We start from the raw sequence: 50,773 nt of genomic DNA on the forward strand, positions 1-50,773 counted from the left end.
GATGCCCTTCCCTGTCAGCAGAGCGATCCCGGCTCCGGTCACGAACAGGGCCGCGCCCGACAGAGCCATGCTCCATACGATCGCGATCGTTCCACCACCGAAGAAGAACGGCGCCACCGGAACGATCGCCCCGAAGGCGAACAGGAAGAAGGACGTTCCGGCGGCCTCCCACGGATTCCCGCCCATCTCGTCGGGGTCGATGCCCAATTCCTCACGTGCGAGTGTGTTCAGCGCGGTCTCCTGATCCTGCATGATGTGCGCCGCGAGTTCCTTGGCCCTGTCCTCGGGAAGTCCCTTCGCCTGATAGATCAGAGCGAGTTCTTCGGCCTCCTCTTCCGGCATCGCCTCCAGTTCCTCGGCTTCGATCTCCAACTGCCTTGTGGTCAGCTCGCGTGCGGATTGAACACTCAGCCATTCGCCGAGCGCCATGGACGCCGAACCGGCGAGCAGACCGGCCAGCCCTCCGATCAACACCGAGTCTCGAGAGAACGTTGCACCGGCGACCCCCATGATCAGAGCCAGGTTCGACACGAGACCGTCGTTTGCACCCAGCACCGCCGCCCTGAGTGCGTTCCCACCTACGGTTCTGTGCCGCCCTTCGATCCGGGCCAGGACACTGCCCTCGACACCCTTCGTTGCTTCACCCGCCAGGACGGAGAGAACACGTGCGTGTGATCGCTCGTCCGCCCGCATCCCCTCTCCTTCGGTCTCGGGTTGTTCGTCGTACATCGTCTGGCCCGCCTTTTCGGATGCGGCCATCACACCGACGAGCACCTGCGGTCCGACCCTGCGAGCGAGCCACATGACCAGGCGAGCCTTCAGTGACGGTTTTGCTCGTGGCACGGCTTCGCCGACCGCCTGCAGGCGTTCCACCCAAAACGAAGCGTGCCGCTCCTCGGTATCGGCCAGCTTCCGATAGACCTCGGCCAGATGCGGATCCGTCTCGAGGTCGGCGAGGACGCGGTACTGGGCAGCCCCGTCGATCTCGTCCTGGTAGTTGTTCCGATAGCGGGCGGCATCATCCATGCCGATCAGCCTACCCGTGGGGATACCGTCCGGGCCCTGATCAGCCCGGCGTGTCCGGCCCGGAATCCAGCCAGTCCTGCAGCTTGACGATCTGGTCTGCGACCTGTCTATCCAACCTGTGCCGCCGGACACTCCCACTCGAATCGAGCAAGTCCAGATCTTCCGGCCGGAACGACTCGTGTGAGGAGATCAGCTCCTCGGCCGAGAGCGAAGACAGGTCCCTGCCCTGCGCCAGCAACCGGGCGACCAGTTCTCCGACCGATCGATGGGCTTCGCGAAACGGCACCCCCCGACCAACCAGCGCTTCGGCAAGATCCAGGGTCACAACCCACGACGATGGTTCCGGCGGATGGAACTCGGCACCTGCAAGCATTCCGGCCAGAACCTCCAGCGCACCGGCGAGCACGTCGTCGGCATGGAATACGGCCGCTTTGCCTTCCTGGAGATCCCGGTTGTAGGCCATCGGAAGACCCTTCTGGAGGACCAGAATCGCCGCCACGTCACCGATGACCCGTGCGCTCTTGCCGCGCACGAGTTCGGCGATGTCGGGATTCTTCTTCTGCGGCAGCGCCGACGATCCCGTCGAGTACCTGTCCGAAAACGTCAGCCAATCGAACTCACTCGTCGCCCACAGCACGAGTTCCTCGGCCAGCCTCGACAGCGTCACCATCGATTGCGCCACACAGAATGTGTACTCGGCCACGACGTCGCGAGAGCCGACGGCATCGATCGAATTGTCGAAGACCGCCGCCATGCCGAGCTCATCGGCGACTGCCTGCGGGTTCAACGGCAAACTGCTCCCCCCTGCTGCACCGGCTCCCAAGGGAGAAACGTCCAGCCTCGTCATCGCCCCACCGAAACGCTCCACATCTCTGCGAAGCATCCACGCATACGCGAGCAAGTGGTGGGCAAGCGGAATCGCCTGCGCCTGCTGCAGGTGTGTGTAGACGGGAACCACCGCGGCCCCGGCTTCTTCGGCCACCTGGACGAGCACACCCACCAGCGACCTGATCTGGCCGATCCGATCGAGAGCCGCCCGCTTCAGATACAGCCGCATGTCCAGCGCTATCTGATCGTTGCGGGACCGCCCCGTGTGAAGCTTGCCGGCAACCGGGCCAAGGAGTTCGTGCAGACGCCGTTCAACGGCCGTGTGCACATCCTCGTCGGTGACGGCAAACACAAACCGGTCGCTCTCGGATTCCTCCAGAATCACATTCAGGCCTTCGACCAGCCGACCGGCCTGCTCGGAAGAGAGGATCCCAACTCTGCCGAGCATCTTCACATGGGCAAGCGAACCCTCGATGTCGACGCCGAGAAGCCGCCGGTCTGCATGATCGACCGTGAACCGCCACATGGCTTCGTCGGGCGGCTCCTGAAACCGGCCTCCCCAAAGGGTCACTCGCCCTCCCCGAGACGGTGCTCGGCGAGGGTACGCAGCCGCAGGCCCTGCAGGCGGATGAACCCGGCTGCGTCTGCCTGGTCGTACACGTCGTCCTCTTCGAAGGTCACCGTCGCCTGATCGTAGAGGGCGTACTTGTCCGATCGTCTTCCCTCCACGGTCACCTGCCCCTTGTACAGCTTGAGGCGGGCCTCGCCGGATACACGAATCTGTATGTTGTCCATGAATGCCTGGAGCGCCTCACGTTCCGGAGCAAACCAGAATCCGTTGTACACCATCTCCGCGTAACGAGGAACCAGTTCATCGCGCAGATGCGCCACCTCACGGTCGAGTGTGATCGACTCGACCGCCTTATGGGCATGCTGCAGGATCGTCCCGCCGGGCGTCTCATACACGCCTCTGCTCTTCATCCCCACGAAGCGGTTCTCCACGATGTCGACCCGCCCGATCCCGTGCCTGCCCCCGAGCTCATTCATCCGAACGAGAAGATCGGTGGGCCCGAGGTCCTCTCCGTTCACCGCAACGGGGTCTCCCTCCCGATAGGTGATCGTCACCCACTCCGGATCATCGGGGGCGTCCTCGGGAGCAACGGTCATGCGAAACATCTCCTTGGACGGAGCCACCCACGGGTCTTCCAGAACTCCCCCTTCGTAGGAAATGTGCAGTATGTTGGCATCCATGCTGTACGGCTTCTCCGGTGTCACCGGGATCGGAATGCCTCTGCTCTCCGCATAGGCCACCAGGTCGGCGCGACCCTTGAGCTTCCACTCTCTCCACGGCGCGATCACACGAATGTCCGGCTTGAGAGCGTACGCGGAGAGTTCGAACCGAACCTGATCGTTTCCCTTCCCGGTGGCACCATGCGCTATCGCATCCGCCCCTGTGGCCTCGGCTACCTGAACCATCCCTTTGGCTATCACGGGACGGGCAAGCGAGGTCCCCAGCAGGTAGTACCACTCGTACACCGCGTTCGCACGAAGTGCAGGGAACACATACTCACTGACGAATTCATCTCGAAGGTCTTCCGTGATCGCCTCCACGGCACCCGTTTGCAGTGCCTTCACACGGGCTTCTTCGACCTCTTCGCCCTGGCCGACATCTGCCGTGTATGCGATCACCTCGGCTCCGTACTCCTCAATCAGCCATGTGAGAATGATCGACGTGTCCAGTCCACCGGAGTACGCCAATACGACCTTCATCATCCAACTCCGATCTGTTCGAGTGTCTCGGCGAGCCGGCTCCCCCCACGTTGCTCATCCGTCACTATCAGTACCGTGTCATCTCCGGCGACCGTGCCAAGGACTCCGTCGAGGCCCGAACGGTCGATCGACCCGGCCACTACTTGAGCTGCACCCGGAGGCGTCTTCACCACAACGAGATTGCCGCTTGCCCTGATTTCATTGGCGAATTCGGCCAGGACGCGGTCCAGGCCACCGTCGTCCCTCCGCACCGCCTGCAATGCATAGACGAACTCGTTCCCTTGCCCACGAACTTTCACCGCTCCGAGTTCCTTCAAATCCCGCGAAACGGTCGCCTGGGTCACCACGAATCCTTCGTCGATCAACAGGTCTGCCAGCTCGTGCTGGCTCTGCACGTCCCGAGTCGTGATGAGGCGACGAATCGCTCGCCTCCGCGCAGCAGTCTTCATGATCCAACGATCATACGCATATACGCATGATCATGCAATGCAGCCAGACGTCGGGGAGGAGCCCGCCGAGAACTGCTCACGTCATCGACCAGACTGCCGATACAGACTCTCATGACCGTCATGACCCCGGGCTATGGTTGGTCCCTCTCGGACGATGGGCGACTCGTCGCCCTGTACTTGCGGATTCGAGTCTGGCTTTCTGCAAGCGCGGCCTTCCTCACGACGCTCATGTTCCTCTTGGCGAAAACGCCGGAAGCGGCGGGACTGGCCATTGCCGCCACCTTCCTCGCCATCCATGCACAGATCGGTCGTCGGCAGAACGACCGGCATGTGGTGAGGTCCGTGGTCGCCGACGCGACGGTGGTAGGTCTGACGCTGACCATCATCGCAATCCCCGCAGTGACGATCGCGGGACTGGCGTTTCTCCTCACCGTGTCGACCCTTCTCCTCTCGCGCCGTCATGCCATTCTCGCCTGGGTCTACGGGCTCGGCTGGGCCGCCCTATCCGTCTGGCAGACGAACAACCCGCGCTCCCTCCCCGACCCGATCCAGAAGCCTGCGGAGGCCACCGCCCTCTTCTTCTTCCTCGGAGGCCTCGCTGCGGCCGTGGCCGTCGTCACCAAGGCGCTTCGGCGCTCCGCCCACGAGCAGATCGAGACCCGAAAGACGATCGAGGTCCGAGAGCGGCAGCTTCGATCCTCCAACGCCAGACTGTCGGCTCTGGTTTCCTCGAAGGACCACTTCATCGCTTCCGTGTCGCACGAGCTGAGAACACCGCTCACGGCCGTCGTCGGCCTGGCAAGAGAACTCACCCAGCGAGAATTCCAGAGGGAGGAGCGGCTCGAGTTTCAGAACATCATCGCCATGCAGGCCAATGAAGTATCCAACATCGTCGAAGATCTCCTGGTTGCCGCCCGCAGGGACGTCGGAATCACCGTGCACCCGGAGCCCTGCCATCTCCCCGACATCATCCGCGTGGTCACATCTGCAATCCAAGTCCCCGTCGACGTCACCCTCGAAGATCATCTGGAGGCCTTCGCCGATCCACTCCGTCTTCGTCAGGTGATCCGCAACCTTCTCACCAACGCGCAGCGCTACGGAGGAGAGCACATCGAACTCCAAGCTGTACACGACAATGGCACGATCAAGATCGAGGTTCGCGACGACGGGCCAGGTATCGAAGAAGGCGACACCGAACGAATCTTTCAGGCGTATGAAACCGCATCGACAGCCGCCCAGCCCGCATCGGTCGGCCTCGGCCTCTCCGTCGCCCGCACACTCGCTCGTCTCATGGGCGGGGACGTTCGTCATCGTCGCGACTGCGGTTGGACCGTCTTCTCATTGGATATCCCGGCCGTCTCCACGAATGCCTCGACATCTGCGTAGCGTCCCGACCGATGCCGGTGTGGTGACCGACGCCACCCTCTCCGGCCTCGAAAAACCCGAAGACACTCCCCCGACGCTCGGCAGAGCCCTCGCTGGAGGGGCAGACCGCCGGGCCCGCTCCTCGGAAGAGGAGATGCTTGACTTCCTCCCGTAGACTCGGAGAGCCGATGACACCCGAACGAACCGTCGCTCCATACGGAGCCTGGAAATCACCCATCTCCGCAGCATCGGTCGCTGCCGGATCCGTCCATCTCGACGCGCCACTCATCGACGGTGCCCGGGTTCTCTGGCTGGCATCACGGCCCTCGGACGGAGGCCGAACCGTTGTGGTCGCCCGGCAGGGCAACGGAACGGTTCGAGATCTCACACCGGAGGGCTTCAACGTTCGCACTCGCGTTCACGAGTACGGGGGCGGAGCGTATCTCATCTCGGGAGAAGCGCTGTTCTTCTCGAACTGGGACGACCAACGCTTGTACCGCCAAGACCCGGGAGATCCACCGGTACCCATCACACCGAACCCCCCCACACCCGCTGCATGGCGTTACGCAGATGGCAGGCCGACACCCGACGGTCGATGGATCGTGTGCATACGCGAGCGTCACGAGTCCGGAGAAGTCGTCAACGAGTTGGTCCGGATTCCCACCGATGGTTCCTCCGATCCCCAGATCCTCGTCGGTGGCCACGACTTCTTCTCGTCACCGCGCATCAACGGTGACGGAACCAGGATCGTATGGCTGAGTTGGGATCATCCGAACATGCCTTGGGACGGAACCGAGCTCTGGACCGCCGAACTACTTCCGGACGCCAGGCTTGGCACCCGAAGAAAGGTCTGCGGTGGGATCAGCGAGTCGATCGTCCAGCCCGAGTGGGGTCCCGACGGATCGCTCTACTGGCTCTCCGATCAAACCGGTTACTGGAACCTGTACCGCGACAACCAACCTCTCGCGCCCGTCGATGCAGACTGCGCCGGTCCGGCATGGACGCTCGGACAGACGTACTTCGGGTTTCTCGACGCCCAGCGCATCGCCATGACGATCACAGAGTCCGGCTTCGATCACGTCGTCCTTCTCAGACCCGATGGAAGCCATACTCGCCTGGATCTCCCCGCCGGTACCCATCGGGGCCGCCTCGTCACAGATGGGAAGGACACCATTGTGGTGATCTCCGGGTCGTCTTCATCTCTCGACACGGTTCGCAAGATCGACGCCACCACGGGTGAGACCGAACTCCTCACGTCTGCGGGTTCTCTCGATCCGGCGTACGTCTCGGTGGCACAACCGATCAAGTTCATCACCGATGACGGGCCTGCACATGCCTTCTTCTACCCGCCGGCCAATGCCGATTTCGAAGGACCGGACGGGGAGTTACCGCCTCTGGTGGTCTTCAGCCATGGAGGTCCAACCGGGGCAGCACGGCCGGATCTCAATCCGACGATCCAGTTCTTCACGAGCCGCGGCATGGCCATCGTCGACGTCAACTACGGCGGCAGCACCGGATACGGCCGAGCGTACCGACAGCGCCTGCGTGGAACATGGGGAATCGTCGACACGCGTGACTGCGCCGCAGCAGCGCGCCACCTCGTGTCGAAAGGTCTCGTAGACGGAGATCGCATGGCCATCAGGGGTGCAAGCGCCGGCGGTTTCACGACGCTGTCGGCGCTGACCTTTCATGACATGTTCCAAGTCGGTGCCAGCTACTACGGCGTCGCGGATCTCGAAGCTCTTGCTCGTGACACCCACAAGTTCGAAGCGAGGTACCTGGATACCCTCATCGGACCGTATCCACGGTACGCAGGGATCTACCGTCAGCGTTCGCCGATCCACTTCACGGACCGCCTCTCCTGTCCCATCATCCTCTTCCAGGGACTGGAGGACCAGGTTGTGCCTCCGGCACAGGCCGAAGCCATGGTCGCGGCGTTGAAGAAGCGCGGGATACCGTACGCGTACGTGACCTTCAGGGGGGAACAGCATGGATTCCGGCAGGCAAAGCACATCGCCCAGGCACTGAACGATGAGATCTCGTTCTACGGACAGGCCCTCGGATTCACCCCGACGGATATCCCTTTGCTGCTCAGACAGAACGTGACGACGAATCCACCGCAGAAGCGAAGCGGCCGATGGCGAGGTCAACGTGCCTGGCCTCGATCGTGAGAGGCGGCGTGAACCGGACGGCGTCCGCTCTCACCGCATTGACGACCAGCCCCTCCCCCAGGGCCGCCTCCGCCACACTCGCCGCGTTCGCCTGATCGAGCACTGCCGCGAGAAACAACCCCCGGCCACGCACCGCACGTACGCCTCGGATTGCCGAAAGCCCGGCTCGTAGTTGCGCCGAGCGGGTGACACAGTTCTCCCGCAGATCTCGAGAATCGATTTCGTCGAGCACCGCGAGTCCGGCCACACACACGACCGGGCCGCCCCCGAACGTCGTGGCATGATCCCCGTACTCGAACGCTTCGGCCACACCGCTGCGTGCAAGGCATGCACCGATCGGAAGCCCATTTGCGAGCCCCTTGGCGACGGTGGCGATGTCCGGCTCGAATCCCAGCGACTGCCACGAGAACCACGTGCCCGTTCTTCCGACACCGGCCTGCACGTCGTCGACGATCATGGCGGCACCCGAGACGTCGCACAGATGTCGAACCGACCGGAGATAGCGCTCATCGAGCGGGATCACTCCTCCCTCCCCTTGGATGGTCTCGATCATCACCGCGGCGGTGTTCGGCCCCATGGCGGCGGCGAGCGCATCGATATCCCCGGGAGGAACTTGTCGAAAGCCGGCCGGCAGAGGCTGGAACGTCGCCTGTTTGGACGGCTGACCCGTCGCTGCGAGCGTTGCCAGCGTACGGCCGTGAAAGGAACCGTCGAGCGTCACGATCTCGAACGCTTCCGGACCCTTACGCTTCTGCGCCCACCTGCGTGCAAGCTTGATGGCGCACTCGTTGGCAGTCGCTCCGTCGTTGGCGAAGAACACCCGGTCAAGCCCGGAGAGCTCGGTCAAACGTTCGGCGAGTAGCACCTGAGGCTCGGTGTAGAAGAGGTTCGACACGTGGACGAGCGTTCCCATCTGCCGGTCGACCGCTGCCCGTATTCGTGGGTTGGCATGGCCCACGACCGTCACGGCCAGACCGGCCAGACAGTCGAGGTAGCGACGGCCCTCATCGTCGATCAGCCATACGCCCTCACCGCGTGTGAAGACAACGGAATGGCGTCGGTAGGTCTGCAGCACGACTTCTGCCTCTCGACGGTGCAGCGCTTCAGACATCGTCGAACCGATGGATCATCGTCCCGATACCTTCCGGTGTGAAGATCTCGAGAAGGAGCGCATGCTGGATCCGTCCATCGAGGATGTGGGCTCGGTGGATTCCTGCCTCCATCGCCGTTACGCAGGAGGCCAACTTCGGAAGCATCCCACCGCGCACGGTCCCGGAGCCGATGAGATCCTTCAGCTGCGCGAGGGTCAACCGCCGAAGAACCCCCTCCTGCATCTCGTGATCCCTGTACACGCCTTCGACATCGGTGAGATACACGAGCTTCTCCGCCCTGAGCGCCGCCGCGATCGCCCCTGCCGCCGTATCCGCATTGACGTTGTACACCCTTCCGTCCTTCTCGCTCCTGCCGAGCGGCGCCACAACCGGGACGAAGCCTGCATCGAGCATGTCCTCGAGGACACCGGGATTCACGCGCTCGATCTCACCGACGAGGCCCAGACGCTCATCCTTTGCGTGCACGGACAGCATCCTTCCATCGATGCCCGTGACTCCCACGGCCTTCGCCTCGTGCCCGGTCAACAGCCGAACGATGTCCGGATTCACGACGCCGGCGAGGATGGACTGGACCACCTCCAGCGTCTCCTCGTCGGTGACGCGAAGCCCATCGATCCAAGCGGTCTCGACGCCGGCCCGGCGAAGCGCCTTGGTGATCTGTGGTCCACCTCCATGAACGATGACCGGCCGAATCCCCACCGTCGAAAGAAGGGTGACGTCACCGGCGAAACTCTGCCGAAGGATCTCGTCGTCCATCGCGGAACCGCCGTACTTGATGACGACCGTCTTGCCGCGATACTCCTGGATGTACGGCATCGCCTCCATCAAGATCCTGGCCTTCGCCATCGTGACGGCGATCACCGGCCTCTCCACATTCGGTGCGCTGTGACCCGTGGCCATCAGGACCGCTCCCCGTTGAATCGCACATACTCCGGCGTCAGATCCGTAGTCAACACTTCCGCCCTGCCAGGACCATCCCCGATCCGCACCGAAACGGTGAAGTCGCCGCCGGTCAGACTGCCGGCAACCACCGCATCGTCGAAGGGCACGCCCGTGCCCGCGCTCGCGACCAGATACTCGCCAAAGAGGATTTCGACGCGCTCCGGATCGAATGCTGCATCCGAAACTCCGAGAGCGGCGACGATACGGCCCCAGTTCGGGTCGCCGCCGTAGAACGAAGCCCTCACCAGAGCGCTGTCCGCGATCGTCATACCTGCGTTGCGAGCCTCGGCATCGTCGACCGCTCCCGATACCCTGATCGTGACGACCCTCGATGCGCCTTCCGCGTCCTGAGCGATCTTCAACGCCAAGTCCTTGCATGCGTCCGCCAGCACTTCGCCGAATGCCTTGCTGCTCGGCCGCCGTCCGCTCGCCCCTGAAGCGAGAACGACCACGGTGTCATTGGTCGACGTGCAACCGTCGATGTTGACCGAATTGAACGACACGTCGACGGCCTCACGAAGAGCCGTCCCGAGTGTTGCGGGATCGATCTCTGCATCGGTCGTCAACACGGCGAGCATCGTCGCCATGTCGGGACGGAGCATGCCGGCACCCTTCGCCATCCCCCCGACGAGGTATCCCACGCCTTGACGCACCGTCTGCTTGGAGGCCGTGTCCGTGGTCATGATCGCCTCCGCTGCGAGGCCGGCGTGCCGATTGCTGCTGCCGCTCGTCGCAAGGAGACGAACGATGCCGTCACGCACGCGTTCGACGGGAAGCTGCGGTCCGATCGGTCCCGTCGAGCACGGCATCACGTCCTCCGGGCTGCACCCGAGAGCTTGTGCCACGGTGCGAGTGGTGGCGAGCGCCGCCTCCATTCCCGCGGTGCCCGTCGCTGCATTGGCACATCCCGAGTTCAGTAGAACGGCGCGAAGCCGACCATCTGCGACACGACGCCTCGCGAGGATGACCGGAGGTGCCGCCGTTCGCGATCTCGTGAAGACCGCTGCGGCGGGTACCGGAGCTTCTGCCATCACGATGGCCAGGTCCGGACCGCCGTTTCCCTTGATGCCGGCAGCAATCCCGCCGGCGCTGAAGCCAAGCGGCACGGTAACGCCGCTCATGGCATCCACCCTGCTCGTGGTAGTCCCGTGGCTTCGGGAAGACCGAACATCACGTTCGCCGCCTGGACGGCCTGTCCCGCAGCACCTTTGAGGAGGTTGTCGATCACCGACAACACCACCGCCTGATCCGTACGTTCATCGACGTACGCCGTGACCATGGCTCTGTTCGATCCGACGACCCAACGCGTCTGGGGGGCTTCCTGCACAACATCGATGAACTCAGTGTCACGATAGGTCTCCTCCAATCCACCGAGAAGATCACCCCGGGTCTGCGCCCGGGCAAGGGGAACGGTGCATGTCGCGAGGATGCCCCGCAGCATAGGCACCAGATGGGGTGTAAATGTCACCTTCATTGGCGTTCCTGTCGCCAATTCCAGGCCCATCTCTATCTCCGGCCTGTGGCGATGCCCGGCTACACCATATGCACGGACTCCTTCGTCGACTTCCCCGAACAGAAGGTCGGCCCGAAGGGCTCTTCCGGCGCCCGTCACGCCGGACAGGGCATTCACCACGATTCCCTCCGACGCGACCAGGCCGGCGCGCACCAGCGGTATCAACCCGATGAGCGCCGCGGTCGGATAGCAGCCGGGAGCCGCCACGAGACGCGAGCCCGTGACGTCGAAGAGTTCGGGCAGACCGTAGGTCCATGCGGGGAGAGACTTGGGAGCCGGATGCCGGGATCCGTACGCCAGTTCGTAACGCTCGCCCGTGTCCATACGGAAGTCACTCCCGAGATCCACGACCCTCGGTCCCCGCTTCGCCAGCTCCAGTCCGGGTCCGGCCGAGGCGCCGTGCGGCAGGGCCAGGAATGCCAGGTCGACCTCAGGTACGACCGCAGGGTCGACAGGGCCCAGCATGCGGTCCGGGTCGGCAAGATGTGGGTGCACATCCCCGAGCCTGCTCCCGGCTCGGCTATGCGCTCCAAGGTAGACGACCTCGAACTCCGGGTGGGTGTCGAGAAGGCGCACCAGTTCACCCCCTCCGTATCCGGAGGCCCCAAGAATCGCCACGGAGATCGATGGACCCGACATAAGGACAAGACTATACGTATGTATGTATTCTTATGCAATCAGCTTCCGCCCGCAGCTCTCTCGGTCGACCATTCCTTCACGAGCCGGTACGCCTCTTCCTCGGAGTAGGGACCATGCTCGATCCGGTATTCGGTGAGCATGCGTATCACGTCGCCGACAGCCGGCCCTGGCGGAATTCCCAGGAATCGCATCACATCGTTTCCGTCGATCGGAGGCCGGAGTGCGTCGAGCTCTTCTTTCTTGCGAAGCTCCGCTATTCGCTCCTCGAGTTCGTCGATTCGCTTCTGGATGGCCCTTGCTCGGGCAGCGTTGCGAGTGGTGATGTCGCATCGCACCAACTGGTTGAGGTCTTCCAGCAGAGGTCCGGCATCACGAACGTATCTACGCACGGCCGAGTCCGTCCATCCCATCTTGAAGGTGTGCGGCCGCAGGTGAAGAAAGATCAGACGCGAGACATTCTCGACCTCGCTTTTCTTGAACCGCAGCTCCTGCAGGCGCTCTCTCGCCATTCGAGCGCCGACGACCTCGTGGTGATGAAACGTCACGCCACCGTCGCCGAACTCTCTCGTTTGCGGCTTGCCGACGTCGTGTAACAACGCGGCGAGCCGGAGTTCCAACTTCGGTTCGCATTTATCGACGACGGCGAGCGTGTGCGCGAGGACATCTTTGTGGCGATGGAGAGGATCTCGTGCCGCCGCGAGCGCGGCGACCTCTGGCAGGAACTCCCCAGCGAGGCCACTGGTCACCATCGCTGCGAGAGCCTCCCCGGGCTTCGGAGCCACCAGGAGTCGTGAAAGCTCGTCGCGGATCCGCTCGGCAGAAATGATCTCCAATCTCCCGTGCATCCGAGTGACCGCTCCGAGCGCGCTCTCGGACGGTTCGAACCCAAGCGTGGCCATGAACCTGAAGAGCCGCAGCATCCGCAACGGATCATCCGAGAAAGAGATCTCCGGTCCCAACGGTGTCCGCAACACCCCCCGGTGCAGGTCGGCCAAGCCTCCGTGCGGATCGATCATCTCCGGATCCGGCAGCAGCTTGAGTGCGACGGCATTCACCGTGAAGTCTCGTCGTGAGAGATCCGTCTCGAGGTCTTCGGAGAACTCCACCCTCGGTTTGCGGCTCTGGTCCCGGTATACCTCGCGACGAAACGTGGTGATCTCATGTGTCACGCCCCCCTTGACCACGCCGATGGTCCCAAACGCCTCCCCGACGGTGAACGTCGAGTCCGCCCACCCTTTCACGATTTCGAGGATCTGGTCCGGTCGAGCATCGGTGGCGAAATCGAGATCGGTGTGCTCACGTCCGAGTAACAGGTCTCGCACCGAACCCCCGACCAGATACAGGCGAAACCCCGCCTCCATGAAGCGCTGCGAGATCTGGTGCGGAGTCCGATCTGTGTCGAGGAACCAGCTGAGACGTTCCGGAATCATCGCGTGCAGGATAGGCGGGAGGCGCACGATCGCCGCCCCCCGCCTCGCTCCCTACTCCATCATTACGCCCGGATGAGGCCCAACTGTTCGATTTGCACACGAAAATCGTGCGGGTTGCTTGCCGAGCCGACCGCTTCCTGATAGCTGATCATGTCCTTCTTGAACAACTCGAGAATCGCCTGATCGAACGATTGCATGCCGTAGAAGTCTCCCTCTTTGATCACGTCGGCGAGCGTATGCGTGCTCTTCTCATCGACAATGCGATCAAAGACCCGAGCATTCATCGTCAACACCTCGACCGCGGGGACTCGCCCGTGCCCGTCGGCCCGGTCGAGAAGGCGCATGCTGACGACGCCGCGCAATGTTCCCGCGATGAGGAGTCGTATCTGCTTCTGCTGGTACGGTGGAAAGAAGTCGACAATGCGACTGATCGTCTCCGTCGCGTCGATCGTATGCAGTGACGACAGCACCAGATGTCCGGTCTCGGCGGCCTTCAGCGCCGCGCGGACCGTCTCGGCATCCCTCATCTCACCGATCATGATGATGTCGGGGTCTTGCCGCAAAACGCGTTTCAGCGCCTCTGCGAAATCGTCGGTGTCCACACCTATCTCACGTTGGGAAACCATGCCCAGTTTGTCCGAGTGCAACACTTCGATCGGATCTTCGATCGTCAGGATATTGACCCGCTTCGTCGAGTTGATGTGGTCGATCATTGCGGCCAACGTTGTCGTTTTGCCGGAGCCGGTCGGTCCCGTAACGAGCACAAGGCCTCGAGGCTCCGAGGCCAGCTTCTCCAGCACGGGCGGCAGCCCGAGCTCCTCGAAGCCGGGACTCTCCGACAGCACCCTGCGAATGACGACCGAGACCGATCCACGCTGTCGGTACACATTGACCCTGAACCTTCCGAGTCTCGACTTGCCATACGCGAAGTCGGCTTCCCCCGTGGCTCGAAACTCCTCTGCAGCCCGATCGCTGAACACCGCCTCTGCGAAGGCTTCCGTGTCCGGAGGAGTCAGTGTCGGCAGACTCGTAGGATGCAACTCTCCATCGATGCGCATCACCGGGGGAGATCCGACCTTCAAGTGAAGATCGGAAGCGTCCACTTCTCGCATTCTTGCCAACAACTCATCGATCGGTACGGCCATGCTCACTTCCTCGAACCACGCACCATCAGGTATCGGCAGTGCTCCGCGTTCCTTGACCTCCTTGACCCCAGTGCCCGTCACAGTTTCCAGTACGGTCGCTGCGCCTCCATGAGTAGATCCAGGATCCTCCACGCTCCGTCCGGCGATTGCAGGTGCTCACTTGAAAGAGGGGGCTCACCGGCAAGCCCGGCGATGGTCGCCGTCACCGACCGTTCCATCGCCGCGAGGTTGTACCCGCCCTCCAAGAAGAGGATCAGCCGCCGGTCGGGAGACGCTGCACGGACCGCCGACGCCATCATCTGGTAGTCGCTCTCGAGGAGTGATGCCTCCCCTATCGGATCTTCGCGATGGCCGTCATAGCCGGCACTGATCAGCACCCAGTCGGGCTCGAACTGTTCGAGGATCGGGATCACGGCCCGTGTAAATGCTTCGGAGTACACATCTCCCGCCGTGTGCACCGGCACCGATATGTTCACGGTCGTCCCCGCTCCAGGGCCTACCCCGACCTCTTCGACCCATCCGGTTCCCGGGTAGAAAGGGAACTGGTGCAATGACACATACAAGACACCCGGGTCCATCAAGAAGGCATCCTGTGTTGCATTGCCGTGATGAATATCCCAATCGACGATCGCGACGCGCTCTCCTTCGTCGGCAAGCATGCGGGCTGTGATCGCAATGTTGTTGAACAGGCAGAATCCCATCGCTCTGTCTGCAAGTGCATGATGTCCCGGCGGTCGAATGGCGAGGAAGGCCACCTCCGCATCCCCTGTACGCAGCCGTTCCACGGCGGCAGGACCTGCCCCGGCAGCTCGTAACGCAGCCTCCCAACTCCCCGGCCCCGCCGGTGTGTCCGGATCCAACTCCACCCGGCCATCCATCGAGGTCCTGCGCACCATCTCGATGTAGTCCGGTCGGTGTACGGCGCGGAGCGCAACGGGGTCGATCATCGGCGAATCCATTCCCACCACTTCCAGACGGCCCGACTGCACCCCGCGAATGACCGCAGCCAGTCGCTCCGACCGTTCCGGATGCCATGGTCCCGTATCGTGTCGAAGCATCGCTTCGTGGGTGACCAGCAACACTCGCATCCCCCTACTTTGGCAGACGCGATGACGATCACAGTACGATTCGCCCATGACTGGGAGCCACGATGCGACACACTGGTGAGTGGCCCGGAAGCATCATCTTGCGTCATGGCCTGTCGAAGGCCACTGCTCGGCCATGGAACAGGGATGTCCCGGACGCTCATCTCACCCTGATACGAGGCACGGCGGGCTTCCTCGCGGAATGCGCCAATCATCTCCAGGCAATGGGCATTCCTGCTGTCGCGTCATCACCGCTGCCGCCATCCGCGGCTCGCCTGTGGAAAGAAGCCGGGTATCAGCCATTCAAGCGTCTCGACGTATTCGGCAGAAGACTCGAGGGAGATTTCCCGGACCCCGCCATCGCAGTCACTGCGGAACGAACACCAGACTGGGATGCCGTCGAGCGAGTCGATCGAGATTCCTTCGAACCCTTCTGGCGTCTGGACACCGGCGGGCTTCAAGACGCGTTCACAGCCACTCCCCGCTCCGTGTTGCTGACGGCCGGCGCTCCGGACCTGCTCGGATTCTCCATCGTCGGAGTCGGTTCGATCGCCGGCTATCTCCAGCGAATCGCCGTAACCCCCGCTGCGCAGGGGCATGGCCTGGGCCGCTCACTCGTTCGAGCTTCCATGCGCTGGGCTCACCACCACGGCGCCAAGGAGATGCTGCTCAATGCTCTGCCCAACAACGAGACCGCTTCCGGTCTGTACATCAACGAGGGGTTCTCTCAACTCGACGACCACCTCCACATCCTTCGAAAGGCTTGACACAACCACATGATCCGAGTCGTGATCGACTCCACCTGCGACTTCCCCCAGGAGATCGTCGTCATCAGCCCCTCCTCACAACGCTCCGTCACCTATCCGGCGCCGCGCGTGGCTTCAGGACAGATGACGTCCATACCCGTCCGGGTCATCGATTCGAAGAGTTCGACGACCGGCTTGGGATTCCGGACACCCGAAGCCGCTCGGGCCGCCGCGAGTGGGGGCGATCTCGCCCAGGTGGACGATGCAGCCCCGGATGCGGTGCCAAAGACGAAGCTCTTCGCAACGGCCCTCCGGATCAAGACCGATGATCGAACCCGCCGAAGGAGTGGTGGTTCCTGCCCACCGGGTCCGAACGCGTGCAAAGGCCCTGGCCACCGTTGTGGATCGAACCGTCGACATCGGTGTAAGCCTTGAAGAGGCGGCCATCCTCCACGCGGATGTCCGAGAGGAAGCAAAGCGTCTCGCCGCCCGACCGGAGGCCTCCTCTCCCGTCTCCATCGCGGAGATCGGCCCGGTCATCGGAACACACTCCGGACCCGGAACCATCGGAGCCGCGTATCGGGTCCGCCGTGTTCCGCTCTACACGTAGGATCGCCATGAATGGCGAGGTTGGTATCCGAGAACCGCCCGGGCCTTGTCGATCGACAGCAGCGTCTCGAACCCTTCGACCGGCCGTGTGAACGGCACGTCGGGGAACATGGCCTCCATCAGCGACCGGCTCGATCGGTTCATGCACGTATCCGCCGCCGCCACGAGGAATGCCTGCGCTCCTGCAACCTCGGATTCCAGCGCCAGGCGTGTCGCCTGTGCAACGTCACGCGCATCCACGTACCCCCACAGGTTCCACGCTCGAAGACTCGGATCATCCCAGAAGCCGGGGAACCGTTCGTAGTCGGATTCCATCATCACGTTCGAGTAGCGAAGCGCAACATACGGTATGCCCGACCACCGGTTGAACTGGGTGGCCATCTCTTCGCCGACCAACTTGGCCAGCGCGTAGTGGAACTCGGGCAGCCGCGGGTGCCGTTCGTCGATTGGCACATATCGAGGCTTCTCTCGCTCAAACGGTATGCCGATGAGTGTTTCGCTCGACGCCCACACGACCCGCTGCACACCCAGCATCGCCGATGCGGAGAACACGTTGTAGGTACTCATCGTGTTGATACGGAAGGTCTCCCCATCCGGCAGGACGTTCGGAGCGGGAATCGCTGCCAGGTGCACAACGCCGTCGGCGCCCCCCAGGGCTTCAATGGTCTGGCCCAGGTCGGTCAGATCGGCCACCAAGGTAGGCGCATCGGGATCCAGAGACGCCATCCGGTCCACATTGAGGACTTCGTAATCGTGATCGACAAGTTCCTGAACGACGTGTACGCCTGCCTTCCCGCTCCCACCGGTAACTACGATCTTCATATGGGCATCCTTCCTCGATGCTCTTCCTCGTCCGACATTAGGAGGCTCGCTTCGCTCGCGGTACCGAGTACCGCCGTGCAGCACCGACCCAAGACGACGGGGCGAGCGCAACGGCCAGGACTTGGCTGCCTCACAACGGGCGCCCCACCCTCTCGGGAGAATCCGTGCAAGGGCGCCCTTGCCATATACTGTTTGCCTGTAGGGTTCCCGCTGCAGGAGGCGACATGCCACCGCCGCTTCCAGATCGCTATCGGCTCGAGCAGAGACTCGGTCGTGACGGCGATATCGAGGAATGGCTGGCGACCGACACGCTGCTCGATCGACCGGTTCTTATTCGGGCTCTGGGGCCAGAGACCACGTCCAGTCGCAGAGAGCAGTTCGTGATGTCGCTGCGTGGGGTCTCCGGTGTAGCGCACATGCATCTTGCGAACGTATACACGGCCGCGCAAGTCGAGGGAGGTGCCTACTCCGTGACCGAGTGGACCGGCGGAGTCACCATGCAGGATCGCCTCAACGGCGGCGAGACCATGACGCCCGAGGAGTTCATCACCAACGCCGCCGGTCTGGCCGGTGCTTTGGCGGCAATGCATCGAGCCTCCGTACTGCACGGGATGATCGACCCTTCTGCCGTCAGGTTCTCCAAGGCACATCCCGCCAAACTCGGCGCTTTCGGGCGACTACCGACCTCGACCGATGCCGCTGCCGACGTCGCGGCGCTGGCCGACACACTCCAGATCTGCTTGACCGGCGACACGGCCGCGTTCGCGCCGCCATCGCAACTCGTCGACGGAGTCTCGCCAACGGTCGACGAGGCGCTTGCAGAGGCACGATCCGGCGTCCTCGATGCTCGAGGGCTCGCTGCCGCTCTGCAGGCCGCGCCAAACGTGCCGAAGGCTCCCGAGCGCTCCAGTGGCTGGACCTGGCGCTGGCTGACACCCGCCTTCCTACTGCTCGCCCTGGCCGCCGGTCTCGTCACCCTCGGCCTTCTTCTCTCCTCCGGATCCGATTCGCCCGCGTTGTTCCCTGCACGGCCGCCGACGTCGACGACACCTGCCACGATTCTCCCCCCGATGACCACGACTTCCACGACGACCCCCCACTCGACTTCGGCTGTCTCCATCATCAAAACCCTCGTGATCGATCCCTACGGTGACAACGTGGAACACGATCGCAGCCTTCCCCTACTCACCGATGGGGACATCACGACGTCATGGAGAACCGAGCGTTACTACGATCCCCTTCCGCTCATCAAGAAGGGGGTGGGTGTCGCCTTTGTGGTGACCGGTACCCCGGCCACCTTCCGGGCCAAGGCAGTGAGCGATGGCACCACCTACAGTTTGCTGTGGGCCCAGGAAATCCCGACTGATTTCTCCGGATGGACCCGGATCGCCGGTGGCACCGTTGCCGGCGAGAGCATCTCCCTCCAACTCCCCCGCCGCACCGGAGGTCTCTGGTTGCTCTGGCTGACCGAGCTGCCCCAGCAGGACGATGGCTACTTCACATCGATCGGCGAAATCGAGTTCGGCTCATGAACAGTGATCAGGTGCTCCTGGATCGCTTCCTGGCCGGAGACCATCGTGCATTCGACGAATTGATGTTGCGTCATGAGGATCGTGTCTTCGGTCTCGGCCTCCGCATGCTCGGCAACCGAGACGATGCCCTCGAGGCAACCCAGGAGACCTTCCTCACCGTCTTCCGTAAAGCCCATCAGTTCTCGGGTCGTTCAACATTCGGAACGTGGCTGTACCGAGTGGCCATGAACACCTGCTACGACCGTCTTCGCAAGGCCAAGCGCAGACGAACGGTTCCCCTGCCGGAATCCTCGGATCCTCCCGACCTGGCCTCGCAAGACGCTCTCGTCTCTGCCGAGCTTCGTCCCGACCTCCTGGAGGCGCTCGCATCCCTGCCACCTCAGTTCCGGGCAGCGGTCGTGTTTGTCGACCTCGAAGACCTTTCCCTCGATGAAGTTGCGCAAATCCTCCAGGTGCCGACCGGCACCGTGAAATCGCGCGTCCACCGGGGCAGAAAACTCCTCGCGGAGACACTCCGGAACTTTCACGATGTCTCCGCGCATCAAAAGGACGATGACTATGCATGATCACGACATCGAACGCGTTGCAGCCGTCGCCGAAGGCCGGCTCGCCGGAAGTGATCTCGTCGCTGCCGAGGCCGCCATCGCCTCCTGCGAACACTGCTCCCGCGACCTCGAAGATCAACGCCAGGCGCTCACCTTCATGCGCCAGGCGGTGAAACCTGCAATGACAGAGATCGAGCGGGCCTCACTTCATCGAGCCATCCGCCGTGCCACCACACCCAAGCCATCACGTTGGCTGCGCCTCGCTCCCGCTTTTGCCGCAGCAGCAGCTCTTGTGATGGTGGTGGGTGTCGCCTCCCTGCTCGGTCGCGGAGGCAGTGTCACTAGCGAGAGTGCCGCCCCCACAATCGCCGTCTCGACCACGGCGGCCGCCACCAAGGGCGCCGAAGATTCCATCACCTCGCAGGAGAGCGCTCGAGACCTCGGCGTTGCCCCCGCCCCGGCGGCGTTCACCTCCGATCTGCGCGAACTCGCCAACCGTCTTCGCGCCGAAAGCTCCCGGTCCACTCCTGAATCTTCCCCCCTCCAGGAGCATGTCTGTGACGCGCAAGCATTACAGGAAGCGACCCGACCCGCCGTCGCCGTCGCCTACGTCACGGTCGATGATCGTGACGCACTGCTCTACGTCTATCCGAGAACCGCCCTGATTTTCGACGCCGACACCTGCGCCTTGATCCAACGCATCCCAACGCCATAACGAGATCCGATCGTCTCGGTCGAGAATCTCTCCGAACCCTGGGCTCACGGATGCCCACAGGGTCGCTACGTGCCTTGGGTTCGCTGGTGCGGCTATCCTCAGTGGCTCTATGAACGACATGGCCACACGCTTCGCGGACCTCCTCGAGACTGTTGCCACGAAGATCCGCTCCCTCACGGTCGATCGGCTCGCGCGGGGCATTCGCATCGCCACGGCGGGTCTCGTGGCATTCGTTTTGGCCCTACTGGCGGTCATCTATCTGATCGTGGCGATCTTTCGCGTCGTCGCCGTCCCCTTGACGATGGAAGGCGCCTACGCGGCATTCGGTGGACTATTCCTTGCCGCCGGAGTGTTCGTGTGGTTGAAGCGCAACCCCAAGGACGACAATGACTGAAGAGATCATCATCATCGGATCGGGCCCGGCCGGGCTCACCGCGGCCCTCTACGCCGCCAGGGGAGGTAATGCTCCCCTCGTCCTGGAGGGAAGCCAGGCAGGCGGACAACTCATGCTCACCACCGAGGTCGAGAACTTTCCCGGCTTCCCCGACGGGCTGCTTGGACCCGAGCTCATGGATCGTATGCGCAAACAGGCCGAGCGCTTTGGTGCGCGCATGGTCACTTCCGATGTCTCGAAGGTCGATTTCACGACTTCACCCTTCAAGGTTTGGGCCGGCGCCGATGAGTATTCGGCCAGGTCCGTGATCGTATCCACCGGCGCCTCGGCCAAGTGGTTGGGGATTCCTGGTGAGGATCGCCTCGTCGGTCGCGGTGTTTCCTCGTGCGCGACGTGTGACGGCTTCTTTTTCCGGGACCAGGAGATCATCGTGGTCGGTGGCGGGGATACGGCCATGGAGGAAGCCCTCTTCTTGACCACGTTTGCTTCGACGGTCCATATCGTGCATCGGCGCGACGCTTTTCGCGCTTCTGCGGTCATGACGGAACGGGCACTGGCACATCCCAAGATCAACGTCATCTGGGATACGGTGCTCGAAGAAGTGCTCGGTGAAGATGAAGTCGACGCCGTGCGCCTTCGTAACGTCAAGACCGGTGCGGTGACCGAGATGCGGATCAGTGGCGTGTTCGTTGCGATCGGCCACGAGCCCAACACGGGTCTCTTCAGGGGACAGCTCGAGATGGACGAGGTCGGCTATCTCTCCCTGACCGGTCCCGCTTCCACACAGACGTCCACCTCCGGCGTGTTCGCAGCCGGCGATGTCGCCGATTCTCTCTATCGTCAGGCGATCACAGCGGCCGGGACAGGAGCACGAGCCGCCATCGACGCCCGCCGGTGGCTTGAAACACAGGAATGAACTCGAACCGCCCGAGGTTCTACGACACGATCCGAGGAGGCGCCTCTTGGCCGAACACACCCTGACCGTCACTGCCGACAATTTCGCCGAAGTCATCGATGCGGACACTCCGATCCTGGTGGATTTCTGGGCCGAGTGGTGCGGGCCCTGCCGCATGGTTGCACCGGTTCTCGATGAGATAGCGAGCGAGTATCCCGGGAAGATCACCATCGGCAAGCTGAACGTCGACGAGAACCCTTCCCTCGCGGCGGCCTACGACGTCATGAGCATCCCTACGATGATTCTCTTTCATCAGGGGAAAGAGCAGCGACGTATCGTCGGTGCTCGACCAAAGCACGCAATGGTGGCCGAACTCGCGCAATTCCTCGGGTGAGGTCCTGCCGCTGCGTCAACCGATGCAGCGGCGACCGTGGTGGCCTGTAACTGCCCGAAGCCTTGGCGCGCGATGTGGATGGATACTCGACTCCCCTCCAGCTCGCCCGACACTCGAACTCCGCTGCCGAGTACCTTCTTTCGCGTGAATCTGCAACGATGAGGGCCATGAGGCTCTACCGTCTCGGCTCATCAGGAGCGCCTATTCGCGACATCCAGATCCGACTCGGCGCGCTCGGTTTTCCTTGCAGCGACGACCCTCCCGGCGAGTTCCGCGAGGCTACACGAGCAGCCGTGATCTCCTTCCAATCAGAGCGTGGCCTCCCTGCAGACGGGATCATCGGACAGGACACGTGGCGGGCCCTCTACGAGGCCGGATACAAGCTCGGGGACCGACTCCTCTACAACAAACGGCCCATGTTTCGAGGTGACGACGTCGCGGAGCTCCAGCGGCGACTCAATGCCCTCGGTTTCGATGCGGGCAAGGTCGACGGCATCTTCGGTCCCAACACGGTTCGTGCAGTGCTCGAATTCCAGCAGAACCGATGGCTCTCCGAAGATGGTGTCGCAGGACCCGAGATCGTCGCCGAACTCGATCTCGTGTCCAAAGCCACACGAAAGACCGGACGGGAGGCGATCCGCGAGCGAGAGTGGCTCCGCGGTCTCCCCCGCTCGATCGCAGGAGCCCGGGTCTTCATCGACGCTGCCTGCGGGCTGGATGAAGAGGCGCGGGCCACGTGGGATGCAGCCGTCGCGGTGGCAACAGTCATCCAGGAACTGGGAGCCATCCCTCTGCTCGCGCGCAGTGCCGATGCCAGACCACCTGAGAGAATCCGAGCCCTACGCGCGAATCGTCTGGGAGCGGACCTGATCGTCGGCTTCCGGTTCCCTGCAGGCACGGGCCCGCTCGTCACCTTCTTCGCATCGTCGAAGAGCCACAGTGAGGCAGGTGCCGCTCTCGCAGCACACCTCGGCGCAGAGCTTTCCTTGCCTGTCGACGGACGCGCCCAGTCGCTTCTCAAGGAGACCCGCGCTCCCGCCGTCGTCATCTGTCACCTCTCCCCCGACGCGGAACTTGGAACCTTGGTGGCACGAGCACTCTCCTCATTCTTCTCCCACGCAAGAGATCTCGCCGATGAGTGATCAGGAGGGGAGTTCGTTTCCGGCCATTACGTCACGTGACGCTATTGTGCCCGACACGGGCGGCAGCTCGATGTCGCCAGATCCCCTTCGCTCGCACGTCTTCAGAGGAGGTCTTTGAAGATTCGCTCCAAGTCGTCCAATGAGGAGAACTCTATGGAGATCTTCCCCTTCTTCTTCGCGCCGTATCGGATATGGACCGGAGCCCCGAGAGAATCTTGAAGCCGCTCTTCGAGAGCGATGATTGCCGCCGGCCGCGGAACCTTGGCCGTTCTCGCCTTTTCTCCCGTACGATTACGTGCTCGTACCGCATCCTCGACCTGTCGAACCGACCAACCTTCCTCGGCCGCCTTCCGAGCCACATGTTCGCAGAACGCCCTATCCTCCAACCCGAGGAGAGCTCGTGCGTGTCCACCGCTCAGCAGGCCCCGCTCCAGCATCCCTTGGATGGACGCAGGCAATTGCAGCAGCCGCAGAATGTTCGTCACGGCCGATCTGGATTTGCCGACTCTCCTTCCGACTTCCTCGTGCGTCAAGGAGAAGTCGTCCAGTAGTTGCTGATAGGCAGCCGCTTCCTCGAGCACCGAGAGATCCTCGCGTTGCAGATTCTCGATCAACGCCTCCGTCAGGAGTTTGTCGTCTTCGCCTTGTCTGATGATTACCGGCAACTCGGAGAGGCCCACCTTCCGGGCGGCGCGCAGCCTTCTCTCGCCTGCGACCAGGGTGTAGACACCATCGTCGTCTTCATTCACGATCACCGGTTGCAGTAGCCCTACCTCCTGGATAGAGGCGGCGAGAGAGGCCAGCGCCTCTTCGTCGAAGTGCTCTCTCGGCTGGCGCGGATTCGGCCGTATCTTCTCAATCGGAACGATCGAGAATGTCCGCTCGGTCTTTGGAATCAGGGCTTCGAGGCCTCGACCAAGACCACTTTTTCTACTCGGCATTCTCACCTCCCTGATGGCGATCGATGAACTCCCTCCCCAATTGTCGGTAAGCGATGGCGCCACGGCTCATGGGATCGAATGCTTCGATCGGTTGCCCGTACGAAGGCGCCTCGGACAGTCGCACCGACCTTGGGATCACGGTCCGATAGGCGATCTCTCCAAAGAACTCTCGGACCTGCGCAACGACGTCCGCAGAGAGATTCGTCCTCCCGTCATACATGGTCAGCACAACACCGCCGATTCCCAGTTCCGGGTTGAGGTTTCCACTGACCAGTTCGATGTTTTGCATCAACTGGCTCAGGCCTTCCAGAGCGTAGTACTCACATTGAATCGGTATGAGTACCTCGTCCGCTGCAGCAAGTGCATTCACGGTGAGAAGCCCCAGGGACGGTGGACAATCCATGAGTACGAAGTCGTACTCATCGTCCATATCTCTCAGCGCGTTCCGGAGCCGAAGTTCTCTCGAGAACATCGAGACCAGCTCGATCTCTGCACCGGCGAGATCGATTGTGGCGGGAACAACGAACAGGTCTCGGTAGCTCGTTCCTTCGACGGCATCCTCGATTGCAGCTCCGCCGATCAGAACGTCGTATGTGGATACTCTCACCGCCCCGCGGTCCAAACCGAACCCCGACGTGGCGTTTCCTTGCGGATCCAGGTCCACGACCAGAATGCGTTTCCCCCGAAACGAAAGTGTTGCAGCAAGGTTGATCGCGGTGGTGGACTTGCCCACGCCGCCCTTCTGGTTGGTGATGGCAACGATTGTTGTGTGTCTATTGGTCTCCACACTGCTGCATGATAAGCAGCCATCCTGAAGGGTCAAGGACCGGTACCTGCACGACACGCCCACCCAGATGTCTCCATCCCGGATCGGCCGTACGGCGATGCGCCAATCCGATGACCCCTTTCCCTCCTGGCACCAGCACATTCCCCATGACCCGCACTGCCTCACGAGGACCGAGCACCGCCCGCATCACGACGCCCTCGCACGCCCGCTGCTCCCGTATGTCACCAGCGATCGCCTCCACGTTGCCCAGTCCCAGGACCCGAATGGCTCTTCTCAACAACCGCACGCGCTTGACCGACCGGTCCAGCAAGGTCACCGTGGTTTGTGGGAACGCTATCGCGAGTGGAATACCCGGCAGTCCCGCTCCCGAGCCCGCATCCATCAGCCGTCCCGGTGGCGGATCGCCCGCCCATCCAACGGAGAAACTCAGGCTGTCAACGATATGCCGGGTCCAGATCCGCTTCTCTTCGCCGGGGGAGAGGAGGCCCGCAGGTATCGCCTCTTCGGAGAGCCATCGTTCAAACTCTCTCAGAACCTCCCACTGCTCCGCACAAAGATCGACCCTCAACCACTTGCTGATCTGTGGTTGAGGGTCGGGTTTCACGTGAAACTCGAGGGTTCAGTCCTTCGGCGACAAGACGACCGAACGATGTGGCTCTTCGCCTTCGGAGTACGTCTGCACTCCCTCGATATCAGCCACGGCGTCGTGGATCACTTTTCGCTCGCCCGCATTCATGGGCTCGAGCATGATCTCGGACTGTTCCTCGATCACCTGTTCTGCAAGTCGGCGCGCGTAAATACGCAACGCCTCCTTGCGTCGCTCTTGGTAACCACCGATATCCAGCCGGATCCGGGCAGATTCCCGCGTCTTTCGCTGGATCACGGTCTTGCACAGCTCGTGGATTGCCTGGAGAACCGTCCCGTGGGGGCCGATCAGCGCTTCTGCCTGGCTTCCAGCGACATCCGCATAGATGATGTCATCCTCGACCCTCGTCGTGACCTCGCCTTCCAACCCGAACGCTTCCAGCAATCCGCGCAAGAAGGACCCAACAACCTCAGCCTGCTCCTCACGCACTTTCTTGCCCTCCTCGCCGGATGGTTCTTGCCGCTTCTGCTCTTTCTGCGGCCTCTTCTGCTCTTTCTTCTGCGATCTCTTCTGCTGCTTCTGCGGCCTCTTCTGCTCTTTCGGACGCTCAGCTTCGTCGTTGCTCTCTGGCTTCCTGCCACGTTGGTTACCGGGCTTCGCGTTCTTCGAGCGCCGGCGCCGACGTTTCGGCTTCGCCTGCACTCTGACTATGGCGTCCTTACGGCCCAGACCAAGGAAGCCACGCTCGGCGTCCTGCAGAACTTCAATGTTCGCTTGATCAGGGGAGGCCAACCCCAGTTCTTCCACCGCTGCCTGGACGGCGAGTTCGACCGTCGGTCCTCTGACCTCGACCCATTCCACGATTACTTCCTCCTCCGACGCTTACGCTTCTTCCGAGACCCCTGGTGTTTCCCCTCGGGCTTCTCCTCAACCTCCTGCTCCTCCACCTTCGGAGCTGCGGGTCGACCGTCGAGTCTGAAGATCAGTGACTGTTGGCCAATACGAAACAGGTTGGAGGTCACGAAATAGAGATTGAGGCCCGCCGGAAAACTGAACGAGAAGACACCGAAAAGCAGCGGCATCATCTTCGTCATCATTTGCGCCTGTTGCCCTGCTCCGTCGGACGAGGCCGGCATGGCTTGCTTTGACTGGATCCAACCGGAGCCGATGACCAGGAGCACCACCAACAGGTAGGGGATTGCTCCGATCCAGCCGGACGAGAGCGCATCTTTCGGTGTCACACCGAGATCCATACCCAAGAATGAAGGAAGTCCCGCCTGGAGAGCATGGATAATATTGGATCCTTCTGGCATGAACTTCTCGGGGCTCCGGAGGAGTCGAAACAACCCAAACCAGATCGGCATCTGGACCAGCATCGGAAGCACACACCCGGCAGGGCTCACACCCTTCTCCTTGTAGAGGGCCATCATCGCCTTGTTCAGCAACTCCGGCTCTTCCTTGTGCTTCTTCTGTAGTTTCTTGACTTCCGGCTGAATCTCCTGCATCGCTCGTGTAGACCGAGTCTGTTTCAGCGTCAACGGGAACAGAATCAGGTTGATCAACAACGTCAGGAAGATAATGGAAATCCCATAGTTCGGGATCACGTCGTAGAACAGGCTCATGGGGAGCCCGATCATGCGCGCAAGTGAATCCAACATCAGCCGTCGCCTCGGGACGGAACCGGGTCATAGCCGGTCTCGTGAAGAGGATGGCAGCGAGCAATGCGTCTGCACGCCATCCAGCCGCCCTTGAGTGCTCCGAAGCGTCCCACCGCCTCCAACGCGTATTGCGAACACGTCGGCGTATAGCGACAACTCTTCCCGAGCGCAGGTGAGAGCAGGCGCCGATACGCCCGAATCGCCGCTCGCACGACGAGTGCCGCGGGCCCACGAACCTCTTCACTCACGTAGGGATTCCTCCTCCACGGCAGCCTCCAGCCACCGTACCAAGACCTCGAAAGGTGCCTCCAGAACTTCCTTGGAAGCGATCACAATGTAGCTTCCTTTTCGCAACGGTAGACAATCGAGTGCCGCCCGTATCCGTCGCCTCGCCCGATTGCGTTGTACCGCACCGCCCACCTTCTTCCTGCTCGCCACGATGCCCACGGCCGCCACCTCGTCGTACGCGCGGCCGCGCACGACGGTGACGCCTCCTCGGCGTCGCCGCACACCTGTGCCGAACACGTCGGCAAAACGTTTACGGCCTCGAAGAGGGAGGTAGCGACGGCCGCTACGCGGAGAGGCGCTGCCGGCCTTTGCGCCGGCGGCGCTCGAGGACGGCACGGCCTCCTCGGGTTCGGAGGCGTGCGCGAAACCCATGCTTTCGTTTTCTGCGTCGAACATTCGGCTGGTACGTGCGTTTCATGATGAATCCAAAGAGGTGTGGGAGTGCGCTGAGAGGTTACGAGTGGGTATCATCGTTGTCAAAGGACCACAACGGCCTCGTTGTGGAAAACGCGAAGTTTTTCCTCAGGTCGCGAAATCCGGTTTCCTGCTCGACGGCGTCATCCGGCCATCTTCTCCGGCCATCTTCTCCGATCATAATGGGAGGATAAGCAGGCGATTGGCAGGTCTTGTCGGTGTCGAGAAGGTCCCGCAGCGCCACTTTTGTCACTCTTGAGCAAGCGGGTGGGTGTCCATATACTCGCTGCTCGCCGGAGGCTTTTGGCCCGCCTCACTTCCCCGAGGGGGCTTCCGAACCGCTGTGACCCGGTAAGAAGTTGAAACTCGGAACTGCCCTCGGGGTCAATGTTCTCCACATCCTGTGGATAGTTCTGTGGATCGGTAGAGACAAGGAGGTGAAACGTGGCGGAAGCACAATCGTCGACATGGGATGGAGAGACCCTCGAGTCTGCCCTGCGCGCCAGGGTCAGCCCTGTCACCTGGCAAACATGGTTTGCGCATCTGACCTACCACTTCGCCGACGACCGCCTTCGTGTCGTCGCGCCCAGTGAGTTCCACGTCCGTTGGGTGCGTGAGAAACACGCTGTGATCCTGAACGAGGCAGCCCAGGCGGTGTTCGGTCCTCAAGTCTCCGTTTCGTTCTCCGTCGACACGTCCGAACACGCCGCGAGCCAGGACTGGGAAGAAGAGGAACCCACCACCCAGGCGAAGACGCCGGTTCCCAAACAACAGAGTTTCCTGGGAGCCAAGTACACCTTCGACAACTTCGTCGTCGGCCAATCCAATCGTTTTGCACACGCCGCCGCCATGGCCGTGGCCGAGCGCCCGGGCATGCACTACAACCCTCTGTTCATCTATGCGGGTGCAGGACTCGGCAAGACACATCTGCTCCGAGCGGTTGGACATCAATACCACGAGCTCAATCCCGACAGCGTCGTACGCTACATGACCTCGGAGGGCTTCTTCAACGAGTTCATCGACGGTATCCGCCGCAAGCGTATGGACGAGTTCAAGAGCCGCTACAGAACGACGAACGTCCTCCTGCTGGACGACGTCCAGTTCTTCGAAGGTAAAGAACAAATTCTGGAAGAGTTCTTCCATACCTTCAACTCCCTGTACGAGTCGGGAAAACAGATGGTGTTCAGTTGTGACCGCCACCCAAAGCAGCTCTCCACACTGGAGGACCGTATTCGGAGTCGCTTCGAATGGGGGCTTCTGACCGATATCCAGCCTCCGGATGTGGAGACGCGACTCGCCATCCTCCGCAAGAACGCCGAATACGCACCTCTTCCCGTCCCGGAAGAAGTTCTACATTTCATCGCCCAACACGTACGCGCCAATATCCGCGAGCTCGAAGGAGCCCTTACGCGTGTAACCGCGTATGCGGCACTCACCGACCAACAGATCAGGCTCGAGATCGCTCGCGACGTCCTGCAAGATCTGACTCCCGAGGGCATGCCTCGACCTATCACGGCCGACGAGATCATTGCCACCACCGCGGCCGCCTACGGCTTTGCCGTCACCGACCTCCGTAGCCCCAGTCGCAAACAACCCCTTGTCCGTTCCCGACAAGTTGCGATGTACCTCTGCCGCGAACTGACCGATCTCTCCCTTCCCAAGATCGGCGCCCTATTCGGCGGTAGAGATCACACGACCGTCATGCACGGCATCGACAGAATCAACACGCTCATCACCAGCGACCCTCAGGTTTTCGAGAAAGTCACAGCCCTCTCCCAGCAGCTGAGGAGAACTTGACCTTGTCCACATCACCTTCGGCTGCTCGACACGACCTTGTGGAGAACGCGCGGACCCTTCCACAAACTCGGCGACTCACAAACGCCCCTCTCACCTGCCCCTTTTCGTACTTGTCCCCAATCCACAGGCCTACTACGACTACTACCGTTGATGAACAAATAAAGAAGGGATAGTTACGGTGCGGATACGTGCAGAAAGAGATGAACTCACCGATGTCTTCTCCCGGGCAGCCCGGGCCGTAGGCCAGCGCCCGGCGCAACCGATTCTGCAGGGTGTGCTCTGTGAGACAGTCGGGTCGAAGCTTCGCGTCACCGGAACCGATCTCGAAGCAACGATTCGGACGACTGCGGCGGTCGACGTGCAGGAGGAGGGCCGTGCCGTGGTTCCCGCCCGGTTGGCCACCGAGGCGATTCGAAAGATGCCGATCGGCGTGGTCACGATCGAGTCGACGAACGGGGAAGTCGTCATCACGGGGCGGGGTCCTCAATTCAGTCTGCGTGAGCTTCCTGTGGCCGACTATCCCGATCTCGGGGAACCGAATCTGGAGGGGTCGGTCGCCGTGGCCGGCGACGCGTTGGGGAACGCGATCGCCCAGGTTGGGATTGCGGCTTCAACTGATGCTGCTCGGCCCATCTTGACGGGCGTACTGCTGGAGCCGGGGGAGGAGGGTTTGCGCCTGGTGGCTACCGATTCCTACCGACTCGCCGTGCGGGAGATCAAAGGGTTTGCTCTTCGAGAGGCCGGGCTCGTGCCGGCCAAGGGATTGAAGGAGCTCAGCCGCACGATCGGAGCAGCACAGATTCAGGTAGCTGTGGGAAACAGGGAAGCCGTGTTCGGGTCGGAGCGAGGAAGCCTTACGTTGAGGCTGATCGAGGGCAACTTCCCGAACTACCGGCAACTTCTCCCGGAGTCGCACCCGAATCGACTGATTGTGGACAAAGAGCAACTTCTCGAGGCGCTCGGTCGTGCGGGGCTCGTTGCGGAAGACCATATTCCGGTGCGTATCAAGATGATGGAGGGAGGTGCGGAGATGACGGTCACCCGGCAGGATGTCGGCGGGGAGGTCGAGCACATCAACGGTACCTTCGAGGGCTCCGTCGAGGAGGTGTTGATCGCGTTCAACCCCCGGTATCTGAGTGAGGGCGTTTCGGCGATCACCAGCGAGCAGGTACAACTTCAAGTGATGGATGGTTTGAAACCTGCCGTACTCAAGGGAGTAGACGACGATTCGTTCCTCTACCTGTTGATGCCGGTGCGTATCTGAATGAAGCTCGATTGGATCGAGCTCACCGACTTTCGGTCGTACACCAGGGAGCGGATCACGCCGACGGAACGGGTGAACGTGATCGTGGGACCCAATGGCTCTGGGAAGACGAATCTCCTCGAGGCGATCGCGTATCTCGGAGGGCTCCAGTCGGTGCGTGGAGCTCCGGAGGACATTCTGGTGCGTCAGGGAGCAGAGGAGGCGATCCTCAGGGGTGAAGTGACGAGAGCCAATGGAGGGTCCCGAATCGAGATAGCGATCGGGCGTAGGCGGAGAGTACTGGTAAATGGTCGGCGGCCGGCTCGCAACGCCGAGGTCCTCGAACATCTGCGTGTGGCGACGTTCCTACCGGACGATTTGGAGATCATCAAGAGGGGTCCCGGGTATCGGCGAGAGTTCTTGGATGCCACCGCCATTCAGCTGTGGCCTGGAGCGTACGGGGACCGTAGGGATTTCGAGCAGGCGCTACGTCAGCGTAATGCCCTCCTCAAAGCGGGTCATGTTGATCGCTTCACCCTCCAAGTATGGGACGAGCGCCTGTCGCAGGCGGGTGCCAGGGTGATGGCACGCAGGGCGGCGGCGGCGCGCCTACTCCTCGAGAGGGTCGGGGACATCTATCAGAGACTCTCCGGTGCGAGACAGGACGTGGAACTCGAGTATGTCTCCGCCTGGGGAGCTACGATCGACGACGTTCCCGTTGAGGACTTACGGGAAAGGCTCAAGGGAGCACTCGAGTCACATCGCAAGGTGGATGTGGAGCGAAGACAGACTTCTCTGGGACCACATCGTGACGAACCCCGCTTCCTCCTTGGCGGCCTCTCCGCTCGACGGGCGGCGAGTCAGGGAGAACAGAGAACATTGATGCTCGGTCTGAGACTCGCGGCACATGGGGCTGTCGCGGACATCATCGGCGAGATGCCCGTCCTGTTGCTGGACGACGTCTTCTCTGAACTGGATGTGCGGCGGACGGCTGCTCTGGCAGACGCGCTTCCTGCGGCCCAGACGTTCATCACGACCGCCCGTTCGGATGATGTACCCCTCGCAGGCAAGAGGTGGGATGTGATCGCGGGGCATGTGCAGTGAGTGACCTGGAGAGCATTCGGGGAATCATCGACACGGCACTCGGGAAATGGGGTGTCGGACAGGTGGGTGCATTTGTGAACCTGACGGAGCACTGGCCGGAGATTGCGGGTGAGCAGTGGGCCAAACACGCGAAACCGGTGCTCCTGCGTAGGGCGGTTCTGACGGTGGAGGCATCGCCTGCAGCGGCTTCCATCCTGCGGTATACGATCGGAGATCTCCTGCTTGCCTTGGACAGGAAACTCGGAGAGGGTGTGGTGATGGAGGTTCGTATCCGGCTTACCGGGCAGGGCCGTCCGACCGTCTGATTCATCATGATTTTCCTAGGGTTTTTCCCTATCGACCGTCTTGGGTTGAGGGGGTCGTCCGGCTATACTTACACGTGTGTAAATCAAGGCTCGGGCGGGGACCGGGGGGTGCCGCCACGGGGCCGTTGTTTTGTGAAGGAGCCCAGTGAATCAACGTACGCCGAGTGACTACGACGCGAAGGACATCACCGTCCTGGAGGGTCTGGATCCCGTACGGCGGCGACCGGGCATGTACATCGGTTCGACCGGTCCCCGGGGTCTGCATCATCTCTTGTGGGAAGTTGTGGACAACTCGATCGACGAGGCGATGGCCGGTTTCTGTTCTCGCATCGAGGTGACGCTGCTGAGCGACGGGGGAGTCCGGGTCAAAGACAACGGGCGTGGGATTCCTGTCGATCGACATCAGAAGACCAAGGAGTCGGCGTTGACCACGGTGCTTACGACGCTGCACGCGGGGGGGAAGTTCGAACGAGGTGCATATCAGGTCTCCGGCGGTCTGCACGGTGTGGGCCTGTCTGTCGTCAACGCGTTGTCGGAGAGACTCGACGTAGAGGTGACCAGAGACGGCTTCCTGTGGTCTCAGTCGTTCCACCTGGGTAATCCTCTTGGCTCGGTCAAGAAGGTGAAGCCGGCCCGAAGGACAGGGACGACGACCACGTTCTGGCCTTCAACCGAGACCTTCACGGAGACGACGACGTTCAACTTCCAGACTGTGTCTTCTCGCCTCAGAGAGATGGCGTTTCTCAATCGAGGGATCACGATCATCCTGAGGGACGAGCGAGGCGAGGAACCTGTCGAGCAGGTGTTCCAGTACAAAGGCGGACTCATCGATTTCGTCAAACACCTCGGCGCGAGCAAAGAACCCGTACACCCGCATATCGTCTATTTCGAAGATGTCGCCGAAGAGGCAGAGCTCGAAGTCGCCATGCAGTGGATGAGAAACTCCTACACCGAGACGGTTCTCAGCTTCGCGAACAACATCAATACCCATGAGGGTGGAACACACGAAGAGGGCTTCAGAAAGGCCCTGACCAGGGCACTGAACGAGTTCGCTCGCAGTAAAGGAATCTTGAAGGAGAAGGACCTCAATCTGAACGGAGAAGACGTTCGCGAGGGGTTGACGGCGATCATCTCGGTGAAAGTTCGTGAGCCCCAGTTCGAGGGACAAACCAAGACGAAGCTGGGGAATACGGAGGTGCGCGGATACGTCGAGAAAACGCTGAACCGCATGCTGCCCGAATGGCTGGAACGGCGTCCCGGTGAAGCCCGTGCGATAGCCGAAAAGGCCATCAACGCCTCGCGTGCGCGGATGGCGGCTCGTAAGGCCCGTGAACTGACCCGACGGAAATCCATGCTCGAGTCGGCCAGCCTTCCGGGCAAGTTGGCGGATTGTTCCTCTCGCGAAGCCGAAGAGTCCGAGATGTTCATCGTGGAGGGTGATTCCGCCGCCGGCCCGGCCAAGCAGGGACGGGACAGCCACACACAGGCCATCCTGCCGATCCGCGGCAAGATCATCAACGTCGAGAAGGCACGGTTGACCAAGGCACTCCAGAACACGGAGATCCAAGCGCTGATCACAGCCATCGGAACGGGCATTGGAGAAGAGTTCGATCTGGCGAAAGCTCGCTACCACAAGGTCGTGCTGCTCACCGACGCGGACGTCGACGGTGCCCACATCCGTACGCTCCTCCTCACGTTCTTCTTCCGGCACATGAAACCGTTGATCGAGGCGGGCTACGTGTACATCGCACAACCACCGCTGTATCGCGTGAAGCAGGGCAAGAACGTGAGCTATCTCGCCGACGACGCCGAGCTCGCCGCCTACCGGGAACAGGCGGGAAAGAAACGAGTGGACGTGAGCCGGTTCAAGGGGCTTGGCGAGATGAACGCTTCCGAGCTGTGGGAGACGGCCATGGATCCCGAACGACGCCGTCTCCTGCGGGTGGACCTGGAGGACGCGACCCGCGCCGAAGAGGTCTTCTCCACGTTGATGGGTGATGACGTGAAAGCGCGCAAGTTGTTCATCCAGCAGAACGCCAAAGACGTGCGTTTCCTGGATGTTTGAAGGAGAACCGATGGCGGACGGTCACGACACAGAGATCCCTGCGGTCGACATCAACCACGAGGTGGAGAAGTCGTTCCTCGAGTATGCGATGTCGGTCATCGTCTCGCGTGCGCTTCCCGATGTGAGGGATGGACTCAAGCCGGTACAACGGCGAATCATCTATTCGATGTTCGAATCGAATATGGGACCTACGACCAGTTTCAGGAAGTGTTCGAAAGTCGTTGGTGACGTGATGGGGAACTACCACCCGCACGGCAACGATGCGATCTACGATGCACTCGTGCGGATGGGGCAGGATTTCAGCTCCCGATATCCACTCATCGACAAGCAGGGGAACTTCGGCACGGTCGATGATCCGCCGGCGGCGATGCGGTACACGGAGAGCCGCATGACCCATCTCGCCACGAGGCTCCTGGAGGGAATCCGTGAGGACACGGTCGACTTCGTAGAGAACTACTCGGGGGAGTCCTCCGAACCTGTGGTGCTGCCTGCTCGCTTCCCGAACCTGCTCGTCAACGGGTCGACGGGCATCGCTGTCGGCATGGCGACGAACATCCCTCCGTACAATCTGGGCGAGATCATCGATGCAGCGCTGTTTGCACTCGAGAATCCGGATGCACCGGTCGAGGCCTACCTGGACATCGTCAAGGGACCCGACTTTCCGACCGGTGGCTACCTGGTCGGCAGGAGAGGGATTCGTGAGGCGCTGACGACAGGTCGTGGATCGGTCAAGATGCGGGCGGTCACCGACGTGCAGGAGATCCGCAAGGGCAGGACGGCGATCATCGTGACCGAACTGCCGTACCAGGTTTCACATGACCGGGTGCTCGAGAAGATCGCGGCACTCGTGCACAGCAAGAAGATCACCGGTATCGCCGATCTCCGGAACGCGAGCTCGGATCGTGTGGGGACGAAGCTGGTCATCGAACTCAAGAAGGACGCCATTCCGCAGGTCGTGCTGAATCAACTCTTCAAGATGACGCAGCTGCAGGACACGTTCGGTGTGAACGCGGTTGCGCTCGTCGATGGTGTTCCGCGGACGATGAACATCGCGCAAATGATCGGGTACTACCTCGATCACCAGATGGAGGTAATCGAGCGTAGAACGCTCTTCCGTCTCGAAGAGGCCAAACGCAGGGCACATATCGTCGAGGGATTGCTCATAGCGCTGGACAACATCGACGAGGTGATCGCGATCATCCGGAACTCGGATGACACGGCGGTTGCGCGCGCGGCGTTGATGAGAGAGTTCGAGCTGTCCGAGATCCAGGCGAACCACATTCTCGACATGCAGTTGCGGAGATTGACCGCGTTGGAAACAACCAAACTCCGGGACGAACAGGAGAGGCTCGAGGGGACCATCGCCGACCTCGAGGCCATTCTGGCCGACCCGGCGCGGCGCAGAGCGATCATCACCGAGGACCTCAAGGAGATCAAGGAGAGATTTGCCGACGCGCGGCGAAGCCATCTCATTCCCGACGATGGCGATCTGTCTCTGGAGGATCTGATCGCGGACGAGGAACTCGTCGTGACGGTCTCGGGGAACGGGTATCTCAAATCGGTCCTGGCTCGGACGTATCGGTCTCAAGGTCGGGGTGGGCGCGGCGTGCAGGGAGCGGCTCTGCGAGAAGACGACGTGATCAACCATCTGGTGCACACGACGGCGCATTCCTACCTGCTGTTCTTCACCAATCGGGGCAAGGTGCATCGAGTGAAGGCGCATCAGATCCCCAGGAAGGAGCGGACGGCCAAGGGAGTGCTCGCACAGGCCGTACTACCGCTGGACCCGGATGAGCGTATCGAGGCCGTGATCGACACCAGGGACTATGAAACCTCGCGCTATCTGGTGATGGTAACGAAGATGGGTCTGGTCAAGAAGACCGCGTTTCACGACTACGACTCGAGGAATGCGACACTCGTTGCGATCAGCCTCCAAGATGGCGATGAGGTTGTTGCCGTACGTACGACGAACGGCGAGGACGAGCTGCTGCTGTTTACGAGCAATGGTCAAGGGATCCGGTTCTCGGAGAAAGACCTGCGCCCGATGGGAAGGGCCACGAGAGGGGTTCGAGGGATCAGGTTGCGCGACGGAGACAGGGTCATTGCGGCAGCATCGAGCAAGGACGGTGAGGAGGTCCTTCTGATCACGTCGGGTGGCTACGGGAAGCGCGTGAAGATGAGTGAGTTCCCGATCCAGCGGCGGGGTGGTATCGGAGTCAAATCCATGAAGCTGACCCGGGTTCGCGGTCACCTCGTGGCAGGCAGAGCCGTGGCCGCCGGAGCGGAGGTCTTCGTGATCTCGTCCGATGGTGTCGTGATCCGAATCGGCACGAAGACCATCAGCCGTCAGAAGAGAGACGCAAGGGGGGTGAAGGTCATGAACGTCGCCCCCGGTGTCGAGGTCACGGCAATCGCACCCGCTCCCGTCGAGGATTGAGCGTTCGGAGGTCTTGGGCCCTATCCGTGGCGGTTGTGTGAGCCGGCGGTACACTCGCGCTGAACGAGGAGTTGAGATCTATGGCGGTGCGAAGGGTTCGCCGGGTTGTACGCAAGTTCGATCCGTGGACCGTGATGAAGGTGTCCCTTGTCTTCTACGCGGTGTTGGGTCTCGTCTTCATCCTGGCTGTCGTGATTCTCTGGGCGATCATCACGAATGCCGGAATCCCACAGGCGATAGAGGACTTCCTGAAGAAGATCACTCTTCTCGATCAGGATGCATCGCTTTTCTCGGATGGAGAGCAGTACCTACGCGTCGTCGTGTTCCTCTCGGTGGTGTGGACTGCGTTGATGACCGGACTGACCACACTCGCAGCGGTCATGTACAACTTGATCTCCGATGTCGTCGGAGGAATCGAGATCGTCGTTCTCGAAGAGACCCTGAACGTCCCCGCCTCGCCTGCGCCCGTTCGTCCACCGCAGCGGTGGACGACCCCTCCGGCGACCAGTGAGCAAGAGCTCCCGACCGAGGAGATCGAAGCCATCGAGAATCCGATCAAGGCCGCCGGAACGTAGCTATCTCGAGGCCGGCGTTCTCGGCGGCGTCGAGATAGGGGCCGGCAACGTCTCCCACACGGACCGCTCCGACAGGCAGCGGCAACGTCGCCATCACCACTGCAGCGGCGGCCAGGGCGATGCCCGCGAGGAACGCGGCATGGTCGGCGACGCCGATGGATCGCCGGTCCCCGTTGATGATCAGGCCACCCCAGTCGCCGTCGGTTGGAGCGATGAACAGACCGTCACGACGCTGCAACGCCTTCAGAGGCCCGACAGGAGGTGGGAAGACGACTCGCGTGCCCTTTCGGAGAGGGGTTCCCGGTCGGGTCGTTGCTACCAGGGCGGCGTCGATGCCGGATTCGTGTTCGAGGCATCGGGCGATGGCGATCAGGCCTGCTCCGGCGAAGAGAGGAATGGACGCGGTTCGGTCGAGTTCGGCGCCGAGAACGAGCGGGATGTTCGCAGCGGTGGCTCGATCAAGGATGGTTGCCGGTGTGGTGGAATCCGAGACGAGCACATCCCATTCGGAGAGATCCTCGACCCGAACGACCCTCGGGTCTCCGCTCGGCTCCTGATCGAGGAGCCCGAGCAGGTCGAGGCGTCGTTCGGCGAGCAGCACGCTTGCCGCGCGGCTGCCAAGCGGTCCGCTCTGGTGAATGGCGACCTTCACAGGCGTTTGAAGGGTTCCCAGGTCCCTGCCGCAGGACGGGGAGAGCGACGTCGAAGAACGACGATGCCGACGGCAAGAAGGGCAACCAGTAGGAACTTGCGCATGGGCGAAGTGTAGGGCGGGTCCCTGACTGCATGGCACAGGTCTTCAAGGAGACCGATGGTGCACCTGGAGGCTCCCGGGAAGGGAAGTACAGACCCCGAGGTTGTGGCCGGACACGAGGTGATGATGGTCGGCGTGGGACCCATCGTCTGGGTGGTGTGGCTCTTCTGCTCGAGATTCGTGGGGAACCCACCGGGAAGAACGCTCTGTTCACACGTCGGCGTAGGTGAGCTTCGCCGAGGCTGCCCGCAACGTGGCGCCACACAGGTGTCGACGGCGCATTCGCTCGTACCGTCCTACGGAAGGGAACGAGAGGCGCCCACCGCTGGCAGGAGTCTGCCGGGTACAGCCGGTGAGCAGAGTGGGCGGCCGCCCGCGTGAATTGCAGGGGCACCGATTCCGTTACTGGCCGTGCGGTACCGGCGTGATCGGGAACGCGGTAGGTGGCGACGCACGGTCGTCGAAGTGCGTTCCATGCATCGGTCGACGGCCTACCCGTCCGGTGGGGGGTTGGAGAGAGCCGCTGCTCGCGAGACGATTCGCAGGAGGTGCCCTTGGTACTCGAGAGGAAGTTCGGCACTCATTGCTCCGACGGTGATCAGGTCGAGATAGTCGTCGGGTGGCCGGTAGGGGCCCTTGGGGTTGGTGATCGTGAGTGTTTCCGCCTCGACGCGGCTGCCATCTGCAAGGAACACAACAACCGGCAAGACGCGATAGGCCGTTCCGACACCTGAGAGTTCCTTGAGAGCAGACCACTCGTCGCCGGGTATTTCGTACAGAACACCGAATGTCTGCATTCCGGGGAGGGGGCTGAGAGCGCACCCTCCGTCTCGCGGCCCATCCCCGAAGCATTGCAGCGCAAGCTCGTAGTCGGGCAGATACGCCTGGCCGCGGCGGACGGCAGATGCGCAGTGCCCCTGCATGGATGTGGCGCCGAGCAGCGTTCCGTAGGCGAAGTAGAGGATGGAGTCTGGGAGCGGTGACGACATCAGAAACCGATCTCGGATGTCGAATCCACAAACCCGGGCATTGCAGAGATGATGGTTGCGGCCACCTCGAGGTGGCGGCGCACCGCCGCCGCAGCACCGTCGGCATCGCCCGCCCGAACGCACGCCAGAATGGCTCGATGGTCCGCCGAGAAATCGTGGGTGATGTCGGTGTCGTGCGAAGCTTGTCGCACCAGCACCATGTCTCTCAACCGATCAACGAGTTCGACCAGTGTCTGGTTGCCCGCCTGCATCAGCAACGTGCGATGAAAGGCCCGATCCAGCTCCTGAAGTCGGTACTTGTCGTTCCCGGCCCGGGCCTCCTGCTCGAGGATCTCGGTCATCTCTGCAACGGCCTCTTCCGACGCGTTCATGACCGCACGGCGCGTCGCCGGGATCTCGAGAAGGAACCGTACCTCGAACATGTCGCGTAGATCATCGATCGACGTGGGGACAACGCGAACGCCACGATTCTGCTCGAACTGCACCATGCCTCGCGAGGCAAGCTCGAGAAGCGCCTCGCGAACCGGTGTCCGCGACGTGCCGAGCGAATCGGCCAGCTGAGCCACCGAGTACAAAGTGCCGGGCACGAGGTCGCCGAGGACGATCGAGCGACGTAACACCTCGGTCGCTTCACGTCGGAGACTTCGCCGAGCGCCGAGGCGGATCAACCCGCCGTGGACTTCTGTCGTGGCGCCCGTTTTCAGTTGATTGTCATCCATTGCAGAAAGACTCCCCATGGTTGTGGACTCGTGCTGTCACTGCCTACCGAATCATTGTCGAAATTGCCATTTGCATATCACGTGTGACATGTAGCATACTACTACTTCGGATTCCTCGCAGGGGAATCAGAGGGCAGCAAGGAGGACGATTGTGAGCGAAACAGAAGCAGGAGGAGCCGTGGGCGGACCATCGAGAGTTCGAATTGTCGTATTCGGCATGATTCTTGCACTGCTTGCAGTGGCATGTAGCTCCACGAGCGATGCGACCACGACAACGACTTCCAACAGCGCGACGACCGCGACGACCGCGGCGACGGTGACGACCGCGACCACGGCGGCGACGGTGACGACCGCGACCACGGTGACGACGGCCGCTGCAGCATCGTTCAACCTGGTCAAGGACGGAACGCTGACGGTGGCAGTTGCCGACTTCCCGGTCCCGGGATTCTGGGAAGGAACCGATCCGTCCCATCCCGAGGGAGGGTTGGAACCGGCGATAGCCACCTACCTCGCGAAGGAACTCGGTCTCAAAGTCGAGTTCGTACCGACGGATTTCTCGGCGATCATCAGCCGGCAGTTCGTGGGTTTCGACATTTTCCTCGATCAGGTCTCGATCACCGATGAACGCAAGAAACTCTTCGATTTCTCCGAGCCGTACTGGTTCAATCCCTTGGGGCTGATGGTCATGAAGGGAACCACGATCACGACGTTCGAGGACATCAAGAACCTTGTGCTGGGTGCCTGTGCGGGATGCAACAGCTACGATTACATCGTCGATGTCATTCAGCCAAACGTCAGCCCGAGGGCATTCCAGGCGGACGTCGAGAAGTACACGGCGCTCGAGTCGAATCAGATCGATGGGGCAGTCGGTGACGTCCCGGGCATGCTCTCACAGATCATTGCCCGCAAGGGAACGGACATGGTGATCGCGTGTCGTTTCCCGAAGATCTCGACTGCCGGAATCCTGATCAGAAAGGATGCCGGGATAACCCAAGCGGTGCAGGCAGCAATGAAGAAGGCCGATGCCGACGGAACTCTCGATGCGCTTCGGGCCAAGTGGGTATTCCCAGCGCTCGGGAATCAGGACCCGATGGACACTCCAGAGTGCCCACCGAAGGGATAGGCGTCGAGGTGATGAGTTACTCGGGAACAGGGCTTCAACGGGTGTCCCGTCAGGTCGTGTCCGGATAGTGACGACACCACCACTCGAGGTCGTGGAAGAGCGCCGCCCCCCGCAAGGAGGGGGGCGGCGCCGCGTGAACGTCTACATGGTCGCCGGCGGGCTCCTACTGTTCCCTCCTTACGGCGTACTGGGGGCGATGGCCTACCACCGCTCCCGTCGGCTTGCCGGAATCGACTACCTCGAATCGCAGACCCAGGCGTTGAAGGCGCGGGATCGATCACTCGCGGCCATGGGAATCGGAGCCGCAATCCTGGTGATTCTGCTCATCCTGGCGATCTTTACGCTCAACGACTTTGCCGTTGCCCGCGGGTACTTCGATTTCCACGTCATTCGTGAAGCGCTCCCATCGATGACACGGGCGTTCCTACGTCTGAACGTGTCGCTGGCGATCGTCTCGGAGCTTGTCGTCATCCCGTGGTCCATTGCCGTTGCCTTGGCACGCGGTTCAACGAGCAAGGCTGTCGCGCCGATCCGGGTCATGGTGCTTGTGTACGGAGACTTGTTCCGTGGCATCCCGGCCCTACTCACGTTGTTGATCGTCGGCTATGGGATACCACGATCTGGAATCCCGGTACTGTCCGAGATCTCGCCCTTTTGGGCAATGGTGATTGCGCTGACCCTGGTCTACGGCGCGTATGTATCGGAAGTCATCCGGTCCGGCATCAGCAGCATTCCGCGCGGTCAGCTCCTTGCCGCCCGTGCGATAGGGCTCACGGAATACCAGGCCAAGCGGTACGTCGTGCTGCCGCAGGCCATCCGTGTCGTCACACCTGCGTTACTGGGGTGGTTCGTGGTACTCATCAAGGACACGTCTCTGGTATCGGTTCTCGGTCTGCTCGATGCCGTCAACATCGCTCGAATAAGCGTGGTCAACTACGCAAGCCTTGCGCCTCTTGTCGCCGCCGCACTGCTCTTTCTGATAGCGACGGTGCCTCTGACGCGCCTCACCGACGTCCTCCTGGCGAAGACCCAGGCCAGGATGCAAGGTCAGTGATGAGATCCACAAGACCGTTCGTCGAGGTGAAGGGTGTCAGTAAGAGCTTCGGCTCCAACAAGGTACTCAGATCCCTGAACCTCACCGTCGAAGCTCATGAAGTCGTCTGCATCATCGGTCCGTCGGGTTGCGGCAAGTCGACACTGTTGCGCTGCATCGATGCCTTGGAGCCCATTGATGAAGGGATGATCGTTGTAGGGGAGGTCGTCGCTTCGCATCCGGCGGTCGACGTCAACCACCTTCGACGCTCCGTCGGAATCGTGTTCCAGAGCTACAACCTGTTTCCGCATCTCTCCGTCATGGACAACCTCTGTCTCGGACCGGTGAAAGTGTTGAAGGAATCCAGGGAGGTGGCTCGCGAAAGGGCACGAAGTCTCCTCGAGCAGGTTGGCCTCCCCGAGAAGGCCGATGCCTATCCCGAGGCGTTGTCAGGAGGCCAACAGCAGCGTGTTGCGATCGCGCGCGCTCTCGCCATGAACCCGGACCTGCTGCTACTCGACGAGGTCACGGCAGCACTCGACCCGGAGTTGGTCGATGAAGTGCTCTCGATCCTCAGTGATCTCGCGGAAGGCGGCATGACAATGATCATCGCCACGCACGAGATGGCATTTGCACGCGATGTTGCCGACCGGGTCTGCTTTCTCTCGGAAGGGTCCATCTACGAGGAGGGTCCTGCGGAGCGGTTCTTCGGTGAACCGCAAAGGCCGCGGACACAATCATTCCTGAAACGGATCACCGACGCCGGTCGCCTGTGAACGTGTGCGGCGCCCTGCCGGCATCCATCTGACGTCTCGGCCCGACGCCGCGGCGACTCACCGAGGCGGGCCAGATCGGTGTCGTGGTGATCTGTGGTGCAGGTGCGGGATATGCGGTGATGATCATGAGGGGTTCCAACGAGGGTGGTCCACGGATCCGAAAGCGAGGGCCGCTGCACCGTGGGGGAGTCGGCCCGGCTTTCCGAGCGGTGAGAAGGCGCCGAACGGTGGGATGATCCACCCGAAACCGCACCACAACGAACCGAAGCTTCATCGCGTCTTGTGCCTTCAACCCTTCCACGATCTTCTCGTCGATCAACATGGGAAAGGCTTCGCGTGCCGTCTCGATCCTCGACCTGTCGGCCGTGCGCCTGAACAGGTATCTCCGGCGGCTTCGACGGGTGTATTTGGGCCGACACCCGGTGCGGGCGCTGTGGGTCAGTCCCGGTTGGGTTCGACGGGCAGTGCAGGGGAAATGGGAAAGTCCGATTCCTGGAGGGGAGCGAGACACGCAGCGAACCGCCTCTCGCTGCGACGTTGCTGCCATCTGCCGAACGTGGCGGTCAGTTCGGGAACGAGGTAGGCACGGAATCCCATTCCCAACGCGGTCCGCAGGGTGCGCGCCACACACTGGTCGGTGGTGAGTCCTCCGAAGAAGATCTCCTCGATACCGTTCACGCGCAGGAGCTGTTCCAGATCCGTGCCGGCGAAGGCGTCGAATCCGGTACGTCCCCGCACCACCAGGTCACCCGTTTCGAACATCCCGGCTGTGAACTCCGCTCGGGGTGTGCCCTTCGTGAACACGCGTCCGAAGGTCAGATGTGCCAGCAGTCCCCGCTTGCGCTTGGGATCGATGATGAGCGGCGCATGAATCACGACGACCCCCTCATGGCGCGCCGCTCGGACGATACGGCGTGCCGTGGCCACGGTATGGCGGGCTTCGAGCTGGCGCCTGACGAGGCGGTGATAGAGGCCGGGCTCGGTCCATTGTTTCTGGAACTCGATCAATACGAGGGCTCGTCTACTCACGGTGCACCATACGGGCCGTCCGTTCGCGAGGTCGAAGAAGGTCTCATAGGTAGTTCCGGAACCACGCGATGGTCCGGGCTCTGGCCTCCTCGGCACCGGGACCGTCATACAGTTCATAGTGTCCGGCATCGATGGTGAGGAGCTCCTTCGGACGGCCCGCCAGCCGGTACAGGTGCTCGATCTCGCTGTGGGGAACGGTCTGGTCACGTGTGGCTCCGATGAGCAGGAGAGGCCGCGGGGCGATGGCGGCCACGAATCGTTCCGGCTCGTACTCGAAGATCCGTTCCACCGCGTTGAAAGGAATGCGCACGGCGATGTGGGGCCAGCTCTTTTCGGCTGCCGCGAAAACGTCGTCCGATTCCGGGCTGTTGAGCAGCACGGCCGGGTCGATCGATGCCCCGCCACCTGTTCGTACGCGCTGGACTGCATCCTCCGCCAGCATTCTGGTGAGCGCCATGCGGCCTTCCGGTGGAAACCGCTCGAGCATCCGGGGTGCACTGCCGAATCCGATCTGTCCGACCACGACCTTGACCCTCGGGTCACGCGCCGTTACCTCGATCACCGTTCCGCACCCGAAGCTGGTCCCCCACAGGCCGAGCCGCTCGGAATCAACGATCTCCTGGGCGGACAGGAACGTGAGAGCGTTTCTGATGTCCTCCACCTGGCGTTCTGGGACCAACAGGCCACGTTCACCGTCGCTCGTTCCAAAACCCCGATAGTCGAACGTGAGGATCGCGAACCCGGCATCGGTCAACTCCCGGGCGATCGGGGGAAGTAACCATTCCTTGATTCCACGGAAGCCGTGGGCCATGACGATTCCGGGCCAGCCGTCGGCCGGCGGGGTCCTGTCCGGGAGACGGAGCACAGCCGAGCAACGGGTGCCCCAACTGAAGAAGTCGAGGTCGTGTTCCTGGATCATCGTGTTCCAATCGCCTGGAGTGGACGCCCAGACGATAGAACGAACTAGTTCGTTCGTCAATAGGACTGGTAACCTCTGGCGAATGAAGAGGAACGCCGATGCCACCCGGGCCCGCATCTTCGATGCTGCGAGGCATGAGTTCGCCCAGTTCGGGGTTGCCGGAGCGCGTGTCGACCGGATTGCAGAGAACGCCCGCGCCAACAAGGCGCGGATCTACGAGTACTTTGGTGACAAGGAGACCCTTTTTGCCTTTGTGCTCGAGGTGGAACTGGAGCGCCTTGGCACGGCAATCTCCGTGCCCGACGATCCGCGTCACATTCCCGCCTACGTGCGAGCCGTGTTCGATTACCACAGCGCGCACCCGGATCTGGTGCGGCTGCTGTACTGGGAGGCGCTGCACTTCTCATCGACCGACGCCCCGCGGGAACAGGAGCGACGGGAGTTCTACGCAGAGCGGGTCGCGTACCTGGCGCGTGCCCAAGGCGAGGGGATCATCTCCTCCGAAGCGGATCCCCGACACCTGCATTTCCTCCTGCTGGGGCTCGCCACGTCTTGGTTCGGGCTGCCCCAGCTCGCTCGGATGCATGTGGACGACGATCCTTCCACGTCTGCGCACAGGCTTGCTCATCGCGAGCACGTCGTTTGGGCGACGTGTCGCATTCTCGGGCTGGAGCCGCCTCGGATCGACGGCGTCGGGGGTAGCCCTGCCGGCGCCGCGGCTCCGGCCGACGGTTGAGCCTCCGACTCCTGCGGGTCCGAGCACGGCGCCGTCTCGATTGGCTCGGGCCGCGAAGGGCCGAGGAGTCCGGCGGTGCCGGCAGGGCGGTGATCAGGGAGCGTCGTGCATTGGGGCGTCGGTTCTGACAGTGAGTGTTGCTGCGGAGCCGGTCGTCGTCGGAGAGTCTCGAGTTGGCAGATTCGACCGGCCGGCAAACGTCTCGGCGGCGATTTCATCAGGGGGGTGCGTCCACTTGCCGGACCGCACAGCGTCGATGGGTCGAAGGCGCAGATGCCGATCACTGCAGATCGTGGCTGCATGAGTGATTTTACGATCGGTCTCCGGGTGTCAACGAAGGCCGATGGAAACTACCCGTCTGCCGGCACTCCAACTAATGTGCAACGGGCCCAACCGATGGAGTTTGACACATGGCGACCGTGGTGAGATTGGGTGTGCGAACGGTCGGCGGTGGATGCATACCGGTATCCGGACCCGAGATCGGATACCGGTACAAGTACGTGAGGCGCTCTTCGACATGGAGTCTCGAATGCACGAACGACGATGGCCCCGTGTGGTTTCATGGCGAGCATCAGGGACCACTCGTGAACGAGGACCTGTTCGTCGAGGACCGGTTCTGCAACTCGTTCCCGGTCGAAGATGGCACGATCGCGATGCCCGGACTCTGACGGCCGATATGCGCAAGGCTCAGTGGGGAATCTGGATTTGAGGCAACAGTGGAAATACAGCTGGCAGGACCTTGCCAGGGACGTGATCCCTACCGGCCTGTGCACGGGCTGCTCCGGTTGTGTCATCGCGTGTCCTCATGAGGTACTGAGTCTCGATCAACATGTGTGGAAACCCGAGCTTGCGCCGGACGCATGGGTGGATGGGGACGAACGGCGATGCGTTTACGGCGAGCGCGGGTGCACCGTCTGTACTCGCGTCTGTCCAAGGTTTCGGTTTTGGGAAGCGGATGCCGATGAGGCGAAATGGTCTCGCCTTCGCACGGCCGAGGAAGTCATCGGAGTTTATCGCTCCATCCTCCTGGTTCAGGCGAAAGACAGAGAGATCGCCGATGCCGGTCAGGATGGGGGTCTGGGCACCGCACTCCTTCTGTACGCCCTGGAGAACGACTACATCGATGCCGCCCTTGTCAGTTTCTTCGACGATGAGATGCGGACCCGGCCAGGCATCGCCCGCACACGGGACGAACTCCTGGCTTGTGCCGGTTCGCGTTACACCTACTCGCCGAACGTGCTGGGGATCGGTGACGCGAACGCCGTGGGCGCTCAACGGCTCGGGCTGGTGAGTGTCGGGTGTCAGACGTCGATCCCCCCTGTCGCATATGGGCGCGGAGCCAGGAAACTCGCAAAACGGTTCGTCTTGGTCATCGGCCTGCTGTGCTCAAAGACGTTCACGGACAACATCTATGAGGATCTCCTCGAGGCGAAGTACGGGATAGCGAGACAGGCCGTCACCAAGATCAACATCAAGGGCCGGCTCCAGGTGTGGCACGAGAACGCCGGGACCGGTGCCCCGGAGTACGTGGAGATACCGCTCAAGGAGTGCAACGAGTACACCAGGCCCGGATGTCTGCACTGTCCGGACTTTTCTGCGCAACATGCCGACATCTCACTCGGCGGAATCGGTAAGAACGCCGGCACGACCCTTACGATTGTTCGGAGTGAACTCGGTGAGGAGATTCTCACCAAGATGGAGCGAGACGGCCTGGTCACCGTCACCGATGCCACCGAGGACGACCCGGACGCCATTGCTCTGATCCTCAAGATGGCGAGGCGTCAGAGAAAACGCTGGCCTGCGGAACTCGACTCCACCCCGGTCATGCCCGAAGAAACATCGATTTGAGGCTCGCCCGGTTTCCGGGAAGGACTCGGCCTGGTGTTCGTACCTTGGCTTCGACGGGCGTATCCAGACTCGACGACATCGGGTCGGAGTGCCGAGACGTCTGGCATTGCCGTTCGAGTACGTTTCTCCGGGGATACTGTCGCCATCTCCGGTGACGAACCCGTCCACACGATGACAATGGTGCTTCGAGCAGTCCAAAACCCCTGGTGACAGGCGTGTTGCGGCCTCCAACCAGGGGTTTCACTTTGTGGGCCCACCTGGACTTGAACCAGGGGCCTCATCCTTATCAGGGATGCGCTCTAACCAGGCTGAGCTATGGGCCCGCGCCGGGGGATTGTAGTAGCGCGCAGGAACGCCACCAATCACGATGCGCGTCGACACCGACGCGACTCGATCGTGGTGTGTACGGGGGTTCGTTAGTCTTGCGCCTGTCATGAATCGTGAAACCTGGAATGCCCGATACGCCGAACAAGAGCTCATCTGGAGCGCCGAGCCGAACGAGTTCCTCGTTGCAGAGACAGAACGGCTCACTCCGGGTCGAGCGCTGGATATCGGTGCCGGCGAAGGACGTAACGCGTTGTGGTTGGCCGAGCGAGGGTGGCAGGTAACAGCCGTCGATTTCTCCGACGTGGCGATAGCCAAAGGGAGAGAGGGTGCCCGTCGCCGAGGGGTCGAAGTCGAGTGGGTCGTTGCCGATCTGCAGAGCTACGTGCCGACGGAACGGAACTTCGATCTCGTCATCGAGTTCTATATCCATATCCCGGAGCCGTGGCGCCCGGAGATCTGGAGTCGGGCTGCAGGCGCCGTTGCAGAGGGTGGAACTCTGCTGATCGTCGGGCACGATCTTTCCAACCTCGAGAGAGGTCACGGCGGTCCCCATGATCCGGCTGCGCTGTTCACGCCACAGGACGTGGTGGCAGCCATCGAGGATCTGGAGGTGCTCAAGGCCGAGCAGGTGGTACGTGATGTCGATGGCCGGGTTGCCATCGACGCTCTTGTGCTGGCGCGACGTGGGTCGAGCGGTCTCTGATCGATTCACGAAGAAGGTGAGCAACGTAGAATGCTCCCAACCCTGGGGATGTAGCTCAGTTGGAAGAGCACCTGCCTTGCACGCAGGGGGTCGGCGGTTCGAGTCCGCTCATCTCCACGCACATTTTCGTGGCAGGACGACCGAAGGGGTCGCGCCGCCACGAGCCGTGATTGGAGGATCGTATGCGCCGTGCCGTGATCGTCGATGCCGTTCGAACCCCTACGGGGAGGAGGGACGGATACCTGAGAGAGTGGCATCCGGCCGATCTTGCAGGGCACGTTCTCCACGACCTGGTCGATCGCACCGGACTCGACCCTGCCGTCGTGGACGATGTGATCATGGGGTGCGTCTCGCAGACCGGTGAGCAGGCGTTCAACATCGGCCGGAGCGCCCTGCTTGCCGCAGGTTTCCCGGAAAGTGTGCCGGGTGTGACGATCGATCGACAGTGTGGTTCCAGTCAGCAGGCAGCGCACTTCGGAGCCCAAGGCATCATGGCGGGCGTCTATGACGTGGTGATCGCCGCCGGGGTCGAATCGATGACGAGAGTTCCCATGGGAGTCACCGCTTCACAAGGTCCGGGTTACCCGTTCGGCACCAAGGTCACCCAACGGTATGACCTGGTTCCGCAGGGCCTGTCGGCGGAGATGATTGCGGACGAATGGGACCTCAGCCGTGAACGACTCGATGAGATCTCCCTCGCGTCGCAGCGTCGAGCTGCTCGGGCAACCGACGAAGGGCGATTCAAGTCGGAGATCGTTCCAACGCCCGGACCCGACGGAGTTCCGGTGACAGCAGATGAGGGGATCCGGCGCGACACGTCTGCAGAAGGGTTGGCGGGACTTCGGCCCGCTTTCAAGCCGGATGGAAAGGTCACTGCGGGAAATTCCTCGCAGATCTCGGATGGAGCGGCCGCGGTCCTGATCATGAGCGAGGACAAGGCGTACGAACTCGGCATGCAGCCACTGGCGCGCTTCGTCGACTTCGCCGTCGTGGGTGTCGACCCGGTGACGATGCTCAAAGGACCCATTCCGGCAACGAGGCAAGTACTGGAGCGTGCCGGCCTCACCCTGGATCAGATCGACCGATTCGAGATCAATGAGGCGTTCGCATCGGTGATTGGCGCATGGCTGATCGAAATGGACGAAGATCCGGAGACCCTATGGGAGCGGACCAATGTCAACGGAGGAGCAATCGCGTTGGGGCACCCTCTTGGGTGTTCGGGGGCGAAACTCATGACGACGCTGGTGCATGAGCTGCAGCGGACGGGGACTCGCTATGGACTTCAGGCGATGTGCGAGGGTGGGGGAATGGCCAACGCGACGATCTTCGAGAGGGTCGAGTAGGGATCTCGCTTCATCCACAGCGTGTGGATGAATCCGTGGATAACTACACGTGTGTAATTCAGCGGTAGTTGGTGGTCATGAAGAACCCGCCGGCTAGCGCAGCCAAGCCGAACCAGAGCCCCCAACCACCGAAGAACGAGAAGATGTAGTTGAGGATCACCAACACCACTCCGATCGCCATCAGCGCGAACATGGTGATGACGTACCACTGAGGTGATGGAGGCTTGCGTTTGGGCGCAGGATGTGCGGGGCCGTGAGCGGCGGGCTGGCGCTTCTTCTTGCGGGTCTTGGACTTCGGCATGGCTGCAAGATTAGTCGGCGGCTTACGAGCGAGGCTCGATCTGCGTCCTCGACGGCGATGCCATCTCGGGTCAAGGCGTCGAGTGCCTCCTCGACACGGGTGGCGGGGACGGCCTCGATGAGCCGGGATCGTTCGACGCGGCCTCTTTGGAGGAGGAGCCGCAGAATCGGGCCTGTCGGATCGATCCGTCGAACCGGCCCTGTGACGTGCGGTTGTTTCAGCGGTAGCTGGTCGTCATCAAGAACCCTGCGGCAATGGCCGCCAGGCCGATCCAGTGTCCCCACCCACCGAAGAGCTGCAGGACGTGGCTGATGAGGGCGAACACCACCCCGAAGGCCATCAGCGCAAACATCGTGATGACGTACTGTCGTGATGAGGGAGGCTTGCGCTTCGGCTCGGCGGAGCGGGGGTCGACGTTGCGCTTCTTCTTGCGGGTCTTCGACGTGGGCATGACGACAAGAGTAGTGGTATTTGGGACTTCAGCGGTGTGTGACGGTGAAGGGACGTGGTCATGCTGCGACCAGGCCCCGCATCGACCGATTCGCCGGCAAGGTCTGGTTCCGCGGGATCCTCCGTCGTGCAGGCGTTGAACACGTCTCGGGACGGCCGAGCCACCGTGGACCCGGCAGGATCGCAACACCCCCTCATGGTGAGCGGACGCCGTCAGTCGGCGAGGAGAATGCGGCCCGCGTCCTCGACGACGA

Annotated in this window: 54 protein-coding genes and 2 tRNA genes; 28 read left to right on the plus strand and 28 right to left on the minus strand. The window is 62.0% G+C overall.

Translation table 11 applies throughout. The annotated features are described in order from the left end of the window. From GXP34_12085 to argR, 4 genes are all read right to left on the minus strand, one after another. On the minus strand, positions 1-1,026 hold a 1,026-nt coding region (locus tag GXP34_12085; protein ID NOY56711.1), incomplete at its 3' end, for a rubrerythrin family protein. Between the two features lie 40 nt (positions 1,027-1,066). Continuing rightward, positions 1,067-2,425: an argininosuccinate lyase gene (gene argH / locus GXP34_12090; GenBank protein NOY56712.1), complete on the minus strand. Its 1,359-nt coding sequence runs from the start codon at positions 2,423-2,425 to the stop codon at positions 1,067-1,069. Continuing rightward, entirely contained in the window at positions 2,422-3,624 is a 1,203-nt protein-coding gene (locus GXP34_12095) for an argininosuccinate synthase (protein NOY56713.1), read from the minus strand. The genes argH and GXP34_12095 overlap by 4 nt, the downstream gene beginning before the upstream one ends. Then, positions 3,624-4,073, minus strand: coding sequence for an arginine repressor (argR, locus tag GXP34_12100; protein ID NOY56714.1), 450 nt, complete (start codon positions 4,071-4,073; stop codon positions 3,624-3,626). The genes GXP34_12095 and argR overlap by 1 nt, the downstream gene beginning before the upstream one ends. A 111-nt stretch (positions 4,074-4,184) precedes the next feature. Here argR and GXP34_12105 point away from each other — a divergent pair, with 111 nt between their 5' ends. Further along, positions 4,185-5,459, plus strand: a complete 1,275-nt coding sequence (locus GXP34_12105) for a HAMP domain-containing histidine kinase (GenBank protein ID NOY56715.1) — start codon at positions 4,185-4,187, stop codon at positions 5,457-5,459. A 167-nt stretch (positions 5,460-5,626) separates the two neighbouring features. Then, positions 5,627-7,609: a S9 family peptidase gene (locus tag GXP34_12110; GenBank protein NOY56716.1), complete on the plus strand. Its 1,983-nt coding sequence runs from the start codon at positions 5,627-5,629 to the stop codon at positions 7,607-7,609. On the opposite strand, the gene GXP34_12115 is transcribed toward GXP34_12110, so the two are convergent. The 7 genes from GXP34_12115 to GXP34_12145 form a co-directional block, all read right to left on the minus strand. After that, a complete protein-coding gene (locus GXP34_12115) occupies positions 7,530-8,720 on the minus strand; it encodes an aspartate aminotransferase family protein (protein ID NOY56717.1) in 1,191 nt (396 codons plus the stop codon). The genes GXP34_12110 and GXP34_12115 overlap by 80 nt on opposite strands. Then, entirely contained in the window at positions 8,713-9,567 is an 855-nt protein-coding gene (gene argB, locus GXP34_12120; GenBank protein NOY56718.1) for an acetylglutamate kinase, read from the minus strand. The genes GXP34_12115 and argB overlap by 8 nt, the downstream gene beginning before the upstream one ends. A gap of 53 nt (positions 9,568-9,620) precedes the next feature. Beyond that, entirely contained in the window at positions 9,621-10,784 is a 1,164-nt protein-coding gene (gene argJ / locus GXP34_12125) for a bifunctional glutamate N-acetyltransferase/amino-acid acetyltransferase ArgJ (GenBank protein NOY56719.1), read from the minus strand. After that, positions 10,781-11,815, minus strand: a complete 1,035-nt coding sequence (locus GXP34_12130; GenBank protein ID NOY56720.1) for an N-acetyl-gamma-glutamyl-phosphate reductase — start codon at positions 11,813-11,815, stop codon at positions 10,781-10,783. Before GXP34_12130 ends, argJ begins: the two co-directional genes overlap by 4 nt. 38 nt (positions 11,816-11,853) lie before the next feature. Then, on the minus strand, positions 11,854-13,245 hold the full coding sequence (locus GXP34_12135) for a CCA tRNA nucleotidyltransferase (GenBank protein ID NOY56721.1): 1,392 nt from the start codon (positions 13,243-13,245) through the stop codon (positions 11,854-11,856). A gap of 62 nt (positions 13,246-13,307) precedes the next feature. Continuing rightward, positions 13,308-14,390, minus strand: a complete 1,083-nt coding sequence (locus GXP34_12140; protein ID NOY56722.1) for a type IV pilus twitching motility protein PilT — start codon at positions 14,388-14,390, stop codon at positions 13,308-13,310. A 77-nt stretch (positions 14,391-14,467) separates the two neighbouring features. Beyond that, complete coding sequence (locus tag GXP34_12145; GenBank protein ID NOY56723.1) at positions 14,468-15,478, minus strand: histone deacetylase; 1,011 nt, start codon at positions 15,476-15,478, stop codon at positions 14,468-14,470. 62 nt (positions 15,479-15,540) lie between these two features. Here GXP34_12145 and GXP34_12150 point away from each other — a divergent pair, with 62 nt between their 5' ends. From GXP34_12150 to GXP34_12160, 3 genes are read left to right on the plus strand one after another with little or no spacing between them, the layout of a single operon-like run. Beyond that, positions 15,541-16,242, plus strand: a complete 702-nt coding sequence (locus GXP34_12150) for a GNAT family N-acetyltransferase (GenBank protein ID NOY56724.1) — start codon at positions 15,541-15,543, stop codon at positions 16,240-16,242. A 21-nt stretch (positions 16,243-16,263) separates the two neighbouring features. Beyond that, positions 16,264-16,656 carry a hypothetical protein gene (locus tag GXP34_12155; GenBank protein NOY56725.1) on the plus strand — a complete coding sequence of 131 codons (393 nt, stop codon included), beginning with the start codon at positions 16,264-16,266 and terminating at the stop codon, positions 16,654-16,656. Next, a complete protein-coding gene (locus tag GXP34_12160; protein NOY56726.1) occupies positions 16,571-16,831 on the plus strand; it encodes a hypothetical protein in 261 nt (86 codons plus the stop codon). Before GXP34_12155 ends, GXP34_12160 begins: the two co-directional genes overlap by 86 nt. Here GXP34_12160 and GXP34_12165 read toward each other — a convergent pair. Next, positions 16,822-17,652, minus strand: a complete 831-nt coding sequence (locus tag GXP34_12165; protein NOY56727.1) for an NAD(P)-dependent oxidoreductase — start codon at positions 17,650-17,652, stop codon at positions 16,822-16,824. The genes GXP34_12160 and GXP34_12165 overlap by 10 nt on opposite strands. Positions 17,653-17,876: 224 nt before the next feature. Here GXP34_12165 and GXP34_12170 point away from each other — a divergent pair, with 224 nt between their 5' ends. From GXP34_12170 to GXP34_12200, 7 genes are all read left to right on the plus strand, one after another. Further along, positions 17,877-19,184, plus strand: a complete 1,308-nt coding sequence (locus GXP34_12170) for a hypothetical protein (protein NOY56728.1) — start codon at positions 17,877-17,879, stop codon at positions 19,182-19,184. Beyond that, entirely contained in the window at positions 19,181-19,750 is a 570-nt protein-coding gene (locus GXP34_12175; protein ID NOY56729.1) for a sigma-70 family RNA polymerase sigma factor, read from the plus strand. The genes GXP34_12170 and GXP34_12175 overlap by 4 nt, the downstream gene beginning before the upstream one ends. Next, on the plus strand, positions 19,743-20,444 hold the full coding sequence (locus tag GXP34_12180) for a hypothetical protein (GenBank protein ID NOY56730.1): 702 nt from the start codon (positions 19,743-19,745) through the stop codon (positions 20,442-20,444). The genes GXP34_12175 and GXP34_12180 overlap by 8 nt, the downstream gene beginning before the upstream one ends. A 109-nt stretch (positions 20,445-20,553) precedes the next feature. Then, positions 20,554-20,838 (plus strand): hypothetical protein, encoded by a 285-nt coding sequence (locus GXP34_12185; GenBank protein NOY56731.1) that lies wholly within the window; start codon positions 20,554-20,556, stop codon positions 20,836-20,838. After that, positions 20,831-21,754, plus strand: a complete 924-nt coding sequence (trxB, locus tag GXP34_12190) for a thioredoxin-disulfide reductase (protein NOY56732.1) — start codon at positions 20,831-20,833, stop codon at positions 21,752-21,754. The genes GXP34_12185 and trxB overlap by 8 nt, the downstream gene beginning before the upstream one ends. Positions 21,755-21,800: 46 nt before the next feature. Further along, on the plus strand, positions 21,801-22,127 hold the full coding sequence (gene trxA, locus GXP34_12195) for a thioredoxin (GenBank protein NOY56733.1): 327 nt from the start codon (positions 21,801-21,803) through the stop codon (positions 22,125-22,127). 167 nt (positions 22,128-22,294) lie between these two features. Further along, a complete protein-coding gene (locus tag GXP34_12200) occupies positions 22,295-23,269 on the plus strand; it encodes a hypothetical protein (GenBank protein ID NOY56734.1) in 975 nt (324 codons plus the stop codon). Positions 23,270-23,370: 101 nt separating this feature from the next. Here the strand turns inward: GXP34_12200 and GXP34_12205 are convergent, their stop codons facing one another. From GXP34_12205 to rpmH, 8 genes are read right to left on the minus strand one after another with little or no spacing between them, the layout of a single operon-like run. After that, positions 23,371-24,210 (minus strand): ParB/RepB/Spo0J family partition protein, encoded by an 840-nt coding sequence (locus GXP34_12205; protein ID NOY56735.1) that lies wholly within the window; start codon positions 24,208-24,210, stop codon positions 23,371-23,373. Continuing rightward, positions 24,200-25,138, minus strand: coding sequence for a ParA family protein (locus GXP34_12210; protein NOY56736.1), 939 nt, complete (start codon positions 25,136-25,138; stop codon positions 24,200-24,202). The genes GXP34_12205 and GXP34_12210 overlap by 11 nt, the downstream gene beginning before the upstream one ends. Next, the gene (locus tag GXP34_12215; GenBank protein ID NOY56737.1) at positions 24,984-25,601 is read right to left on the minus strand and encodes a hypothetical protein; all 618 of its coding nucleotides are present in this window, start codon (positions 25,599-25,601) and stop codon (positions 24,984-24,986) included. Before GXP34_12215 ends, GXP34_12210 begins: the two co-directional genes overlap by 155 nt. 15 nt (positions 25,602-25,616) lie before the next feature. Beyond that, on the minus strand, positions 25,617-26,444 hold the full coding sequence (locus tag GXP34_12220; GenBank protein ID NOY56738.1) for a hypothetical protein: 828 nt from the start codon (positions 26,442-26,444) through the stop codon (positions 25,617-25,619). 2 nt (positions 26,445-26,446) lie between these two features. Next, a complete protein-coding gene (locus tag GXP34_12225; GenBank protein NOY56739.1) occupies positions 26,447-27,241 on the minus strand; it encodes a YidC/Oxa1 family membrane protein insertase in 795 nt (264 codons plus the stop codon). Continuing rightward, entirely contained in the window at positions 27,241-27,489 is a 249-nt protein-coding gene (gene yidD / locus GXP34_12230) for a membrane protein insertion efficiency factor YidD (GenBank protein ID NOY56740.1), read from the minus strand. Before yidD ends, GXP34_12225 begins: the two co-directional genes overlap by 1 nt. Then, positions 27,482-27,766, minus strand: coding sequence for a hypothetical protein (locus GXP34_12235; GenBank protein ID NOY56741.1), 285 nt, complete (start codon positions 27,764-27,766; stop codon positions 27,482-27,484). Before GXP34_12235 ends, yidD begins: the two co-directional genes overlap by 8 nt. A gap of 46 nt (positions 27,767-27,812) precedes the next feature. After that, positions 27,813-27,947, minus strand: coding sequence for a 50S ribosomal protein L34 (rpmH, locus tag GXP34_12240; protein NOY56742.1), 135 nt, complete (start codon positions 27,945-27,947; stop codon positions 27,813-27,815). A 440-nt stretch (positions 27,948-28,387) separates the two neighbouring features. On the opposite strand from rpmH, the gene dnaA reads away from it, so the two are divergent. From dnaA to GXP34_12275, 7 genes are all read left to right on the plus strand, one after another. Beyond that, positions 28,388-29,740: a chromosomal replication initiator protein DnaA gene (dnaA, locus tag GXP34_12245; protein ID NOY56743.1), complete on the plus strand. Its 1,353-nt coding sequence runs from the start codon at positions 28,388-28,390 to the stop codon at positions 29,738-29,740. Positions 29,741-29,918: 178 nt separating this feature from the next. Then, complete coding sequence (dnaN, locus tag GXP34_12250; protein NOY56744.1) at positions 29,919-31,004, plus strand: DNA polymerase III subunit beta; 1,086 nt, start codon at positions 29,919-29,921, stop codon at positions 31,002-31,004. Further along, a complete protein-coding gene (gene recF / locus GXP34_12255) occupies positions 31,005-32,087 on the plus strand; it encodes a DNA replication and repair protein RecF (GenBank protein NOY56745.1) in 1,083 nt (360 codons plus the stop codon). Continuing rightward, positions 32,084-32,392: a DUF721 domain-containing protein gene (locus GXP34_12260; GenBank protein NOY56746.1), complete on the plus strand. Its 309-nt coding sequence runs from the start codon at positions 32,084-32,086 to the stop codon at positions 32,390-32,392. Before recF ends, GXP34_12260 begins: the two co-directional genes overlap by 4 nt. Positions 32,393-32,537: 145 nt before the next feature. Beyond that, positions 32,538-34,457 carry a DNA topoisomerase (ATP-hydrolyzing) subunit B gene (gene gyrB, locus GXP34_12265; protein NOY56747.1) on the plus strand — a complete coding sequence of 640 codons (1,920 nt, stop codon included), beginning with the start codon at positions 32,538-32,540 and terminating at the stop codon, positions 34,455-34,457. 10 nt (positions 34,458-34,467) lie between these two features. Then, a complete protein-coding gene (gyrA, locus tag GXP34_12270) occupies positions 34,468-36,894 on the plus strand; it encodes a DNA gyrase subunit A (GenBank protein ID NOY56748.1) in 2,427 nt (808 codons plus the stop codon). Positions 36,895-36,974: 80 nt separating this feature from the next. After that, positions 36,975-37,469 carry a hypothetical protein gene (locus GXP34_12275; protein ID NOY56749.1) on the plus strand — a complete coding sequence of 165 codons (495 nt, stop codon included), beginning with the start codon at positions 36,975-36,977 and terminating at the stop codon, positions 37,467-37,469. Here GXP34_12275 and GXP34_12280 read toward each other — a convergent pair. The 3 genes from GXP34_12280 to GXP34_12290 form a co-directional block, all read right to left on the minus strand. Beyond that, positions 37,450-38,121, minus strand: coding sequence for a hypothetical protein (locus GXP34_12280; GenBank protein ID NOY56750.1), 672 nt, complete (start codon positions 38,119-38,121; stop codon positions 37,450-37,452). The two genes, GXP34_12275 and GXP34_12280, sit on opposite strands and share 20 nt — an antisense overlap. A gap of 593 nt (positions 38,122-38,714) precedes the next feature. Beyond that, positions 38,715-39,212 (minus strand): gamma-glutamylcyclotransferase, encoded by a 498-nt coding sequence (locus tag GXP34_12285; protein NOY56751.1) that lies wholly within the window; start codon positions 39,210-39,212, stop codon positions 38,715-38,717. Next, the gene (locus tag GXP34_12290) at positions 39,212-39,931 is read right to left on the minus strand and encodes a GntR family transcriptional regulator (GenBank protein ID NOY56752.1); all 720 of its coding nucleotides are present in this window, start codon (positions 39,929-39,931) and stop codon (positions 39,212-39,214) included. The genes GXP34_12285 and GXP34_12290 overlap by 1 nt, the downstream gene beginning before the upstream one ends. A 151-nt stretch (positions 39,932-40,082) precedes the next feature. Here GXP34_12290 and GXP34_12295 point away from each other — a divergent pair, with 151 nt between their 5' ends. From GXP34_12295 to GXP34_12305, 3 genes are all read left to right on the plus strand, one after another. Beyond that, a complete protein-coding gene (locus GXP34_12295; protein ID NOY56753.1) occupies positions 40,083-41,054 on the plus strand; it encodes an amino acid ABC transporter substrate-binding protein in 972 nt (323 codons plus the stop codon). A 133-nt stretch (positions 41,055-41,187) separates the two neighbouring features. Then, positions 41,188-42,108, plus strand: coding sequence for an amino acid ABC transporter permease (locus GXP34_12300; GenBank protein NOY56754.1), 921 nt, complete (start codon positions 41,188-41,190; stop codon positions 42,106-42,108). Next, the gene (locus GXP34_12305; protein NOY56755.1) at positions 42,108-42,863 is read left to right on the plus strand and encodes an amino acid ABC transporter ATP-binding protein; all 756 of its coding nucleotides are present in this window, start codon (positions 42,108-42,110) and stop codon (positions 42,861-42,863) included. Before GXP34_12300 ends, GXP34_12305 begins: the two co-directional genes overlap by 1 nt. Positions 42,864-43,301: 438 nt before the next feature. Here the strand turns inward: GXP34_12305 and GXP34_12310 are convergent, their stop codons facing one another. Together GXP34_12310 and GXP34_12315 are read right to left on the minus strand one after the other, a co-directional pair. After that, entirely contained in the window at positions 43,302-43,892 is a 591-nt protein-coding gene (locus GXP34_12310) for a cysteine hydrolase (GenBank protein ID NOY56756.1), read from the minus strand. Between the two features lie 43 nt (positions 43,893-43,935). After that, a complete protein-coding gene (locus GXP34_12315; protein ID NOY56757.1) occupies positions 43,936-44,811 on the minus strand; it encodes an alpha/beta hydrolase in 876 nt (291 codons plus the stop codon). Between the two features lie 82 nt (positions 44,812-44,893). Between GXP34_12315 and GXP34_12320 the strand changes: the two genes are divergently transcribed. From GXP34_12320 to GXP34_12330, 3 genes are all read left to right on the plus strand, one after another. Next, on the plus strand, positions 44,894-45,547 hold the full coding sequence (locus GXP34_12320; GenBank protein ID NOY56758.1) for a TetR family transcriptional regulator: 654 nt from the start codon (positions 44,894-44,896) through the stop codon (positions 45,545-45,547). A gap of 410 nt (positions 45,548-45,957) precedes the next feature. Beyond that, on the plus strand, positions 45,958-46,215 hold the full coding sequence (locus GXP34_12325; protein NOY56759.1) for a hypothetical protein: 258 nt from the start codon (positions 45,958-45,960) through the stop codon (positions 46,213-46,215). Then, the gene (locus GXP34_12330; protein NOY56760.1) at positions 46,187-47,395 is read left to right on the plus strand and encodes a 4Fe-4S dicluster domain-containing protein; all 1,209 of its coding nucleotides are present in this window, start codon (positions 46,187-46,189) and stop codon (positions 47,393-47,395) included. Before GXP34_12325 ends, GXP34_12330 begins: the two co-directional genes overlap by 29 nt. A 248-nt stretch (positions 47,396-47,643) precedes the next feature. On the opposite strand, the gene GXP34_12335 is transcribed toward GXP34_12330, so the two are convergent. Further along, a tRNA-Ile gene (locus GXP34_12335) sits at positions 47,644-47,718 on the minus strand. 110 nt (positions 47,719-47,828) lie between these two features. Here GXP34_12335 and GXP34_12340 point away from each other — a divergent pair. From GXP34_12340 to GXP34_12350, 3 genes are all read left to right on the plus strand, one after another. Continuing rightward, positions 47,829-48,425 (plus strand): class I SAM-dependent methyltransferase, encoded by a 597-nt coding sequence (locus tag GXP34_12340; GenBank protein ID NOY56761.1) that lies wholly within the window; start codon positions 47,829-47,831, stop codon positions 48,423-48,425. Between the two features lie 44 nt (positions 48,426-48,469). Next, a tRNA-Ala gene (locus GXP34_12345) sits at positions 48,470-48,542 on the plus strand. A 65-nt stretch (positions 48,543-48,607) separates the two neighbouring features. Further along, complete coding sequence (locus tag GXP34_12350) at positions 48,608-49,768, plus strand: thiolase family protein (GenBank protein ID NOY56762.1); 1,161 nt, start codon at positions 48,608-48,610, stop codon at positions 49,766-49,768. 58 nt (positions 49,769-49,826) lie between these two features. Here GXP34_12350 and GXP34_12355 read toward each other — a convergent pair whose 3' ends face one another. Then, positions 49,827-50,069: a cell division protein CrgA gene (locus GXP34_12355; protein ID NOY56763.1), complete on the minus strand. Its 243-nt coding sequence runs from the start codon at positions 50,067-50,069 to the stop codon at positions 49,827-49,829. Positions 50,070-50,286: 217 nt separating this feature from the next. Continuing rightward, entirely contained in the window at positions 50,287-50,520 is a 234-nt protein-coding gene (locus tag GXP34_12360; GenBank protein NOY56764.1) for a cell division protein CrgA, read from the minus strand. Between the last annotated feature and the right edge of the window lie 253 nt (positions 50,521-50,773).

This window comes from Actinomycetota bacterium (assembly GCA_013152275.1).
Lineage (GTDB): Bacteria > Actinomycetota > Acidimicrobiia > Spongiisociales > UBA4744 > BMS3Bbin01.

Bases quoted from the DNA above. Each gene is read 5' to 3' on its own strand.
- GXP34_12205 (NOY56735.1), bottom strand. From the start codon at position 24,210: ATGCCGAGTAGAAAAAGTGGTCTTGGTCGAGGCCTCGAAGCCCTGATT.
- GXP34_12355 (NOY56763.1), bottom strand. From the start codon at position 50,069: ATGCCGAAGTCCAAGACCCGCAAGAAGAAGCGCCAGCCCGCCGCTCAC.
- argR (NOY56714.1), bottom strand. From the start codon at position 4,073: ATGAAGACTGCTGCGCGGAGGCGAGCGATTCGTCGCCTCATCACGACT.
- GXP34_12200 (NOY56734.1), top strand. From the start codon at position 22,295: ATGAGGCTCTACCGTCTCGGCTCATCAGGAGCGCCTATTCGCGACATC.
- GXP34_12165 (NOY56727.1), bottom strand. From the start codon at position 17,652: ATGAAGATCGTAGTTACCGGTGGGAGCGGGAAGGCAGGCGTACACGTC.
- recF (NOY56745.1), top strand. From the start codon at position 31,005: ATGAAGCTCGATTGGATCGAGCTCACCGACTTTCGGTCGTACACCAGG.
- GXP34_12145 (NOY56723.1), bottom strand. From the start codon at position 15,478: ATGCGAGTGTTGCTGGTCACCCACGAAGCGATGCTTCGACACGATACG.
- GXP34_12305 (NOY56755.1), top strand. From the start codon at position 42,108: ATGAGATCCACAAGACCGTTCGTCGAGGTGAAGGGTGTCAGTAAGAGC.
- argJ (NOY56719.1), bottom strand. From the start codon at position 10,784: ATGAGCGGCGTTACCGTGCCGCTTGGCTTCAGCGCCGGCGGGATTGCT.
- GXP34_12210 (NOY56736.1), bottom strand. From the start codon at position 25,138: ATGTGCTGGTGCCAGGAGGGAAAGGGGTCATCGGATTGGCGCATCGCC.
- GXP34_12275 (NOY56749.1), top strand. From the start codon at position 36,975: ATGGCGGTGCGAAGGGTTCGCCGGGTTGTACGCAAGTTCGATCCGTGG.
- GXP34_12105 (NOY56715.1), top strand. From the start codon at position 4,185: ATGACCGTCATGACCCCGGGCTATGGTTGGTCCCTCTCGGACGATGGG.
- GXP34_12340 (NOY56761.1), top strand. From the start codon at position 47,829: ATGAATCGTGAAACCTGGAATGCCCGATACGCCGAACAAGAGCTCATC.
- GXP34_12315 (NOY56757.1), bottom strand. From the start codon at position 44,811: ATGATCCAGGAACACGACCTCGACTTCTTCAGTTGGGGCACCCGTTGC.
- GXP34_12185 (NOY56731.1), top strand. From the start codon at position 20,554: ATGAACGACATGGCCACACGCTTCGCGGACCTCCTCGAGACTGTTGCC.
- trxB (NOY56732.1), top strand. From the start codon at position 20,831: ATGACTGAAGAGATCATCATCATCGGATCGGGCCCGGCCGGGCTCACC.
- GXP34_12285 (NOY56751.1), bottom strand. From the start codon at position 39,212: ATGTCGTCACCGCTCCCAGACTCCATCCTCTACTTCGCCTACGGAACG.
- GXP34_12140 (NOY56722.1), bottom strand. From the start codon at position 14,390: ATGGCCGTACCGATCGATGAGTTGTTGGCAAGAATGCGAGAAGTGGAC.
- GXP34_12320 (NOY56758.1), top strand. From the start codon at position 44,894: ATGAAGAGGAACGCCGATGCCACCCGGGCCCGCATCTTCGATGCTGCG.
- GXP34_12150 (NOY56724.1), top strand. From the start codon at position 15,541: ATGCGACACACTGGTGAGTGGCCCGGAAGCATCATCTTGCGTCATGGC.
- GXP34_12095 (NOY56713.1), bottom strand. From the start codon at position 3,624: ATGAAGGTCGTATTGGCGTACTCCGGTGGACTGGACACGTCGATCATT.
- GXP34_12350 (NOY56762.1), top strand. From the start codon at position 48,608: ATGCGCCGTGCCGTGATCGTCGATGCCGTTCGAACCCCTACGGGGAGG.
- argB (NOY56718.1), bottom strand. From the start codon at position 9,567: ATGGCGAAGGCCAGGATCTTGATGGAGGCGATGCCGTACATCCAGGAG.
- GXP34_12175 (NOY56729.1), top strand. From the start codon at position 19,181: ATGAACAGTGATCAGGTGCTCCTGGATCGCTTCCTGGCCGGAGACCAT.
- GXP34_12180 (NOY56730.1), top strand. From the start codon at position 19,743: ATGCATGATCACGACATCGAACGCGTTGCAGCCGTCGCCGAAGGCCGG.
- gyrA (NOY56748.1), top strand. From the start codon at position 34,468: ATGGCGGACGGTCACGACACAGAGATCCCTGCGGTCGACATCAACCAC.
- GXP34_12135 (NOY56721.1), bottom strand. From the start codon at position 13,245: ATGATTCCGGAACGTCTCAGCTGGTTCCTCGACACAGATCGGACTCCG.
- GXP34_12225 (NOY56739.1), bottom strand. From the start codon at position 27,241: ATGTTGGATTCACTTGCGCGCATGATCGGGCTCCCCATGAGCCTGTTC.
- GXP34_12325 (NOY56759.1), top strand. From the start codon at position 45,958: ATGGCGACCGTGGTGAGATTGGGTGTGCGAACGGTCGGCGGTGGATGC.
- rpmH (NOY56742.1), bottom strand. From the start codon at position 27,947: ATGAAACGCACGTACCAGCCGAATGTTCGACGCAGAAAACGAAAGCAT.
- GXP34_12330 (NOY56760.1), top strand. From the start codon at position 46,187: ATGGCACGATCGCGATGCCCGGACTCTGACGGCCGATATGCGCAAGGC.
- GXP34_12130 (NOY56720.1), bottom strand. From the start codon at position 11,815: ATGTCGGGTCCATCGATCTCCGTGGCGATTCTTGGGGCCTCCGGATAC.
- GXP34_12290 (NOY56752.1), bottom strand. From the start codon at position 39,931: ATGGATGACAATCAACTGAAAACGGGCGCCACGACAGAAGTCCACGGC.
- GXP34_12360 (NOY56764.1), bottom strand. From the start codon at position 50,520: ATGCCCACGTCGAAGACCCGCAAGAAGAAGCGCAACGTCGACCCCCGC.
- GXP34_12110 (NOY56716.1), top strand. From the start codon at position 5,627: ATGACACCCGAACGAACCGTCGCTCCATACGGAGCCTGGAAATCACCC.
- GXP34_12115 (NOY56717.1), bottom strand. From the start codon at position 8,720: ATGTCTGAAGCGCTGCACCGTCGAGAGGCAGAAGTCGTGCTGCAGACC.
- GXP34_12170 (NOY56728.1), top strand. From the start codon at position 17,877: ATGCCACCGCCGCTTCCAGATCGCTATCGGCTCGAGCAGAGACTCGGT.